Genomic DNA, 45557 nt, shown 5'->3' on the forward strand with positions numbered 1-45557 from the left:
ACGCCCGAAACGACGAGGCCCACGACGTCCGCCGCCTCGTTCTCCTGCAGGACGGTCTGACCCGCCCGGAAGCGCCGCAGGAGGCACATCGACATCAGCGCGTCGCGCGTGTCGGGCCGCAGCTCAGAAAAGATGCCAGAACGTGTCACGCGCTCGCGCGTGGCGGTGCAGCCTTGCCCCATCATGCCCTCTCAGCCTCGCCTGCGTAGCTGGACCGGGCGGACGCCCGATCCCGCCTGCCAACTGTTGGCGTGAAAAATGGTTCCAGCCGCAATGACATCATCGCCACGCACGCGGCGCGTTAACCGCCATCAATGAGGCGAAGCCTGGAATCGGCTCAAATCATCGCAGGGACGACGACAATGGAGGCGACATGGCACTCCCGAAGACCTGGGCCCTCGTGACCAACGGCGTTCGCGCGCGCATCCTGCGCGGGCTCGACGGGAGTGGCGGCGGCGAGGAACCGATCGAGCTTCACAGCAAGGCCGCGTCGACCCATCTGGGCGAGATCATGGCGGATCAGGCCGGGCGCAGTTTCGCCTCCGACGCCAGCGGAAGGCGCTCGGCGATGGAGCCGGGGTCCGACCCTGTGCAGCGCACCATGCAGGATTTCGCGCGCGAGATCCTCGACAGCCTCGAGGCGCACCGCCACGAGGGGCGGCTGGGCCGCCTCGCGATATTCGCCGCGCCGAGGATGCTGGGCATCCTGCGCCACGAAATGCCCGCGTCGCTGGGCGAGACCGTTGTGCTCGAACGCGATCTCAACATCGTCAACCTGCCCGACGCCGAGCTGAGGGATGCGGTCACCGAGGCGCTCGGCCAGGGGTCTCTGAAATGACGTTCGTCCCGGCCGCCGACACGCTTCGGGGCGCGCTGCGGCCGGACGGCGGCAGCATCGGGGGCCGGTCCTGCGAGGGATGCGCGCTCCGCGGCGCGGAGCTGTGCCGCGCGATGCGCGACGACGGCTCCACCGGCGCAGGCAGGCCCGCGGTGCGTACCTTTCCGCGCGGCAGGCAGATCCTCGAACAGGGCGGGCAACCCGGGTTTCTGGGCGTGATCCGCAAGGGCTACGTCCGCCGCTCGACCATCAGGCTCAGCGGCAAGCGCATCCTGCTCGGCCTCGCCGTGCCGGGCGACCTCGTGGGCGCATTGGCGGGAGAGGCCTCCGTCTGCGGCCTGGAGGCGGCCACGGACGTCGAGATCTGCCTCTACGACAGCGCGGGCGTCAGCCGGCGGATGCGGCACGACCCGCGGATCCGGCAGCTGGTGCTGCGCGAGGTCGACCACCTTCACCAGAGCCTCCTCGAGGCGCTCTGGCGCTACGGCACACTGACCAGCCGCGAGCGGATCATCGCGTTCCTCGTCTCGGCGGCCTCGATCATGCCGGTGGAGCCGTTGCCCGACGGGGCCCTCGTCCTGACGATGGAGATCGACCGGCGCGACTGGGCGGACCTGACCAACACGGCGGTCGAGACGATCAGCCGGACCCTGCGCTATCTCGAGGAGAAGGACCTCCTGACGAGCCTTTCACCCTACCGGTTCCGGATCCGCGACCTCGACCGGCTGGCGCTTCTTGCGGGCGTGGAGCCGCCGGGGCGCGAGGCGGAGGGGCGCGTGGCTTCCGGGCCGCCGGCATCGCCCGCCGCGACGGCGGACCCCCGGCGGCCGATGACGGCGATCAATGCTCCGACCGGGGCGCGAGGATAGACTGCCCCGCGTCACGATAGGCCCGGCCGCGCTCCTGCGCGGTCTTGTTCGAAGGGAGACGCAAGGATGACCAGCAAGACATCGGAGATCGAGGTTCAGAAGGAAGCGGCGCCGGCAGCTAGCGAAGGCTGGCCGCCCATTCTTTCGCTCAGGAACGAGATCGACCGGCTGTTCGACGATTTCAGCGCGGGTTTCTGGCGGCGGCCGCTGTCGCGCAGGATGCAGTCGCTGCTGCCCGCCGAGGGCGCATGGGCGCTGCAGCCCGCGACCGAGCTTGTCAAATGCGACGGCGAATACCGCATCACGGCCGAGCTGCCCGGAATGGCCGCCGAGGACATCGACATCAAGCTGAGCGACGGGACCATCACGATCCATGGCGAGAAGTCGGAGGAAAGGAAGGAAGAGAAGGAGGACTACCTCCTGAGCGAGCGCCGCTACGGCGAGTTCCATCGCACGCTGTCCCTTCCCCCCGGCATCGACGCAGGCGCCGTGTCGGCCAGCTTTGCCAACGGCGTCCTGACAGTGACCCTGCCCAAGAGCGCCGAGGCGAAGGAGAAGGAACGCAAGGTCGAGGTCCAGTCCGCGGCCTGAACGCGGACGGCCGAACGAGGCTCCCGGCGCCTCCGGCTCCGGCGGAGGTGCAACTGGCCCCGGCAGCACGCTCCGGCCTGTCCCCGGTCCGAAGTCTGCCGGGGCTCTTTGCGGCGCGGCCCCGCCCGCGCGGGCCCTGCCCCGCCGCAGCCCGCCCGTTGACCGCGGTCATCGACAGCGCAGCGCGGCGGCGCATCCTGTCGGGGCCGCGACCATCGGGAGACCGACATGGCCTACAAGAAACTCCTTTTCCGGTCAGAGGCGCGCGAGGCGCTGCTCAAGGGGACCCGCGCGCTTGCCGATGCGGTGCGCATCACGCTGGGTCCGCGCTCGAAGTCGGTCTTCATCCAGAAAAGCTACGGCGCGCCGGTGGTCTGCGACGACGGCGTCACGATCGCCAAGGAATTCCGCCTGAAGGAGTCCGAGCAGGACATGGGCGCGCAGCTTCTCCGGCAGGCGGCGGAACGCACGGGCGACGCCGTCGGCGACGGCACCACGACCTCCACCATCCTCGCCCACGCGCTGTTCTCCGAGGGGGTGCGCAACGTGGCCGCGGGCGCCTCGGGGGTGGAGTTGCGCCGCGGCTTCGAGGACGGCCTCGCCGCCGCGGTCGAAAGCCTGCGCGCCCTGTCGCGGCCGGTTCAGTCGCGAAAGGAGAAGGGACAGGTCGCCGCGCTGTCGGCCCACGGCAACGAGGCGATCGGCGAAATGGTCGCCGAGGCGATGGAGAAGGTGGGCGACGAAGGGGCCATCATGGTCGAGGATTCCCGCACCACCGAAACCGTCCTCGAGGTCGTGGAGGGCCTGCAGTTCGATCGCGGCTACATCTCTCCCTACTTCGTCACCGACGCCGAGACGCTGACCGCGCGGCTCGACGAGCCGCTCATCCTGCTGCACGAGCGCAAGCTGAGCGGCCTGCGCCCCCTCGTGCCGCTTCTGGAGGCAGTGATGCAGGCGGGGCGGTCCCTGCTGATCGTGGCCGAGGATCTGGACGACGAGGCGCTCGCGACGCTCGTGGTGAACAGGCCTCGCGGCACGCTCAAGGTCGTCGCCGTCAAGGCGCCGGGCTTCGGGGACAGGCGGCGCGCCATGCTCGAGGACATCGCCGTGCTCACCGGCTGCCGCCCCGTTTCGCCCGACCTCGGGATCGACATCGAGAAGCTGGGGATCGACGACCTCGGCCGCGCGGCCTCCGTCAGGGCCGACCGCGAGACGACGACGATCGTGGGCGGCGCGGGCGACCCGGAGCGGATCGAGGCGCGGATCGCGCAGATCCGCCTTCAGCTCGACGAGAGCACCTCGGACTACGACCGCGAGAAGCTCCGCGAGCGCCTCGCCAAGCTGTCGGGCGGCGTCGCCGTGATCCGTGCGGGCGCGGCCACGGAAGCCGAGCTGAAGTCCCGCAAGGAAGCGCTGGACGACGCGATCAACGCGACCAAGGCCGCCGTCGCCGAGGGCGTGGTGCCGGGCGGGGGCCTTGCGCTGGTGCGGGCCATCGGCGCCGTTGAAGCCGCCGCGGAGGCTCGCGAAGGCGACCGGCGCACCGGCGTCTCGTGCCTTGCGCGCGCGCTCGCCGAGCCTGCCCGCCAGATCGCCGAGAATTCCGCGATGGATGGCGGCGTGGTGCTGGCGGAGATGAAGAAGGGCACGGGCGCGCGCGGCTTCGACGCGGCGCGCAACGTCTACTGCGACCTGCTGGAGGCCGGGATCATCGACCCGACAAAGGTGGTGCGCATCGCGCTGGAGAACGCCGTGTCCGTGGCCGGCACGCTCCTCCTGACGGAGGCCACGATGGCCGAGATCCCCGAGGACGAGGACAGGCCCGCACCGGCGCCGCTCGACACCTATGCCTGAGCGCGGCACCGCCGGGGCCCCGCCCCCCGTGCAGGAGAACCTCCAGATCGCCGCGCGCCTGCGGGAATACGCCGGACTTCTGGAGGCCCAGGGCGAGGACGGCTTTCGCGTGGCGGCGTTCCGCACCGCGGCCCACGGCATCGAGACCTCGCCCGAGCCGCTGCGCCGCCTCTTCGAGAGCGGCGGCACCGGCGCGCTGATCGCGCTTCGAGGGATCGGGCGGGGCATCGCGGCGGCGATCGCCGAATTGCTGACGACGGGGCAATGGCGGCAGCTCGAGCGCCTGAAGGGCAGCCTGTCGCCGGAGGATCTCTTTCGCACCATACCGGGCATCGGCCCGGAACTCGCGCGACGCCTCGTCGATACGCTCGACGTCGAGACGCTGGAGGACCTCGAGACGGCGCTGCGCCTGGACAGGACGCAGGTGCCGGGGATCGGCCCGCGCCGTCGCGAGGCGATCCTCGCCGCGCTGGAGCAGCGGCTTGCGCGGATGCGGCGCGGGGCGGCGCCCTGTGGCAAGGGCGTGCCGCCCGTGTCGCTCCTGCTCGACGCCGACGCGCTCTACCGCGCGCGGGCGGAGGCCGGGGATCTCAGGCGCATCGCGCCGCGGCGGTTCAACCCCACGGGCGAGGCGTGGCTGCCGATCATGCACGCGCGCCGCGGCGACTGGCACCTGACGGTCCTGTTCTCGAACACCGCGCGAGCGCACGAGCTGGACCGGACGGGGGACTGGGTCGTGATCTACTTCCACGACACCGACGGCCCGGAGGAACGCTGCACCGTCGTGACCGAACGGCGCGGCGTCCTTGCCGGCAAGCGCGTCGTGCGCGGCCGCGAGGACGAGTGCCTGAGGCACTACGCGGCCAGTCCCGGCGGGGACGCGCCCGCCGATGCCGGCGCGCCCTCCGGCGCGGGCGGGCCCAGGCACTGAACCCGCCATTGAACCCTTTCACTGAACCCGGTCACTGAACCGCGAGGTCGTCCACCACCTTCGTCACGCCCGGCGCGGCCCATGCCGCGCGCTCCGCGCTTCTGCGCTCGCCGAGATAGCGGACGTTTCCCTTCAGCGTGACGATGCCGTCCTGCACGGCGACGCGGATACCCGAGGCGTCGAGTTCCGCATCGCGCATGAGCGCCTTGCGGATCCGGTCGGCGACGTCCTCGGCCGAGACGGCGGGCCTGACCTTCAGATCGTTGTCGATGCCGGTCACGCCCGTCAGCTTGGCGATGGCGCGTTCCGCCGCATCCGCCTGGTAGCGCCACTCGACGTCGCCCTCCAGGCTCACCCGCCCCTTGGAGACGGTGACATGGATCCGCTCGTCCGGGATCGACGTGTGCCAGCGCAGCGTGTTGGCGATGCGCTTCGCGATCTCGTCGTCCGCCGTGATGTGGGCGCCGATGGGGCGCACCTCGATCTCGTCCGCGATGGCGCGCACGCCGACCACGTTCTCCACGATGTCCATCGCCGTGAGCTTGTCGCTGTAGCTGCGGACATGGCCCGTCAGGGTCACCACCCCCTGATCGACGGCCACGCCGATATCGGCCGCATCGATGCTCGGCTCGAAGTCGAGCTCGTCGATGATGTCCAGCCGCAGTTGCTTGTCGGTCATCTCTTCCTCCATCCGGGGTATCGGAGGTGAGATCGTAGGCCTGCCGCGCGCGCGCGGCATTGACCGCCCGCAACGGCCCGCGCGCGCGGAGGGCTGCGCGACCGGGACCCACCCTGAATGTCGGGGCTGCCGGCGCCATGTTCGCCAAGGAAACGGCCAAGAACGGTCTGACGCGACAAGGGAGGGATTCGGGCGCGAACGCGCCGCGCGGAGCACGCAGATCCTCGCCAAAGCGCACAGGAAAACGCGCGATCCCCCCCAATGGGCGCACAAGAATGCGGCAGTTGCCGAAGACGCCGCCGCGAACGGCCGCACGGGCTTTCATGCGCCGGTGAACACGGCCAGTCTGGAATTGTCGATGCGCCGGGGTCTGTCTCCTCCCTTCCTTGCTGACCCTGGGCACGACATGAGAAAACTGCTGGCGACCCACCTCCTCGTCTCTCTTCCAACTGGCTGGGTCGCCAGTTCTTTTTCGGAGTAGAAGCTGGCAGGGCGCCCCATCGCGCGCCCCGGTCATTGCTCCCTTCCCCCGGGTCCGGCCCGGCAGGACAGGAGCAGGGCCATGCGCCACCCCGATCATCCCGACGCCCACCACGAGCTGTCCCGCGAGCGCCGCATGGGCGGCATCGGCGCGGCAGGCGCGCACGAGGTCGCGCTGATCGACCTGTCGGACTACGAGGACCGCAAGCCCCGGATCGCCGACGCGCTCTGGCAGGCCGCGACCACGCTCGGCCTCTTCCAGCTGACAGGCCACGGCATCCCGATCGCCAGCATCGAGGAGGCCTTCGCGCTGTCCGAGGCGTTCTTCGCCCTGCCCGAGCATCGGAAGGCCGCCCTGCCCCTGCGCCCCGGAACCAATGCCGGCTGGGAATTCAAGTCGCAGGTGCGCCCCTCCACCGGCACGCCCGACCAGAAGGAAAGCTACCAGATCACGCGGCCGCGGATGGAAGGGCTCTGGCCCGACCCGGCGGACATCCCGGGATTCCGCGAGACCATGCTGGCCTTCGAACGCGCGAACTGGGAAGTCGCGATGAAGGTGCTGTCGTGCTTCGCGCTGAAGCTGGGGTTCGACGAGGACCTCTTCGCCCGCGCCCACGATCCCGCCTCGCCCGACTACCAGTCGACGCTCCGGCTGATCCACTACCTGCCCATGCAGGACGCGCGGCCCGAGGATTTCGAGGGCTGGCGCGCGGGCGCGCATACCGACTTCGACTGCCTGACGCTCCTGCACCAGAAGACCGGACAGGGCGGCCTGCAGGTCTGCCCCGGCCACGCCGCCGAAGACGGCGCGTGGACCGACGTGGAGCCGCGCACCGGCATCATCACCTGCAACATCGGCGACATGCTGATGCGCTGGTCGGACGACAGGCTTCTGTCCAACCCGCATCGCGTGCGGATGCCCCGCGCCGACGAATATCTCGGGCCGCGTTATTCGATCCCCTTCTTCGCGCAGGCCAACAGGGATTTCGTCCTTCAGGGCCCCGACAAGGCCTATCCCGCGATCAAGGCGGGCGACTACATCCAGGAGCGGATCCGCGCGAATTACGATGCGCTGAAGGCCCGGCCCTGAGGGTGCGCCCTTCCGAAAATGCGTCGCACGGGTCACGCCCGAGACACATTCTTTCCCCGCGGCGGGGCCAATCAGGCCGACTTGGACGTGTTGACTGCACCGGTGTCCACGACGCGCCGGAGCATCCCGATGCACAAGAAGCCCAAACCAGCACCCCCCCAGGGCGGCCCCCCCGCGAAACCGCGCCCCCTGCCTGTCCGCTTCACCGACTGGGCCAGCATCTGATAGCCTGACCCGCGGGGAGGGCCCGCAGATGACGGACAGACCGGATCCCGGCGACAGGGTAAGCACGATCCGCAACATCGGTCCGGCGATGGAGCGCGCGTTTGCCGAGGCCGGCATCACGAGCGCCGCGGCCCTGCGCGACATGGGCGCGGACGGCGCCTATGCCCGCCTCGTCGCGGGCGGCCACCCGCCGCACTTCATCGGCTACTATGCCCTCGCCATGGGCCTGCAGGGGCGGCCCTGGAACGATTGCCGCGGAGCCGAGAAGGCCGCGCTTCGCGTGCGATTCGACGCGCTGGTGGCAAGCGCTTCACCGGAGGGGCCTGCCGGGATCGAACGCATCCTCGACGACATCGGGACCGGGCGGCGGCGATGACCCTCGCGGGAGGCGCGCCCTGCCCGCCCACATGGATGCGGGCAGGAACCCACGGGCGCCGCAACGGGTTCGCCTTCCAACAGGAAGGAGACCGCAATGGACATTCTGCGCATCGTCGCCGCCATCGTGCTGCCACCCCTCGGCGTCTTTCTCGAGGTCGGGCTCGGCAAGCACTTCTGGATCAACGTGCTGCTGACGCTTCTGGGCTACGTGCCCGGCATCGTGCACGCCGTCTACATCATCCTGCGGGAGCCGAGGGGCGTCAGATCATGACCCCCGAGGACCGCCAACTGCAGAAGCTCGAGCGTCTTGCCGGGCAACTGGACGCCGCCTTCCGCGTGCCCGGCACTGGGATCCGCATCGGCTACGATTCGATAGTGGGCCTGATACCGGGCGTCGGCGACACGCTGGCGCTGCTGCCCGCCGCCTACATCCTGAACGAGGCGCGCAAGCTGGGCGCTTCGAGGGGCGTCCTTGCGCGGATGGCGGGCAATACGGGCATCGACTGGGTGATCGGGGCGATCCCGCTCGTAGGCGACCTGTTCGACGTGGGTTGGAAGGCCAACCGCCGGAACGTGGCCCTTCTGCGGCAGGACCTGCAGCGCCGGGGGCGCCTCGGGCATGAAAAAGGGGCGGACAAACGCCCGCCCCCTGATCGTGCCTCCGGCCGCAGGCCGCTCGAGGCTTAGCCGGTGATTTCCATGCCGGCGAAGAAATACGCGATCTCCTCGGCCGCGGTCTCGGGCGCGTCCGAGCCATGCACCGAGTTCTCGCCCTTGGACAGCGCGAAGTCCTTGCGGATGGTGCCCTCGGCCGCCTCGGCGGGGTCCGTCGCGCCCATCACGTCGCGGTAGGTCGCGATCGCGTCCTCGCCCTCCAGCACCTGCACGACGACCGGCTCGGAAACCATGAAGTCGACCAGTTCGCCGAAGAACGGGCGCTCGCGGTGCACGCCGTAGAAGTGCTCGGCCTGGGCGCGGGTCATGTGGATGCGCTTCTGGGCGACGATGCGCAGGCCGGCGGCCTCGATCTTGGCGTTGATCGCGCCGGTGAGGTTGCGCTTGGTGGCGTCGGGCTTGAGGATCGAGAAGGTGCGTTGAACGGCCATGTGGTGCTCCATCGGGAAAGAGTTCGGCGCGCAGGTAGCATGAGGGTCCGGCATTGGAAACCCGCCCGTTGCCTCGCTGCGCGCGAGGCACGTTGACACTCTGCCCGGCGGCCTTCAAACCGCGCCCATGCTCAGGATCGAGGACATCTCATATGCCGTCGCGGGCCGCCCCCTCCTTGAGAGCGCGAGCGCCACGATTCCCGCCGGCCACAAGGTGGGCATCGTCGGGCGCAACGGCGCCGGAAAGACCACGCTCTTCCGGCTGATCCGGGGCGAACTGACGCTGGACGGCGGCGCCATCACCCTGCCCGCGCGCGCCCGCATCGGCGGCGTCGCGCAGGAGGTGCCGGGCTCGGAGGTCTCGCTTCTGGACACCGTGCTGGAGGCCGACACCGAGCGCGCGTCGCTCATGGCCGAACAAAGCGACGACCCCGCCCGCATCGCCGAGATCCAGACCCGCCTCGCCGACATCGACGCGTGGTCCGCCGAGGCGCGGGCGTCGTCCATCCTCAAGGGCCTCGGCTTCACCGACGCCGAGCAGCGCATGCCGTGCTCGGCCTTTTCGGGCGGCTGGCGGATGCGGGTGGCGCTGGCCGGGGTTCTCTTTGCCGAACCCGACCTCCTGCTGCTGGACGAGCCGACGAACTACCTCGACCTCGAGGGCGCCCTGTGGCTGGAAAGCTACCTGCAGCGCTATCCGCACACGGTGCTCATCATCAGCCACGACAGGGGCCTCCTGAACCGCGCGGTCGATCACATCCTGCATCTCGAGGGGCGCAAGCTGACGCTCTACACGGGCGGCTACGACGCCTTCGCCCGCGCCCGCGCCGAGACGCGCGCGGTGCAGGCCGCCGCCGCCAAGAAACAGGACGCGCAGCGCGCGCACCTGCAAAGCTTCGTGGACCGCTTCAAGGCCAAGGCCTCCAAGGCTCGGCAGGCGCAGTCGCGCGTCAAGATGCTGGAAAAGATGGAGCCGATCCGCGCCCCCGAGGATGCCGCGCGCACGGTCTTCGGCTTTCCCGAACCAGAAGAGCTTTCGCCGCCCATCGTGAACCTCGAGGGCGCGGCGGCGGGCTATGACGGCAAGCCGGTCCTGAACCGCCTGTCATTGCGCATCGACCAGGACGACCGGATCGCGCTCCTGGGGCGGAACGGCGAAGGAAAGTCCACGCTTTCCAAGCTTCTGGCGTCCAAACTTAAACCTCTGGACGGCACCGTCACGACCGCCTCCAAGTTGCGGGTCGGCTACTTCGCGCAGCACCAGGTGGACGAGCTGCACATCGACGAGACGCCGCTTCAGCACATCCGCCGCGAGCGTCCTGACGAGGCGCCGGCGAGGCTGCGCGCGCGCCTTGCGGGCTTCGGCCTCGGGGCGGACCAGGCCGAGACCGTCGTGGCCAAGCTTTCGGGCGGGCAGAAGGCGCGGCTGTCGCTGCTTCTGGCCACGCTCGACGCGCCGCACCTGCTGATCCTCGACGAGCCGACGAACCACCTCGACATCGAAAGCCGCGAGGCGCTGGTCGAGGCGCTGACCGCCTATTCCGGCGCAGTGGTCCTCGTCAGCCACGACATGCACCTTCTCGGCCTCGTCGCCGACCGGCTCTGGCTGGTCAAGGACGGCGAGGTTGCGCCCTATGACGGCGACCTCGAAAGCTATCGCCGCCTCCTGCTCAAGGGCGACGAGAAGCCTGCGAAACCGGAGAAGGCGAAGCCCAAGCCCGCGCCGGTGTCGAAGGACCGTCTGAAGGAACTTCGCTCCGAGGTGCGGCAGGCCGAGATGCGCCTGCAGAAGATCGAGGACATGCGCGAGAAGCTTGCCAAGAAGCTCGCCGATCCCGAGCTCTACGAGACCGAGCGCGCGGGCGACCTCGGCGTCTGGCAGAGGAAATACGCCGAAGTCATGGACGGCCTCTCGCGGGCCGAGGCGCTCTGGGTCGCGGCGGCCGAACGGCTGGAGGAAGCCGAGGCGCGCTAGGACGCGGCCCGGTCCGCCACCTCCAGCGCGACGAGACCCGGCGGCACGCAGGGCACAAGCAGGATGGCCGCGCCCGCGTCGCCGAAGACAGCCTGCGCCGCCTGCCCGTCCTGTCCTTGCTGCCCCTGGGCCACGAAGCGCACGACGGCGCCTTCGATGTCGTGCGCGGTGGCGACGATCCGGCGTTGGCCGCCCGCCTCCCGCTCGCTGTCGATGTCGAGCGTCAGGACCACCTCGCCCTCCGGCGCCAGCGCGATCAGGGCGATGTCGAGCGCGCGCGCGCCGTCCGGGACCGGCGCGACCTCGGCCGGACCGCTTGTCACGCGGACCTCGGCGGGATGAAGCGTTCCGCCGCCGCCGTATTCGGTATCGATCACCACGCGCCCCTGCGACGGTCCGAAATCGACCGTCAGACGCCCCGAGACGGCATCGCAGCCACCGGCATGGCGCACGAGGATGAGGTCGAAGGCGCTGCCGTCCTGCACGAAGACCTCGAGGACCGCCTCCTGCGCATGGGCGGGCATGGCCGCCAGAGCCGCGGCCGGAAGAAGGTGGCGAAGCTGCATGGGCCTGCGCGTCCTTGTGTCGGGTCGCCGAAAGGCTAGCGCGCGGAAGCCCGCGCGCAAAGCCCTGTCCCGCCTCGCCCCTTGCGGCACGCGGCCGAACCTGCCACAGCCCGGCCCCATGGAGATCGCCATCTACATACCGGCCTTCGTGGCGCTGTTCGTGATCATCGACCCCGTGGGCCTCGCGCCGCTTTTCGCCGCGCTGACGCAGGGCATGGACCCGCGGGAGCGCCGGGCGGTGGCGATCCGCGCCTGCCTCGTCGCGCTCGGCATCCTGACGCTGTTCGGGATCGCGGGCGAGGCGGTGCTGAATTTCCTCGGCATTTCCATGCCCGCCTTCCGCATCGCGGGCGGCGTGCTTCTGTTCCTGACCGCGCTCGACATGCTGTTCGAGCGGCGCGCGCAGCGCAGGCAGGGTCAGGCCGACACCGCGCATCCCGCCGATCCCTCGGTCTTTCCGCTCGCCATCCCGCTGATCGCCGGGCCGGGTGCCATCGCGACGATGATCCTTCTGACCGGGCAGGAAGGCGGCGGCGCGCTGCATGTGCTGGCGGTCCATGGCGTCATGGCGATCGTGCTTCTGGCCGTCTTCGCGCTGTTCCTTCTGGCCGCCCCGCTCGAGCGTCTGCTCGGGCCGACGGGCATCAACGTGGTCACCCGGCTTCTGGGGATGCTTCTGGCGGCGCTGTCGGTGCAGTTCGTGATCGACGGGATGCGCGATCTGCAGGTGATCTGAGGCGGCCGCGCCCCTATATACGGCTCCTCGACACGCGGCCACGGGACCCGGGCCGCGCAAACGGCCGGTGACATATCCATGCTGAACGGCGATCAGATCGGAAGCCTCGTCTACCTCGTCCTCCTGGCCGTGGCGATCGCCGGCTGGCTGTTCGCCTCGAGCCGCCGCAACCTTGGCCGGCTGGCGCAATACGCCGCCGTCTGGAGCTTCATCTTCATCGGCGCGATCGTGGCCGTGGGCCTCTGGAGCGACATCCGCCAGACCGTCGCGCCGCGCCAGTCGGTGATGCTGGACGGCGGCAGGATCGAGGTGCCGCGCGCGCCAGACGGGCACTACTACCTCACGCTCGGCGTGAACGGCGTGCCGGTGCGCTTCGTGGTGGATACCGGCGCCAGCGAGATCGTGCTGAGCCGCGAGGATGCGGCGCGGGCCGGCATCGCCCTCGACCGTCTGATCTTCTCGGGGCGCGCGCTGACCGCGAACGGCATGGTCGAGACCGCGCCCGTCCGGCTGGAGACGGTGCAGGCGGGCCCCGCCGTCGAGACTGGCGTCCGCGCCGTTGTGAACGCCACCGACATGCAGGACAGCCTTCTCGGCATGAGCTACCTGCAGCGGTTCGAGCGGCTGGAAATCTCGGGCGGGCGGCTGGTGCTGGAGCGCTAGGCGCCGCCGGACTGGGCCGCCATCGTCCAGCGGCCCGACTCCTCGGACCAGTATTTCGCACCTACCCCCGCCGAGGTCAGCGTCTTCCACTGCTCGCGCGCGGCCTGGACCGCGCCGGGATCGTGGCCGTCGAACAGGATCATGGCGCGCTGAAGCGTCGCCACCTCGTCCGCGCCGATGTCCGCGCCCTCGACCGAGACGAGGCAATCGGGCGCGTTCCCCGCCTGCCCCGTCGTCAGGAGGACCGGCTGCTCGGCGTCATGCGCGCCGCCCGCGCGGCCATGCGGCAGGAAACCGTCGCCGAGCCACAGGTGCTGGTCGAGCCGGTCCAGAAGCGCGTCGGTGCGCCCCCGGACCGCCACGCGCCACGACCGCTCCAGCGATTTCTCCAGCAGGACCCGCAGCGTCACCTCGAGCGGCTGGCGGGTCAGATGGTAGAAATACGCCTCGCCCATGGCGCCGGTCAGCCCTCGTAGCGGTCGCGCACCAGCCGGTCGAGCGACAGCACGCCCCAGCCGGTCGCCCCCTTCGGCGCAAGCCTGGTGTCGGACTTCACGCTCGCCACGCCCGCGATGTCGAGGTGGATCCAGGGCGTGCCTTCCTTCACGAAGCGGCCGAGGAACTGCGCCGCCGTGATCGAGCCCGCGTCGCGCCCGCCCACGTTCTTCATGTCGGCGATCCGGCTTTTCAGCTTCTCGTCGTAGGCCTCGCCCATCGGCATCCGCCACGCGCCCTCGCCCTCGGTCTGCGCGGCCTTGAGAAACGCGCCGCAGAAGTCGTCGTCGTTGGAGAAGACGCCCGCGTTCTCGTGGCCAAGGCCGATGATGATGGCCCCGGTGAGCGTGGCGAGGTCGATCATGCCCGACGGCTTGAAGCGATCCTGCGCGTACCACATGACGTCGCACAGCACGAGACGGCCTTCGGCGTCGGTGTTGATGACCTCGACCGTGTCGCCCTTCATGGACTTCACCACGTCGCCCGGACGCTGCGCGCGGCCGCTCGGCATGTTCTCGACAAGGCCGATCAGGCCCACGACGTTGGCCTTGGCCTTGCGCCCCGCGAGGGCCTTCATCACCCCCGCGACGGTGCCCGCGCCGCCCATGTCCATCGTCATGTCCTCCATGCCGGCGGCAGGCTTAAGGCTGATGCCGCCGGTGTCGAACACGACGCCCTTGCCGATCAGCGCGAGCGGCGCCTCGTCCGCGCCTCCCTTCCACTGCATCACGACGACCTTCGAAGGCGTCTCGGAGCCCATGCCGACGGCCAGAAGCGTGCGCATCCCCAGCCGCTCCAGCTCGTCCTCCTCGAGCACCTCGACCTCGACGCCGAGATCTCCGAGCGCCTTCATCCGCTCGGCGAACTCGATGGTGGACAGGACGTTCGAGGGCTCGTTCACGAGGTCGCGGGTCAGGAAGACGCCATCGGCGAGGGGTGCGACGTCCGCCCAGGCGGCCCGGGCCTCGTCGGGCTTGGACACCATGAAGGTCGCGGCCTCGGCCGGCGTCTTCTCGCCCGTCTTGTGATCGGCGAAGTCGTAGAGGCGCAGCACGAGGCCGAGCCCCATCTCGGCCACCCGGGCGGTCGCGCCCGCGCAGACCGTCAGCGCGCCCTTGCCGCGCGCCTTGGCGATCGCGGCACCCGCCTTGCGCGCCTCGTCCACGGAGGGACGGCGCGGCAGCTTGCACACGAGGATCTCCTCGGCCTGAAGGCCCGCCGGGAAGCCGAGGCTCATGACCTCGCCCGTCTTCGCCTTCTCGAACCGCTCGGCCTCGGTCAGCCGCGCGAGCGCGCCGCGCGTCAGGCGGTTCAGCCTGCGGGCGGCGGGATCGAGCTTGCCCTCGGGCGGGACCACGACGGCGATCTTGCCGGCCACGTCCTTGAGGGCGTCGATGTCGGTTTCGGTGAAGGTCAGGGAAATCGGCGTAGTCATCTGGGCGTCCTGCTGATGCGGGTCTGTCGTGGCGGGCCGGTCTGGCGTATCCGTATGGCGGCGACATTAGGGTGCCGGCGGCGGAATGGCCAGATCGCCCTGTTGCAGACGGCCGGCTTGCTTTAAACTCCACATGCAGTCGTTCGCGCCGCCCGCACCCGCATCATGTGGATGCCTCGGGCGCGGGCGCGCAGGCACGCGGCGCCATGCGCCCGAGGGGAAACGTCACCGCCCGAGGACGGCGGCCGGACAGGAGACAGGCGTGGGACGGTTCGACCGCTACATACTGACCCAGCTGATCGTCCTGTTCGGCTTCTTCAGCCTCGTGCTGGTCTCGGTCTACTGGATCGAGGCGGCGGTGGACCTGTTCGACACGCTGATCGCGGACGGGCAGAACCTGAGCGTCTTCTTCGAGTTCACGGCCCTCGCCCTGCCGCAGATCATGCTTCTGGTGCTGCCGATCTCGGCCTTCGTGGCGACGCTCTACATCTTCAACCGGATGATCGGGGAAAGCGAACTCGTGGTGATGCAGACGGCGGGCCTTTCGGCGTGGCGCCTGCTGCGGCCCGTGCTTCTGTTCGGCCTTCTGCTGGCGTCGCTTGTCGGCGTGCTGGGCAACGTCCTCGCACCCTCCGCGCGCAGCCAGTTCATCGACCGGCAAGCCGAGGTGCAGGAGGATCTGACAGGACGCCTGCTGCGCGCGGGAGAGTTCATCCATCCCGCCCGCGGCCTGACCGTCTACATCCGCGAAATCACCGAGCTGGGCGAATTCGAGGACATGTTCCTGCAGGATCGTTCGCAGCCGGGCGTGGAGACGACCTACACCGCGACCACCGCGCTCCTCGTGCGCTCCGAGGCGGGGCCGCGCCTCGTGATGTTCGACGGCATGGCCCAGTCGCTCGACCGCGCGACGGGCCGGCTTTCGACCGTGACCTTCTCTGATTTCACCTACGACGTCGCCGCGCTGATCGCGGAGGGGCGGGCGAGGTCCTTCGACGTGCGCGAACTGCCCACGAGCCTTCTGATTCGCGCCGATGCCGAGCTGGCGCAGGAAATGCGCCTGCCGCTCGCGCGGATGCTGTTCGAGGGGCACGGGCGCATCGCGCGGGCGCTCTTCTCGGTCTTTCCGCCGCTCATCGGCGCGGCCTGCCTGATGCTGGGGCACTTCTCGCGCTTCGGGGTCTGGCGGCAGATCCTGCTGGCGGTGGTGCTGGTTGTGCCGCTTCAGGTGATCTGGAACGCCTCGGAATCGGCGGGACGCAACGACGCGGACCTGTGGTATCTCGCCTATGCCCAGCCTGCGGCGGCGGCGCTTCTCACGCTGGCGATCCTGACCTTCGCGGGCACGCGCCGCAAGGTGCTGGCGGGATGGCTGAGGCGCGCATCGCCCTCCGACACGGAGGCCGCGGCATGATCCTGCACCTCTACCTCGCCCGCCGCTTCCTGCGCGCCATCCTCATCGTGACGGCGGTGTTCGTCGGCATCCTGATGCCCATCGACATCGCCGAGCAGATGCGCCGGATCGGCGGCGAACAGGGCCTTGGCGCGGTGGTGGAGCTGTCGCTCCTGAACCTGCCGAGGGCGCTTTACGCCTGGCTGCCGCTGTTCGTGATGCTGGCCACCGTGGTCCTGTTCCTCGGTCTCGCACGCAGTTCCGAGCTTGTCGTCGTGCGCGCGGCGGGCCGCTCGGCGCTGCGCACCGCGCTCTCGCCGGTCGTGGTCGCCTTCGGGATCGGGGTCCTCGCGCTTCTGATCCTGAACCCGATCGTGGCGGCCACCTCGCGCGAATACCAGCTGACCGTCGCGCGCTACCAGGGCGCCGAGGAGCGCGCCGTCTCGGTAAGTTCCGAGGGCCTGTGGCTCAGGCAGGGCACGCTGACCGAGCAGACGGTGATCAATGCGCAGGGCACCAATTCCGACGGCACGCACCTGTTCGACGCCACCTTCTTCACCTTCGACGCCGAGGGCATCGTCACACGGCGGATCAGCGCCGAGGAGGCGCGCCTCGTGGATGGGGCGTGGAACCTCGAGGGGGTCAAGTCATGGCCCCTCGCGGGCGCGCCCAACGCCGAGGCCGCAGCGAGCCTTCAGGACCGGCTCGTTCTGCCCTCCACGCTGACGGCCGAGCAGATCCGCGACAGCTTCGGCCGCCCCTACACGGTGCCGATCTACGAGCTGCCCGGCTTCATCGCGCAGCTGAACGCGGCCGGATTCGCCGCCGTCCAGCATCGCATCTGGCTGCAGATGCAGCTTTCGAATCCGCTGATGCTTTCGGCGATGGTCCTGATCGGCGCGGGCTTCACGATGCGGCACACGCGCTTCGGCAAGACCGGAATCATGGTCCTCGCCGCGATTCTTCTCGGATTCGGGGTGTATTTCATTCGCGATTTCGCGGAAGTTCTGGGAGAGAGCGGGCAGTTGCCCGCATCCCTCGTCGCGTGGGCTCCGCCGGTATCGGCGATCCTGCTCGCCATGGGGATGTTGCTGCATATGGAAGATGGCTAGACGCACGGGAAAAATGACAGGCGCGCGGCGGGTCTCCGCCGCGGCGCTGATCGCGGGGATGGCCTGGGCCGCCCCCGCCCCCGTCGGCTATGCGCAAGGCGTGCCCGCCACCCTCATCGCCGACGACATCAGCTTCGAGCAGGGCAGCGAGACGATCACCGCGCGCGGCGGCGTGGAGGTGTTCTACGAGGGCGCGCGGCTGCGGGCGCAGTCGATCACCTATACCGGCGCCGGAGACCGCATCTCGGTCGAGGGGCCGCTCACGCTGATCGATCCGTCCGGCAACGCCATCATCGTCGCCGATTTCGCGGACCTGTCGGCCGACCTGCGCGACGGGGTGCTGCAATCCGCGCGCCTCGTGCTCGACCGGCAGCTGCAGATCGCGGCGACGCGCATCGACCGGGTCGAGGGCCGCTATTCGCAGGCCTATCAGGCCGTGGCCTCGTCCTGCGAGGTCTGCGAGGACAACCCGATCCCGCTCTGGGAGATCCGCGCGCGCCGCATCATCCACGACGAAGAGGCCCAGCAGCTCTATTTCGAAAGCGCCCAGTTCCGCGTTCTCGGCGTGCCGGTGATCTGGCTGCCGCAAATGCGCCTGCCCGACCCCACGCTGGAACGCGCGACGGGCTTTCTTTCGCCCTCGATCCGCGCCACGGACACGACGGGCACTCAGATCAAGGTCCCCTACTTCATCGCGCTCGGCGATCACGCGGACCTGACACTGACGCCGTGGATCGGCCTCGGCGACAGCCAGACGGTCGAGCTTCGGTACCGGCAGCTCTTCCGCAACGGGAGGATCGAGGCCGAGGGCTCGCTCACGGCGGACGAGCTGACCGACGACGACATCCGCGGCCATCTCTTCGCCAACGGCTCGTTCCGGCTGCCCCGCGACCTCGACCTGACATTCCGCATCGAGGGCGTGACCGACGAGGGCTATCTCACGACCTACGGTTTTCCCGATCCCGACCTGCTGCAAAGCGACATCCGCATCGGGCGCACCGAGGCCGACACGCATTTCGACTTCGGGCTGACGAACTACGTCTCGCTCCGGGACGGCGACGACAACGACACGCTGCCCACGCGGGTCGCGGACGGCCGTTACGTGCACCGCTTCGAGCCGGACCGCATCGGCGGCATCGCCGAATTGCGGCTCGACGCGCTTGGCTACCTGCGGCCCTCGGACGTTCCCGGCACGGACACGCGCGGGACGCCGCGGACCGACGACGACCGGCCGCAGGCGACCGACACGGCGCGGCTGACCGCGGTGCTGGACTGGCGCCGCACCGAGGTCCTGCCCGGAGGCTTCGTGCTGACGGTCGAGACGGCGCTGGCGGGGGACCTCTATGCCAGCCGCCAGAACGCCGATCCCGACCTGAACGACACGGAAGCGCGCCTGACGCCCTACGGCGCCCTCGAGCTGCGCTACCCGCTCCACCGTGCGGGCGCGGGAGGCGTCTCGCACCTTCTGGAGCCCGTGGTGCAGGTGGCATGGTCCGAGACGCAGGGCGGCGACGTCCCCGTCGAGGAAAGCGCCATCGTCGAGTTCGACGAGGCCAACCTCTTCGCTCTGGACCGTTTCCCCGGCGCGGACCTCCGCGAGGAGGGGCGGCGTGCCGCGCTCGGCATCGGCTACACGCGCATCGCGCCCGGCGGATGGTCGGCGGGCGTGACCGCCGGGGTGATCCTGCGCGCCGACGAGGCGGTGGGCTTCACGCCCGGCTCGGGCCTCGACGGGCGCACCTCGGACTGGCTTGTCGCGGCGCACCTGACGTTCGGGGACGGCTTCCGCGTGGTCAACCGCGCGCTGTTCGACGAGGACTTCGATTTCACCTCCAACGAGTTCGCGTTCAACTGGAGCGCGCCCGACTACAACGTGAGGTCGACCTACACCTGGCTCGAGGCCGACCCGTTCGAGGGGCGGCCCGAGGATACCGGCGAATGGACAGTTGGCGCCGGCTACCGCTTCGACACCGACTGGACGGCGGGCGTCAGCTGGCGTTACGACTTCGCCGAGACCGAGCCGACGCGCGCCGGCCTGAACCTCGGATACGAGACCGAATGCGTCGACGTCGACTTCACGGTGACGCGCCGCTACACCAGCGCGCCGACGCTGGAGGCGACGACCGAGTTCGGGGTCACGATCGGCCTCAACGGCTTCGGCGCGGGCCGCGAGGGACGCAGCCGGGCGCGCACATGCCGCAACTGACGGCGCGCGCGCCGCGGCCTCGCGGCCGCAACACCAGACGGCGCGGCGCTTGCGCCCCGCCAGAGAGACGAAGATAAGGTGCCCATGACGAACCGCCTGCCCCGCTTCCCGACCCTGATCCCGGCGCTTTGCCTCGCCGTGGCGCTTGGCGTGCTGACGCCCCTGCCCGCCGCGGCCCAGAGCCCCTTCGCCGTCGCCGTGCAGGTGAACGACGACATCGTGACGAATTACGAGATCCAGCAGCGGAGGCAGTTCCTGTCTTTGCTCAACGCGCCCGCCGAGGTGGTTTCGCGGGCGCGCGAGACGCTGGTCAACGAGCGCCTGCAGAACCAGGCGGCCGAGCGCCTCGGCGTCACGGCCGGGCCCGACGAGATCGAGGCCGCCGTCGCGGAATTCGCAGGCCGGGCCAACATGTCGCCACAGCAGTTCATCGGCGCGCTCGGCCAGGCGGGCGTCGCGCCCGAGACCGTGCGCGACTTCCTCGAAGCGGGGGTGAACTGGCGCAACGTGGTGCGCGCGCGCTTTGCGCAGGCCGCCGCCGTCAGCAACGACGAGATCGACCGCGCGCTTTCGATCAACCGCACGGGCGGCGCGCCCGACATATCGGCGATCGATTATGCCACGATCCCGATCGCGGGCGGCCGCAGCGGGAATGCGCTGGCGCGCGCGCAGGCGCTGCGCGACAGCGTGGACACCTGCGACGACCTCTATGGCGTGCGGCCCGCAGGCCTCGAACGGCAGCAGGCTTCCCCCTCGCAGATACCGCAAGACGTGGCCGCGGCCCTCACGCGGCTCGACGCCAACGAGATGTCCTTCGATGTCGTGCGCGGCGACGTGCTGCTGGTGACGATGCTCTGCGAACGCACCACCGCCGCGCCCGAGGGTGCGCGCGACCAGGTGCGCGAACAGCTGTTCCAGCAGCGGATGCAGGCCTATGCCTCGAGCTTCCTCGAAGAGCTTCGGGCGGACGCGATCATCACCTATTCGGACGGCTGAGCCATGTCGCACGGTCCGGCACCCGTCGCCCTGACCGTGGGCGAGCCGGCCGGCATCGGCCCGGAACTGGCGGCCATGGCGTGGTCGCGCCTCGCCGGCCGCGTGCCCTTCTTCGTCATCGGCGACCCCGACCATTTCGCGGGTCTCGGCGTGCCCGTCCGCACCATCTCCGCCCCCGCAGAGACGGGGCGCGCGCTGGCGTCCGGGCTTCCGGTCCTCGCGCATCCGTTTTCCGCCCCCGCGACGCCGGGACGACCCGCGCCCGAGAACGCGCAAGCCGTCATCTCGGCCATCGCGCGCGGCGTGCACCTGGTGATGAGCGGCGAGGCCTCGGCCCTGACCACCGGTCCGATCCACAAGAAGGCGCTGATCGACGGCGCGGGCTTCGCCTATCCCGGCCATACCGAATACCTCGCCCATCTCGCGGGCGTGGAGCGTGTGGTGATGATGCTGGCGGGACCGGACCTGAAGGTGGTGCCCGCCACGATCCACATTCCCCTCGCAGACGTGCCCGGCGCGATCGACCGGGCGCTTCTGTCGGACACGATCCGCATCACCGACGCCGGCCTGCGGCGCGACTTCGGCATCAAAAGCCCCCGGATCGCCGTCGCGGGACTGAACCCCCATGCCGGAGAGGGCGGCGCGATCGGCCGTGAGGAGATCGAGACCATCGCCCCCGTGATCGAGGCGCTGCGGGCCGAGGGCCTGGCCGTCACCGGCCCGCATTCGGCCGACACGATGTTCCACAAGGCCGCGCGGTCGCGCTTCGACGCGGCGGTGACGATGTATCACGATCAGGCGCTGATCCCGATCAAGACGCTGGCCTTCGACGAGGGCGTGAACGTGACCCTTGGCCTGCCCTTCGTGCGCACCTCGCCCGACCACGGCACGGCCTTCGACATCGCCGGAACCGGCCGGGCCAACCCCTCAAGCCTGATCGAGGCGCTGTTGCTGGCCGAGCGCATGGCCGCGACGCGCGCCTCCGGGGTCCGTGCATGAGGCGCCCCCCGCAGCGCCCCGCCCGATGAGCGCCATCGATACCCTTCCCCCGTTGCGGCAGGTCATCGCCGCGCACGGCCTGTCGGCGCGCAAGGCGCTGGGGCAGAACTTCATCCTCGACCTCAACCTCACCGCGAAGATCGCGCGGATCGCGGGCGACCTCGCCCATGCCGACGTGCTCGAGGTGGGGCCCGGACCAGGCGGCCTGACACGTGGGCTTCTGGCGGAGGGCGCGCGCCGCGTCGTGGCCGTGGAGAAGGACGCCCGATGCCTGCCCGCGCTGGCCGAGATCGCCGAGGCCTGTCCCGGCCGGCTGGAGGTGATCCACGGCGACGCGCTGGAGCTCGACTGGGCCGCGCATCTCGCGCCGCCGATCAAGGTCGTGGCGAACCTGCCCTACAACGTGGGAACCGAGCTTCTGGTGCGCTGGCTCACGCCCGCCGCATGGCCCCCCGCCTGGAGCAGCCTTACGCTGATGTTCCAGCGCGAAGTGGCCGAGCGGATCGTCGCCGTGCCTGGGTCCAAGGCTTACGGGCGGCTCGCCATTCTCGCCCAGTGGCGTGCCGATGCGCGCATCGCCATGACGCTGCCGCCCGAGGCGTTCAGCCCGCCGCCCAAGGTCCGCTCGGCCGTGGTGCAGATCGAGGCCCTGCCCGAACCGCGCTATCCCGCGGACGCCGCGATCCTGTCGCGCGTGGTCGCCACCGCCTTCAACCAGCGGCGCAAGATGCTGCGCGCCGCGCTGCGCGGGCTGGCCCCCGATATCGAGGACAGACTTGTATCGGTCGGGATCGCGCCGACGGAACGGGCCGAGGAGGTATCGCTCGAGGCGTTCTGCGCGCTTGCGCGAACCTTCGAGTGACCCTCGTTTAACTTGAAATCGGGAACCGGGGCGGGAATGGCCCCCGGTCGGGGCCACGCCATTGCGTCAGGCTTTCACGTCAGGCTTGCCGCGCCGTCTCGGGCCGCCGGCAGTCGAGGGACGTCATTCCGCCGCTTCGCGGGACGAGCCATCACCGTCGGTGCCGCCCGAATCCGGGCCCTCGCCGCCCTCGGCGTCAGCCTTCCTGGGACGGCGCGTGCGGCTGCGCTTGGGTTTCGGCGCGCTTTCGGGCGTCTCGACCAGCGTGCTGTCGCCGTCGCCCTGATCGGCGGTGTCGATCACCGCGTCGAAGGATCGGCCGTCCTTGCCCTCGCCGCCCCGATCGCCCCGGTCGGACTTGTCGCCACGGTCGCCACGCTCACCACGGTCGCCCCTGTCGCCCCTGTCGCGCTGCTGCCGGCCGCCATCGTGCGATGCGCCCTGCTGCTCGCCCTGCTGACCTTCGCCCTGCTGGCCGCCGCCCTGCTGCTGGCCGCCGCCTTGCTGGCCGCCCTGCTGGTCGCGGCGGGCGTCCTGCTCACGCTGCGCTTCGGCGAGCATCCGCAGGTAGTGCTCTGCGTGCTGCTGGAAATTCTCGGCCGCGACGCGGTCGTTTCCAAGCTGCGCATCGCGGGCAAGCTGGTTGTACTTGTCGATGATCTGCTGCGGGGTTCCGCGCACCTTGCCCTCGGGGCCGGAGGAATCGAACACCCGGTTGACGATATTGCCCACCGAACGGTTGCGGTTCCCCTTGGACCGCGAGCGGTTCTTAGATGATCTCATGTGTTTACTATTGATCCAGTTGTCCTGGGTGTTGCGAGGGTGGCGCCTTTGGGCCCCGAGACCGCGAACACGCCGAGCCGGTGGTATCGAATGGCCCGTGGTATCTGACGAAATCGGCGCAGGGAGGCGTGTTGCCATCCATCCCGCGCCAGTCTGAATAAACACGGGCTGCGGGCCGAAACAAGGCGAAATCGTAAAAAACCGCGGATTTTACCGCAAGTTGCGCGCCAAAGGCCCGTGGTAGCGCTATCAAGCCCCGCAGCGGCGGCCCAGGACCACGCGCTGCCTCCCCGTAAGGTCGGGACGGATGCGGACGTCTTCAAGCCCCGCGGCCCGAAACAGCGCCGATACCGCCGCGCCCTGGTCCCGGCCGATCTCGACCGCGAGACGGCCGCCGGGCTCCAGATGGGCGGGCGCGCCCGCAAGGATCGCGTGGTAGGCCCCAAGCCCGTCGCCGCCCGGGCTGAGGGCGCCCGGCGGCTCGAAGCGGGTGATCTCGGGCGCGAGCGCCGCGTACTCCGCTTCGGTCACGTAGGGCGGATTGGAGACGATCAGATCGAAGCGCGCGCCTTCGGGCACGCCCCCCCACCAGTCGCCCCGCGCGAACGAAAGGCGGTCCGAGACGCCGTGGCGCGCGGCGTTCTCGCGGGCCACGTCCAGCGCGTCTGCCGAGATGTCGGTGGCGAGGCCCGTCGCGCCCGCGCGCTCGGCCAGAAGCGTGACGGCAAGCGCGCCCGAGCCCGTGCCGAGATCGAGCAGCCTCTCGAAGGGGTCGCAAAGCGCCGCCTCGACCAGCGACTCGGTATCGGGGCGCGGCGTCAGGACGGCGGAGGACACGACGAATTCGCGGCCATGAAAGGCCCAGTACCCGAGGATCTGGGCCGTTGGCTCGCGCGCGGCGCGCCGCTCGAGCATCGCGTCGGCGGCGGCCAGCGCCGCTTCGGGCAAAGGATCCGGTCCCGCCGCGGCGAGGCGCGCGGCACTCCAGCCCGTCGCCGCTCGCAGCAGAAGCCGCGCGTCGCGCCGCGCCTCATCGGCGCCGATCAGTGGCCCGAGGCGCGCGACCGCCGCGCGCAGCCATGCGTCTGTGGCGACGTTCAATGGCGGGGATGTGGCGCGCGGCATCGGTCGGCCACCCCTCACGCTTCCATGTCGGCCAGCATCCGCGCCTGCGCGTCCTCGGTGAGCGCGTCGATGATCTCGTCCAGATCGCCCTGCATGACCTCGGGCAGGCGATAGAGCGTCAGGTTTATGCGGTGGTCGGTCAGGCGGCCCTGCGGAAAGTTGTAGGTCCGGATGCGCTCGGACCGGTCGCCGGTGCCGACCTGAGACTTGCGGTCGGCGGCGCGCTCGGCCTCGGCGCGGCGGCGCTCGAGGTCGAACAGGCGCGCGCGCAGGACGGCCATCGCGATCTCGCGGTTGCGGTGCTGCGACTTCTCCGACGAGGTCACGACGATGCCCGTGGGCAGGTGCGTGATGCGGACCGCGCTGTCGGTCGTGTTGACGTGCTGCCCGCCCGCCCCGGAGGCGCGCATCGTGTCGATGCGGATGTCGGCCGCGGGAATGTCGATATCCACCGCCTCGGCCTCGGGCAGGACGGCCACGGTGGCCGCCGAGGTGTGGATGCGCCCGCCGGATTCCGTCTCGGGGACGCGCTGGACCCGGTGGACGCCGCTTTCGAACTTCAGCCGCGCGAAGACGCCCTCGCCCGCGATGCGCGCCGTGACCTCCCGGATGCCGCCCAGCTCGGTCTCCTGCAGATCCACGATCTCGACCGTCCAGCCCTTCGCTTCGGCGTAGCGGGTATACATCCGCAGCAGGTCGCCCGCGAACAGCGCCGCCTCCTCCCCGCCGGTGCCGGGGCGGATCTCGAGCATCGCGGGGCGGGCGTCGGCCTCGTCCCTCGGCAGAAGCGAGAGGCGCAGCGCCTGCTCGGCATCCCTTATGGCAGGCTTCAGGCGCGCGATCTCCTCGTCGGCGAGGTCGCGCATCTCGGGGTCGGAGGCCAGCGCCTCGGCGCCCGCAAGCTCGTCGCGGAGGGCGTCGTAGTCGGAGATGCGCGTGACGACGGGCTTCAGCTCGGAATACTCGCGCGCAATCGCCGCGATGGCGTCGGGCGCCGCGCCCGCGTTCAGCTGCGCCTCGAGATACTCGAAGCGTTCGGTGATCTGGCGAAGGCGGTCGCGGGGAAGCATGGCGCGGATGTGCAGGCGCGGGCGCGCGCGGTCAAGGGGCGGCGGCGCTCAGGGCGTCGCGGCGTCGATCCATCGCGCGACCCGCGCCGCGTTCACGCCGAGGTCCGACTGGCCGAAACGCGAGCGCGAGAAGATCTCGACGCGCGTGCCCTCGCCCTCAGGGGAAAGCCGTATCGAGACGGCGTCGGGAAAGCCCATGAGCCGCGTCCGCGCGACATAGGTGGCATGGCCCTGTGCAAGATCGCCTGCGATCAGCGTGGCGCCGTCGGCCTCGGCCACGGCGGCGAGGCGGGCGGCCACGGTCGTGGGCGGGCTGTCGATGCGCGCCGCGCTGTCGCCCGCGCGAAGCGCGTAGTTCGGCGTGCCCGGCGGCGTGGCCGTCGCGGGATCGGCGTGCCAGCGCTCGGGCGGCATCGGGGCGAGACGAAACAAGACCGCCGCGCCGAGGACGGCGACGGCGAGGACGGCGAGAACGAGAATGGCGATACGCATGACCCCGCCATGACAAGAGGGGCCGCGAAGGTCAAGCCTGCCCTAGCGCCCCTCGTGCTTCTCGAGGAAAGCCTCGACGGGGAGTTCGCGGAAATCGTCCAGCGCGGCGCGGATGCCTGCGTGGTCCCAGTCCCACCAGGCCAGCGCGATCAGGCGCTCGGCCAGCGCGGGGGGCTGGCGCGGGCGCAACGGACGCGCCGGGCACCCCGCCACGATCGTGTAGGGCGCGACATCCTTCGTCACCACCGCGCCCGCGGCGACGACGGCCCCGTGGCCCACGGTGAGCCCGGGTTTCACGATCGCGCCGTGCCCGATCCAGGTGTCGTGGCCGACATGGGTCCTGCGGCTGGCGCGATGGGCGAAGAAGGCCGCGTCGTTCCCGGCGTCGGGCCAATAGTCGGCAGAGCGGTACATGAAGTGATGCAGGCTCGCGCGGTCGAGCGGGTGATCGGTGGGCCCGATCCTTGCGAAGGACGCGATGTTGGAGAACTTGCCCACGCTCGCATTCGCGATGTCGCAGAAGCGCGTCGTGTAGGAATAGTCGCCAAGCTCGGAATTCAGGAGGACCGACCCCTCCCCCACCTCGGTATACCGGCCAAGCGTGCTGTCGGTGATGCGCGCGCCGTCATGGATGCGCGGCTCTTCGGTGAGGGACTTGGACATCGGACGCCTTTCGTTTCTTCCCGCGCGGTGAAGCAGACCTCCGTGACGGCGTGATGACAAGCGAAAGGGGGGCGCTGCCCCCCGGCCTGCGGCCTCCCCCCGGAGTTTTTCGGCAAGGATGAAGCCCGCGGGGGTCAGGCCAGCGCGGCCGCGGTTGCGCGTGCGATCACGCGCTCCTCGTCGGTGGGGATCACGAGAACGGGGACCGGGCCCGCGTGGATCTCGATCGCGTTCGCGGCGTTGGCGTCCGCGTCGACGGCGAGCCCCAGGAAGCCGAGCCTGGCGAGGGCGCGGGCGCGGATCTCGGGGCTGTTCTCGCCGATGCCGCCGGTGAAGACGAGCGCATCGACGCCGCCGAGAATGGCGGCCATGGCGCCGATCTCACGGGTCAGACGGAAGACATAATAATCAACGGCTTCCGAGGCGTTCTTCGTGTCGGACGCCAAGAGGGTGCGCATGTCGTGGGACAGGCCGGAGAGGCCCTTCAGGCCGCTTTCGCGGTAGAGAAGCGTGGTGATCGCCTCCGCGTCCATGCCCTCGCCCATCATGTGCAGGATCACGCCGGGATCGAGCTGGCCGCAGCGGGTGCCCATCGGCATTCCGTCGAGCGCGGAAAAGCCCATGGTGGAGCCGACCGAGCGCCCTTCGCGGATCGCACAGAGCGAGGCGCCATTGCCGAGATGCGCCACGATGACCCGGCCCCGCGCGAGGGGGCCGAAGTCCCGTTCGAGCCGGCCGGTGATGAAGTCGTAGCTGAGCCCGTGGAAGCCGTAGCGCCGCACGCCGGCATCGTAGAAGCGGCGCGGGAGGGCGAAGGTGTCGTTGACCCACGGGTGGCCGCGGTGGAACGCGGTGTCGAAGCAGGCGACCTGCCGCGCGCCGGGGAAGGCCGCGACGGCCGCCCGGATGCCCGCGATGTTGTGCGGCTGGTGCAGGGGCGCCAGCGACGACAGCGCTTCGAGCGCCTCGATCAGGGCGGGCGTCAGTTCGCGCGGGGTGGCGATGTCGGGACCGCCGTGGACGACGCGATGGCCGACGCCGGCGACCGGCTGCGGGCCGAGATGCGGGGCGAGCGCGTCGAGGATGGCGCGCAGGCCGCCGGCATGGTCGGTGGCGTCGACGGCGCGCGCACCGCCCGCCCCTCCCGTCCCGGTCGTCACGACGAGCCGCGCCTCGGGCCCGAGGCGGTCGACCTGGCCGCGCAAGCGTTCCTCGGGCTCGGGTCCCGGCGCGTAGAGGCCGAACTTGATCGAGGAGGAGCCCGCGTTCAGCGTCAGGACGAGGCCGCTCAAGGCGCGAGGCCCCGCAGGACGCCGCGGGCGTTCGCATAGAGCGCCGCGACCGCGCAGGAGGCCAGCCGCGCGCGGTCGTCGTCGGCGCGCGAGGTCAGGATCACGGGCACCTGCGCGCCCATCACCACGCCCGCCGCGGCGGCATGGGCGAGGAAGGTCAGTTCCTTCGCGATCATGTTGCCGGCCTCGAGGTTCGGGGCCACGAGGATCTCGGCGCGCCCGGCCACGAGGCCCGTCAGGCCCTTGGTGCGCGCCGCGCCGAGATCGACGGCGTTGTCCATCGCCAGCGGCCCGTCCACGAGGCCGCCCGTGATCTGGCCCCGGTCGGCCATCTTCGAGAGGATCGCGGCATCGAGCGTGGAGGGGATCGAGGACGTCACGGTCTCGACCGCCGACAGGATGCCGACCTTGGGTTGGGCGATCCCGAGCGACAGCGCGAGGTCGATCGCGTTCTGCACGATGGAGACCTTGGTCTCGAGGTCCGGGGCGATGTTGATCGCCGCATCGGTCACGAACAGCAGATGGTCGAGGCCCGGCACGTCCATGACGAAGACATGGCTGAGGCGGCGGTTCGTCCTGAGCCCGCCCTCCTTCTTCAGGATCGCGTGCAGAAGCTGGTCGGTGTGCAGATGGCCCTTCATCACCGCGCTCGCGCGCCCTTCGTGGACCAGCGCGACGGCGCGCAAGGCGGCGGCGCGGTGGTCGGGAATGTCCACGATCTCGATGCCCGAGATGTCGGCCCCGGCTTCCTGGGCGGCGGCCTCGATCCGGGCACGCGCGCCCACGAAGACGGGATCGATCAACGTGTGGTCGCGGCCGAGCAGCGCCCCCATCAGCGCATCGGGGCTTTCGGGGCAGACGACGACGGTGGGCATGGCCGGCAGCGGCTCGGCCCGGTCGAGCAGGCGGTCGAAATTGGCGTGGCTCTGCACGGTCAGGCCCGGCATCCCCTCGACGTCGAAGCTGAGCGCGTGGTCCGGCGCCCTCACCCGCGCCTCGCCCGTGCAGATCGCGCCCTTGGGGCCGTCCACGCGGGTGGAGAGCCGCACCTCGCCATCCGGCCCCTTCTCCTCGACGCGGACGGTCACGGTCAGCGTGTCGCCGGCATGGGCGCGGCCGACGAAGCGGACGTCCTGCGACAGGTAGAGCGTCCCTGGCCCCGGAAGCTGGTTGCCGAGCACGCCCGAGATCAGGGCCGCGACCCAGGCGGACGGCGCTACCGCCTCGGGCACGCCGTCGCCATCGCCGTCGTATTTCGGCAGGTGCATCGGGTTCACGTTGCCGCTTGCATGGGCGAAGACGTAGAGATCGTCCGCGCGCACGAGCCGCCGGGTCGAGGCCTCCATCCCCGGCGTGAGATCGGCGTAGGGCGTGGCCGTGAAGATGGTCATGACGTTCCGTCGCTTTCGGGCATGGACTGATCCCGCCTACCCTAGGGCGCATCGCGCGCGCCACCTTGATTTGGGTCAGGTCGCAGCACCGCTTGCGGTCGCCGCGCGCCCGGTCCAGTTTCGCCGTGCCGACAACAGGGGACAGGGACATGGGCGACGGGGTCGACACGAGTGGAAACGGCGGGGGCATGGCGCGGAAGATCATCATCGACACCGATCCGGGGCAGGACGACGCGGTCGCGATCCTGCTGGCCCTGGCCAGTCCCGAGGAGATCGACGTCCTCGGCATCACCGCGGTCGCGGGCAACGTGCCGCTGGAACTGACCCAGAAGAACGCGCGCAAGATCTGCGAACTCGCCGGGCGCAGCGACGTCCCGGTCTTCGCGGGATGCGCGGCCCCCATGACGCGCAAACTCGTGACGGCCGAGCACGTCCACGGCAAGACCGGGCTCGACGGCACCGACCTGCCCGATCCGAAGATGCCGCTCCAGGAGGCCCACGCCGTCGATTTCATCGTCGAGACGCTGCGCCGCGAGCCCTCGGGCACCGTGACGCTCTGCCCGATCGGGCCGCTCACCAACATCGCCACGGCCTTCCGGCGCGCGCCCGACATCGTGGGGCGGGTGCAGGAGATCGTCCTGATGGGCGGCGCCTATTTCGAGGTGGGCAACATCACGCCCGCGGCCGAGTTCAACATCTACGTGGACCCCGAGGCCGCCGACATCGTGTTCCGCTCGGGCGTGCCGATCACCGTGATGCCGCTCGACGTGAGCCACAAGGCCCTGACGACGCGCCCCCGCATCGAGGCGTTTCGGGCGCTCGGCACCGAGGTCGGGCGCGCCGTCGCGGAATGGACCGACTTCTTCGAGCGCTTCGACATGGCGAAATACGGCTCGGAGGGGGCGCCGCTCCACGATCCCTGCGTGATCGCCTACCTGATCCGGCCCTCCCTGTTCACGGGGCGGCACGTCAACGTCGAGATCGAATGCGCCTCGGAGCTGACGCGCGGGATGACCGTCGCGGACTGGTGGGGCGTCACCGACAGGCAGCCCAACGCCACCTTCATGGGCGATCTCGACGACGCGGGCTTCTACGACCTTCTCGCCGGCAGGCTCGCGCGGCTCTAGCAGAGGGGCGCCGGGGCGTGGCCCTGCGCCCCTAGGTGACGACGGCCAGGACGATGATCATCAGGATCGAATAGAGCGCGATCCCGCCGCCGACCAGCCAAAGGTGCCACTGCTGGAAGATCGTGGCCTTGGCCATCTGCCCCGCCTGGTAGATCAGGTCGGGCCAGGTGAAGCTGACGAAATCACCTTGCGTGAAGACCGCCTTGATCCTGTTCTCTTCGTCGACGACGGGCAGCCTGCGGAACCGCTCGTTCGACATGATGCGGAGCCAGTCCAGAAGGTCGTCCGTCTCGCGGGCGACGCGCGGATCGGCGGTCATGATCTCCGACAACCTGGTGGTGGCCGCGTCGCGATCCTCGTGGACCAGGCGGCTCATTATGTCACGCTCGGTCACGACGCCGAGCACGCGGCTGTCCTCGTCGGTCACGATGACCGAGCCGAAGCGCCGGGCGGTCATGGCGGCGACGGCCTCCTTCACGGTGGCATCGGGCGCGAAGGTCAGCGGCTTGGGTTTCGAGGCGAATTCGGGTCTGTCGCGCAGGGTCATGGCGACGCGGTCTGTTGCGGGCATCGGGGCGTATCCCTCCTTGAAGCTGCGAAAACGAGGCTAAAGACCTAAGGCGGACGCGCGCGGGATCAAACGCGCCTTCCAAATGCGCCCCCCTTCGCCTACCTCGGAGGGAACAGCCCCAGACGCAGACCGGAGCGCACCCAATGACCGCGCATTTCCCCTTCGACAACAGCTACGCGCGCCTTCCCGACCGCTTCTACACGCGGCAGGCGCCGGTGCCGGTGGCCTCGCCCGCACTCGTGGCGGTGAACCGCGACCTCGCCGAACGTCTCGGGCTGACGCTGCCGCAGGACGAGGCGGAGACGGCCGCGATCTTCGCCGGCAACCGCCTTCCGGACGGGGCCGAGCCGCTCGCACAGGTCTATGCGGGCCACCAGTTCGGCGGCTGGTCGCCGCAGCTCGGAGACGGGCGCGCCATTCTGCTGGGCGAGGTCGTCGCGCCCGACGGCGCGCGCTTCGACATCCAGCTGAAGGGCGCGGGACGCACGCCCTATTCGCGCATGGGCGACGGCCGCGCCTGGCTGGGCCCGGTGATCCGCGAATACGTCGTCTCCGAGGCGATGGCGGCGCTCGGCATCCCCACGACGCGCGCGCTTGCCGCGGCGACGACGGGCGAGGTCGTCCTGCGCGAGGGCCGGATGCCGGGCGCGGTGTTCGCGCGTGTGGCGTCCTCCCACATCCGCGTCGGTACCTTCCAGTTTTTCGCCGCGCGCCGTGACGTGGACGCGCTGAGGGCGCTGTGCGAACACGCCATTGCGCGCCACTACCCCGACGCGGAAGGCCCCGCGGGACTGCTCGACGCGGTGATCGGCGCGCAGGCGGCACTCGTGGCGAAGTGGATGGGCGTGGGCTTCATCCACGGCGTGATGAACACCGACAACATGGCGATCTCCGGCGAGACCATCGACTACGGCCCCTGCGCGTTCATGGACGAATACCACCCCGACCGGGTGTTCTCCTCCATCGACCAGTTCGGGCGCTATGCCTACGCCAACCAGCCGCAGGTGGCGGTCTGGAACATCGCGCAGCTGGCCACTGCGCTGCTGCCCCTGATGCCAGACGGCGACGCCGCGATCGAGGCCTTCACGGAGGCGGTCAACGGCTTCTCCGACCGGTTCGACGCCGAGTGGCACGCCGTCCTCGGCGCGAAGCTGGGCCTGGCCGAGCGGCGCGAGGGCGACGCGGCGCTCGCCTTCGACCTGCTCGAGCGGATGGCCGCGAACGCGGCCGATTTCACGAATACCTTCCGCGCGCTTTCGGGCGCGACGCCCGAGGCCGCATCGGCGGAGTTCTCCGATCCCGGCGCGCTCGCCCCCTGGCTTGCCGACTGGCGCGCGCGGCTGGCGGCAGAGGGGCGCCCCGAGGCCGACCGCATCGCCGCGATGCAGGCCGCGAACCCGGCCCTGATCCCGCGCAACCACCGCGTGGAAGAGGCGATTTCAGCGGCGGTCGCAGGCGATCTGGCGCCCTTCCGCCGTCTCGGCGAGGCGCTGTCGCGCCCCTTCGATCCAGCGCCCGGCGACCTCGATCTCGCGGCGCCGCCGCGCGCGGAGGAGCGCGTGACCCAGACCTTCTGCGGAACCTAGCCGTCCGCGGCGCGCGGGGACGGCCGGTTAACGAGGATCAGCCCCGCGCAGACCAGCACCAGCGCCACGACGAGGTCGGGGCCCACCGGCTCGCCCAGCATGAGCCAGCCGAGGCCGACGCCGAAGACCGGCGCGAGGAAAGCAAAGGAGGCGACCGACGAGGCCGGGTAGATCGTCAGGAGCCAGAACCAGAACAGGAACCCCGCCGAAACGATGGCCACGATCTGGAAGCCGAGGCCGGCCCAGTGGGTCGCCGAGGGATCGCGCAGGGCGGGCCCGAAGAACGCGGCCGCGACGAACAGGATGGGCGCGGACACGGCAAGCTGCCACAGAAGCTGCACCTCGGGGCGCACCTCCTTCAGCTTGGTGACGCGCACGATCAGCGCGATCCCCGCCCAGCCAAGCGCGCCCCCGAGCGCGAAGAGGTCGCCGAGGAGCGAGGCCTGCCCGTCGTCCCCACGGGAGGCGAGCGCCACCACCACGCCCCCGAACGCCAGCGCGAGGCCCGCCGATTTCGCCCGCGTCAGCCGCTCGGCGGGGATCAGGACGTGCGCCGCGAGCGCAAGCCAGATCGGCATCGTGTAGAAGATGACGGAGGTCCGCGTGACCGTGGTGAGGTCGAGGGCGATGAACAGGCAGACGAACTCGAAGGCGAAGACCGCGCCGATCAGGAGGCCCGCTGGCAGCGTGGCGCGCGGCAGCGTCAGCGAAAGCCCCCGCCAGCGGATCCACCCGTAGATCAGGAGCGCGCCGCCAAGCGAGCGGAGTGCGGCGAAGAAGACCGGCTGCAGCCCCTCGTTCGTGACCTTGATCACGACCTGGTTGAACGCGAGCAGCAGGGCGAACCCGGTGAGGGAGGCGGCGCCGAAGGCGTCGATCCGGGGCTTGCGGGGCATGTCGTCTCCGGCTGATGTCCTGAGGGCCTCGCAGTGGCGGCGGCAGGACGCGGTGTCAAGCGCGCCACGAAGGCTGCGGCGCGCCCGCGCGGCCTTTCCTCGCCGCGCGCTTTCCCGTAATCCTCGACGGCGAAGACCGGCATCCGGAGGACGAGAGCGGATGAACGACACGATCGAGGCGCGCTGCGAGGCCAAGGGATTGCGCATGACCGAACAGCGCCGGGTGATCGCCCAGGTGCTGGAATCGTCGAGCGACCATCCCGACGTCGAGGAGCTCTACACGCGGTCCACCGCCCGCGATCCCCGCATCTCGATCGCGACGGTCTACCGGACGGTCAAGTTGTTCGAGGAATCGGGCATCATCGACCGGCTGGAGTTCGGCGACGGCCGCGCGCGTTACGAGGATGCCGAGCGAGACCACCACGACCACCTGATCGACATGAATTCGGGCGAGGTGATCGAGTTCGTTGATCCAGAGATCGAGGAACTTCAGGAACGCATCGCGCGCAAGCTGGGCTACAGGCTCAAGGGCCACAGGCTGGAGCTTTACGGCGTCCCGATCCGCAAGGACTGACGGCGGGCCGGGGGCGCTTGCCGGGCGGGAGGGCGTTTCGGGAGGCGGCAGGCCTTCGGTGCGCTTCGGCCTTCGGTGATGGATCGCCTCCGAAGGATCGCGTCAGTAGATGTAGCGGATCTGGTCAGACCAGTAGCGCTCGACGCGCTTGAGCGAGTGGTTGACCCGGTCGAGGCCGTCCGTCTCCAGCACGCCCTGCCGTTGCAGGCCCTCGGCCTGGCGTTCGAACAGGGCGTTGACGGTATCGCGGATGTGGCGGCCCTTGTCGGTCAGCCGCACGCGCACCGAGCGCCGGTCGATCTCGCATCGCTGATGGTGCATGTAGCCCATCTCGACCAGTTTCTTGAGATTGTAGCTGACGTTCGAGCCCTGGTAATAGCCGCGCGTCTTCAACTCGCCCGCCGTGACCTCGTTGTCGCCGATGTTGAACAGCAAAAGCGCCTGCACCGCGTTGATGTCGAGAACGCCGATACGCTCGAATTCGTCCTTTATGACGTCGAGGAGCAGTCGATGCAGGCGCTCCACCAGCGAGAGGGACTCCATGTACCCGGCCAGGAATCCTGCCTTGGCCGAGGTCGCAAGGGGCGCGTGCATACTCATGATGGTCTCCGAAACGCTGCTCTGCGGCGGAGACTGCGGCCAAAAGGGAAAAATTCCGTTAAAGACGCGCCGTTCTGAAATCCTCGGCGATCCGGGCCAGCATCGGCGCGATCGACGGGGGCGGATCGGCTTGGCCCGACACCCAGGAATAGAGGTCCTGGTCGGCCTCGGCGAGCACCGCCTCGAAGGCGTCGAGCGTGGCGTCGTCAGCCTCCGCGAGATGCGCGTCGGACCAGCCGCCGAGGATCAGGTCCATCTCCTTGATCCCCCGGTGCCAGGCCCGCATCCGCAGGCGCTTGACGCGAATTTCCCTCGTCTCTTCCATGATCCCCTCAGAACCTCTGTGCCGACAGTGCGAGGCGCAGCCGCTTCTCGAGCCGGGCCGCCCGTTCCGCAAGCCGCGCCTGATCCACCTTGAGCGCGCGCATGTCGGTCAGGATCTGCGCGAGATCCTCAGGCAGCTCCTGACGCACGGAGGGCCCCTCGAGGCCGTCGCCCTCGCCGTTCAGCAGCCACATGATCGACACGCCCATCATGCCCGCCAGCATCTGCAGGCGGTTGGCGCGCGGCTCAGAACGGTCGTTCTCCCAGGCGCGGATAGTCTTGACCTTCACGCCGAGGCGCCGGGCCAGCTCGGACTGGCTGAGGCCCGCAGCCTCGCGCGCGCCGGTCATCCGGTCGCCGAAGGTCGCGGCCTCGGGCGCGTACCAGCCGGCGCCCTCGGCGTGCGAATCGAGTCCGTCCATGCCGCCGTCGGAGGGCTCCCGCTCCTCCGTCTCGATGGCGAAGGGGCCGGTTTCGGGGCTGTCGGCATCGGGTGTGTGGGACATGTCGCCTCCTCGGGGCAAGCCTGCTTGATCGTGGCGCGGGCGCACCCTAAGCATGGGTCCACGCCATGTAAACATGTCCCCCGAAACCCTGCGCGGGGCCAGACCCGGAGCGACCCGATGCCCTTCCTTTCCGACACGCTGTCCCGCGTGAAGCCCTCTCCCACCATCGCCGTCTCGAACCTCGCGGCAGAACTGAAGGCGAAGGGCCAGGACGTGATCGGCCTCGGCGCGGGGGAACCCGACTTCGACACGCCCCAGAACATCAAGGACGCCGCCATCGCGGCAATCGCGGCGGGCAAGACGAAATACACCGCCGTGGACGGCATCGTCGAGCTGAAGCAGGCGATCTGCGCCAAGTTCAAGCGCGACAACGCCCTCGACTACACGCCGGCGCAGGTGACGGTCGGCACCGGCGGCAAGCAGGTGCTCTACAACGCGCTGATGGCCACGCTGAACCCTGGCGACGAGGTGGTGATCCCCGCGCCCTACTGGGTCAGCTATCCCGACATGGTGCTGCTGGCCGGCGGCATGCCCGTGATCGCCGAGGCGCAGGCCCAGACCGCCTACAAGCTCACCCCCGAGCAGCTGGAGGCCGCGATCACGCCGAAGACCAAGTGGTTCATCTTCAACTCGCCCTCCAACCCCACCGGCGCGGGCTACTCGGCGGAGGAGCTGAAGGGGCTGACGGACGTCCTCATGCGCCATCCCCACGTCTGGGTGATGTCCGACGACATGTACGAACACCTCGTCTACGACGACTTCGAGTTCGTGACGCCCGCGCAGGTGGAGCCGGGCCTCTACGACCGGACGCTCACCGTGAACGGCGTCTCGAAGGCCTACGCGATGACGGGCTGGCGCATCGGCTACGCGGCCGGCCCCGAGGAGCTGATCAAGGCGATGCGCAAGATCCAGTCGCAGTCCACGTCGAACCCGTGCTCCGTCTCGCAATGGGCGGCAGTCGAGGCGCTGAACGGCCCGCAGGACTACATCGCGGCCAACAACGAGACGTTCCGCCGCCGCCGCGATCTCGTGGTGTCGATGCTGAACGAGATCGACGGCGTCGAATGCCCGGTGCCCGAGGGCGCGTTCTACGTCTACCCCTCGGTCGCGGGGCTGATCGGCAAGTCCTCACCGGCAGGCACGAAGATCGACACCGACGAGGCCTTCGCCAAGGCCCTGCTCGAGGAGAAGGGCGTGGCCGTGGTCTTCGGGGGGGCTTTCGGGCTCAGCCCGTGTTTCCGGATCAGCTATGCGACGTCGGACGAGAACCTCAAGGAAGCCTGCGGGCGCATCCAGGACTTCTGCGCGTCGCTGAGCTAGGGCGGCGCGCGCGGAACGGGACGACGGCGCCGGTGGCGGGCATCGTCCCGGCGCCGACTGTCCCCTGCCCCGTCAGCCGCGACCGTCGAGAAACGGGATGAAGGCCAGGAGCGCCGCGATGGGGGCCGAGGCGCTGCGGGTCCTGCGCGCGGCGCGGCCCGCGATGCCGTGCGCGGCCTCGCTGCGGTGGCGGCGTCCGGCGTTCATGTAGAACGCGGTGTCGATCGAGCCGTCGGGGCGGCGGCGGATGGTGCGTGTATCGGTCATGGTGTCCTCCTTGGTGACTGAACCCACCTTGACCGGACGCGCGCCGCGCCGCTTGAAGGCCACCTTCCGGTTTCCTTGGGATGCCTGAAGGAACCCTTCGAAAGCCTTGAGACGGACAGGCCTTGCGCGCAGTATCGGCCCATGCGCCTCGTCTTTGCCGACTGCGAACTGGATCTCGACGCCCATCTCCTGCGTCACGCGGGCGAGGAGGTGCGCGTGGAGCCGCAGGTCTTCGACCTGATCGCCTGCCTCGCGCAGTCGGGCGGACGCCTTGTCGGCTACGACGACCTGATCGCCGACGTCTGGCACGGACGCATCGTGTCCGACGCGACCATGGCCGCACGGATCAGCATGGCGCGCAAGGCCCTCGGCGACGACGGCAAGCGTCAGGGCGTGATCCGCACAATCCCGCGCCGGGGCGTTCAGATGGTGGTTCCGGTGACGCGCATCGCCGACGCCCCCGCGGCGCCGGGCGCGACCCATGCGCACGACCGCCCCAGGACGCAGGTGATCCGCTACACGACCTCGCGCGACGGGACCGGGATCGCGTGGGCCGACTGCGGAGAGGGGCCGCCCGTGCTGCGCGGCGGGCACTGGCTGGGACATCTCGAGCACGACTGGTCCAGCCCGGTCTGGCGTCCCCTGCTCGACCGGCTGTCGGACGGGCGGCGCCTCGTGCGCTACGACCCGCGTGGCACCGGGCTGTCGGACCGGCAGATGAACGGCGCAACGGTCGAAGAGCTGGCCGACGACATGGAGGCTGTCGCAGACGCCGCCGGGCTGGACACGTTCCCGATCTACGCCACGAGCCAGAGCGTCCCCGCCGCCATCGTCCTCGCCGCGCGCCGGCCCGAACGGGTCAGCCGGCTCGTCTTGCTGAACGGTCTCGTGCAGGGGTCCAACGCGCGGGGCGAAAGGGAGAAGACGGATACCATCGTCGGCATGATCCGCACCGGCTGGGGCGTCGACGGCTCGGCCTTCATGCGCGCGCTGGCGACCGTCTTCATGCCGAGCGCGACCGCGCCGGAACTCGAAAGCCTGATGCGGATGCAGGCCCTGTCGGCGACCGCCGACGTCGCCGCCGAACTGCGGCTGACGATCGGCGACATCGACGTGCGCCACCACCTCGGGAATGTCGAATGCCCGACGCTCGTGATGCACTTCACGGGCGACCAGGTCCAGTCGCCCGAACAGTCGAGGCTGATCGCGCGCAGCGTCCGCAACGCCGAGATCCACTTCCTGGACTCGCAGAACCACGTCCTCGTGCCCAGCGACCCGGTCTGGTCCGCCTGCCTCGACGAGATCGACCGGTTCCTCGCGGCCGGGGAGACGGCACACTAAGGCCGCCCATGCGCGACGCGCCCCCGCAACCGAGGTCCCCGATGCCCGGCGAAACCCCGCAAGCCGCCTTCTGGAACGGTGTCGCGCGCCGCTACGCCGCCATGCCGATGCGCCGGCCCGAGGCGTGGGAGCGGACGCTGGAACGGGTGCGCGCGCATCTCGATCCCGGCGCGCGCGTTCTGGAACTGGGCTGCGGCACCGGCTCCACCGCGCTGCGGCTCGCGCCGCACGTCGCCGCCTACGAGGCCACCGACGACGCGGGCGAGATGATCGCGATCGCGCGCGAACGGCTGCAGGCGGACCCCATTCCGGGCCTCGCCTTCCATGCCGCCCGTCCGGGCGACGGATCACTGCCGCCGGGGCCGTTCGACGCGATCCTCGCCTTCAACCTCCTGCACCTCTTGCCCGACCGCGCCGCCGCGCTGGCCGAGGCGAGGGCGGCGCTCGCGCCCGGCGGCCTCCTGATCACCAAGACGCCGTGCGTCGGGGGCGCGTGGCGGGTCCTGTGGCCGGTCGTGGCGGTCCTGCGGCTGTTCGGCAAGGCCCCGCCCCTGCGCTTCCTGCGCCCCGCGCGCCTCGAGGCCGACATCACGGCGGCGGGCTTCACCATCCTCGAACGCGCGGACCATCCCGTCCGCCCGCCCTCGCGCTTCGTCGTCGCCCGCGCGCCGTGACGCCCCCGGCTTTGACAGCGGCCCCGGCCCTGCCTAACGTCGCGCGGCGCGATCCATTCATGGCTGTCCTGCCCCGATGACCGACCTGCCCGACTATTACTTCCGGATCCGCGACAACGGCGCGGCGGTGTTCCGCATGTCCGCCGAGAACCGCCACAACCGCATCGAGATGACGGAAATCGCGGCCGCGAACCTGAGGAACGGCAACATCCGGGCCCACGGGACGCATGTGCTGACCGAGGCCGAGCGGCAGGCGATCGAGGCATGGATGGACGAGCGGCGCGTCCTGATGGCGGCGCGCGAGCTCGACGACATCCACCGGACCATCGACCACCTCAACCACACCGCGCACTGGGCGCAGGCGCGGGCCACGGACGCCGAGCTGGAGGAAGTCACGGACCGCCTGCTTCTGGCGATGCACGACCTGCGCGCGGTGCTGGTGCGCCGGAAGGCCGACCGTCTCGGCGCGGGCGGCGATCAGAGCGGCGAATAGCGGCTTCGGATCAGCAGATCCTTGCGCGGGCCGGTGACGCGCCAGAGGGTCGAAAAAGCCGGGCCGTCGAAAAGATAGGTGACGGTATAAGTGTCGGGGTCGCAGTGGTGCGTGTCCGAAGACCGGCCGGGTTCGATGCGGTGGAACGGCCTTCCGTCCTCGAACAGGACGTCGATCGCCGCGCCGTCCGCCCGCCAGAGATAGCGGCGCTGCGCCATCATCGGCGGGCCGCCGCCATAGGTCAGGCGCCCGGTCTCCTCCTGCACGAGGCCCGCGGCGTCCGGCGTCCAGCTGCACGTGCCCTCCAGCCGCCCGGTCAGGCCGGCGCGGAAATCCTCGATCCCCCGCTCCAGCCGCCAGGCCCCCCGCAACCGCTCCAGCGTGATCACCGCGGCCCGCCTCCGTCCGGATCCCGTGTCACCAGCCGCCCCTCGCTGACGTTGCCGTATGCGTCGGTGAAGCGGATGCCGTCGCCGCCGTCAGTCTGCACGGCGTAGCATTCCCAGCCGCCCGCCCCGTTCCAGCGCAGACAACGCGCGTCGCCGCGCACCATCCACTCACCCACGCTGGTGCGTCCAGACGGCCCCTCCAGGCTGCGGACCAGAAGCATCCCGTTCGCCTCGTGCCGTTCCCATGCGAGGTCGTCATAGGCCACGTCGTAGGCCGTCAACGCCGCGACGATCTCGGGGCCGTATAGCCCGCGCCAGTCGGCCATCGCGGGCGCGGGCGCGAGGATTGCGGAGGCGACGCAGGCGGCCCGCACCAGCGCCCGCGTCCATTTGCGTGGATGGCTCACCTTGTCCCTCCCCTCGCCGCTCCTTATGAGAGCGCGAAACAGGACGCGAAGACAAGGGCCGCCCATGATCCCCCGCTATTCCCGCCCCGAGATGACCGCCATCTGGGAGCCTGCCACCAAGTTCCGCATCTGGTTCGAGATCGAGGCCCATGCCTGCGACGCGCAGGCCGCGCTCGGCGTGATCCCGAAGGCCAACGCCGAAGCCGTCTGGCGCGCCAGGGACGTCGAGTTCGATGTCGCCCGCATCGACGAGATCGAGGCCGTCACGAAGCACGACGTGATCGCGTTCCTCACGCACCTCGCCGAGATCGTGGGCGCCGACGAGGCGCGCTTCGTCCACCAGGGCATGACCTCGTCGGACGTGCTCGACACGACGTTCAACATCCAGCTGGTGCGCGCCGCCGACATCCTCCTGGCCGACATGGACCGGCTTCTCGCCGCGCTGAAGGCCCGCGCGATGGAGCACAAGATGACCGTCCGCATCGGGCGCTCGCACGGTATCCACGCCGAACCCGTGACGATGGGCCTGACCTTCGCGCGCTTCTACGCAGAGATGGACCGCAACCGGGAGCGCCTCGTGCGCGCCCGCGAGGAGGTCGCGACCGGCGCCATCTCGGGCGCGGTCGGCACCTTCGCGAACATCGACCCGGCGGTCGAGGCGCATGTCTGCGAGAAGCTTGGCCTGACGCCCGAACCGATCTCGACGCAGGTGATCCCGCGCGACCGCCACGCCATGTTCTTCGCCACGCTCGGCGTCATCGCCTCGTCGATCGAGAACGTCTCGATCGAGATCCGGCACATGCAGCGCACCGAGGTGCTGGAGGCCGAGGAGTTCTTCTCGAAGGGCCAGAAGGGCTCCAGCGCGATGCCCCACAAGCGCAACCCGGTGCTGACCGAGAACCTGACCGGCCTGGCGCGGCTCGTGCGCATGTCGGTGATCCCGGCGATGGAGAACGTTGCGCTCTGGCACGAGCGCGACATCAGCCATTCCTCGGTCGAGCGCATGATCGGCCCCGACGCGACGGTGACGCTGGACTTCGCGCTCAACCGGCTGGCCGGCGTGATCGAGAAGCTGGTGATCTATCCCGACGCGATGATCGCCAACATGGAGAAGTTCCGCGGCCTCGTTCATTCGCAGCGCGTGCTTCTGGCCCTGACGCAAGCGGGCGTCAGCCGCGAGGACGCCTACCGCCTCGTGCAGCGCAACGCGATGAAGGTCTGGGAGGAAGGCAAGGATTTCCGCGAGGAGCTTCTGGCCGACCCCGAGGTGACCGCCGCCCTCAGCCCCGCCCAGATCGAGGAGAAGTTCGACCTCGGCTATCACACCAAGCATGTCGACACGATCTTCGCGCGGGTGTTCGGCGCCTGAGGCGCGCCTAGCGCCGGTAGAGGCCCGAGTAGTTCAGAAGCCCGAAGGAAGACAGCCGCTCCGATAGCGGCGTCCAGCGGGGCGCGAGCGCGAACCAGTCGGTTCCGCTCGCCCTTGCGATCTCGTCGAGCGTGCGGCGCCCGTTGATCCGCGCGATGATCGGGGCAAGCGCCTTCGGCGCCTCGATGAAGCTTCTGCCCGCCGCCGACGTGACCGGGATGCGGCCCGACTTCGCCACCGCCTGCGCCAGCGCTCGCGCCTGCACACCGCGGATGTGGGGCACCATGCCCGGCGCGGGCCGCGCCACGCGCGCCTCCGCCTCGCCCGCCCGCGCCGCGTAGACCACATGGAGCCGGATCGCGCCGCACAACTCCTCGGCAAGCGCCATCCGCTCGAGGCCGGACAGGGCGTCGAGATCGGCCGCGTCGCCCACGATGGGCGCGGGATCGTAGAGATGCGCGTTCGGGGTTCCCGTCATGACGAGCCCCGCGCGCTCCAGCGCCTCGGCCAGCGCGGTGATCGTGAAGGGCGTGTCCTGGCTGTGCAGAAGCAGGTCGTAGAAGCCCGCGTCGCCGGTCTCGTGATCGCCGAGATGAGGGTTGCGGCGGAAGGGATGGCCCTCCGGCAGCCGGCCGAAGATCGCCCTCGCGCGCTTCAGGCGGTCCTCGGGCGGGCCCTTCAGCAGCCGCCCGAAGGCCGATTGCAGCGGATAGACGCCCGACCGGCCATGCGGCGCATAGACCATCAGGCCGATGCCGCCGCCCGGCGCGAGCGCGGCGGCGAGCGCGTCGAACCCCGCCTGCGGGTCGGACAGATGGTGCAGGACGCCGCAGCAGTCGATGTAGTCGAACCGCCCATGCCCGGCCGCGTCCAGTAGCGATCCGGTATGGAACGCGATGTTGTCGAGCCCGCGCGCCCGCGCCCGCGCCTCGGCGATGCGCCGCGACGCCTTCGACAGGTCGAGGTAGACGATCTCGGCCTCGCGCCCGGCGCTCGCCATGACCTGCGCAAGCTGGATCAGCGCGTCGCCCGTCCCCCCGCCCGCGACCAGCGCACGGAAGGGCCGGGTCCAGTCGCGGCGCCCGGCATGGAGGAAATGGTCGATCTCGAGCGGGTGCGAGGGCGAGCCGGTGATCAGGCGCTTCGTCTCGTCTTCCGGATCGCGCTCGGGGTACGGATAGGCCTCGTACTGGGCCTCGACCCCGCTCACAGGCCCCGCCCCGCGTAGTCGACCGGATGATCCTCGAGCGCCGCCGCCTGCGCCCCGGTCAGGGCCGCGAAGGGCAGGACGTAGGTGTGGATCGAGAACAGGATCGCCCCCGTCCGCGGAAGCCGCAGAAGGCACTGCCGCTCGGAGCGCAGGTAGTCGGGCCGCGTCGCGGGCTCGACGCGCGGCTCGGCCTCGGGGCGCGGCTGGAACAGCGCGGGGTCGGCATAGAGCAACGCGTTCTGCCGCCAGAGCGGGCGACCGGGGCGGATCATGTCGAACATGCGCTGCACCCGCATCCCGAGATCGTCGGTGTAGGAGGCGACCGGCACATGGATCGAGGTCAGCGGCCGGCCGATCTTCTCGGCCAGCGTCCAGCTTGCCGGAAAGCACAGGATCGCCGCCGACAGAAGATGCTCGGCCCCGTCCTCGGGCCGCTCCAGCACGCAGAGGTCGTCCTGCACCAGCCGCCCCGCCACGGCGAGCGGCGTGTCCCCGTAGAGGTCGACCGAGACGCCGTCGGGCCGGGTGACGCGGGCGCCGTCGCGCCGGAAGCCCTGCGGCAGGTGGTCGAGCACAGTCTCAAGCACCTCGCCCTGCGCCGCCTCCGAGCCGGGCGTGTCGGCCAGAACGTCGTCCCGCCGCCCGGACACCAACCTGTCGCGCAGCGCCATCTGCCCGGCATAGGCCTCGTCCACCAGCAGCCACTCGGCCATGTCGAGCGGTTGAACGCCCGGCAGCCGGCGCTGTGCGGGCACCATCCAGGGGGCCGAGGGCAGGACGGAGTGGAACACGGGATCCTTCATGTGCGACCTGTTTCCCCCTGGACATTCCGCATCGTGAAGCGCCCCCCGGACAGCCTCCAGCGGAGGTTTCTGGATGCGGCGCGCGCCTCCGGCGGAGGACCGCGTCCGACTGAAACCCATCGCACCCCGGCGCGCAAGATCGTTCCGGCCGCGTCGAGGGGTGCGCGACCATGGCACTCTAGGCATCGGGCCAGCCATCACAGGGTGGCGCGGCGTGGCGCGGCCGCCGGGCCGCACGTCACCCATGAGGGAGGAAACCACCGGTCCACGGGCCGACGGGATCATGCGCCACCCGCGCCCGGCCCGGACGCGATGGAACGCGACGGCCCGGCCGCACGGGCTCGGGAGGGATCCATGGCCCCGCCCTGCGCCATTCGGACGGTCGGGAGATCCGCCGCGATTGCGCACGCGGCCACCCTCCCCGGCGACCGCGCTGCCAGGGGGGCGCTGTCCGGTTCCGGGGCTCACGCCGCGCGCCCGCGCCGACACGTCCCCGTGACGGCGGGCCCGCACGGGTTGTCCGGACGGCAGCGGACCTCCATGCTCCATATCCAAAGAGCGGAGACTGCCCCGATGCCGACCGAGCGCTTCACCTTCCCCGGCCATGGCGGCCACGACCTTGCAGCGCGGCTTGACCTGCCAGAGGGGCCGCACCTTGCGACCGCGCTCTTCGCGCACTGCTTCACCTGCGGCAAGGACATCGCCGCCGCCCGCCGCATCGCCGCGCGCCTGACCGCCGAGGGGATCGCCGTCCTGCGGTTCGACTTCACCGGCCTCGGCCATTCGGGCGGGGAGTTCCGTAACACATCGTTCACCTCCAACGTCGGCGACCTGCTCTGCGCGGCCGAGGCGCTGGCCGGCCGAGAGATGGCCCCGAGCCTCCTGATCGGCCATTCGCTGGGCGGTGCGGCGATCCTGAAGGCCGCGCGCGACGTGCCATCGGCCCGCGCCGTCGTCACCATCGGCGCGCCCTTCGATCCCGGACACGTCACCCACAACTTCGGCGACGCGCTCGAGGCGATCCGCCGCGACGGCACGGGCGAGGTGGACCTCGGCGGACGGCGCGTGCGGATCGGGCGCGAGTTCGTCGAGGACGTCGAGGGCGCGGCGCTTGCGGACGACATCCGGCACATGGACCGCGCGCTTCTGGTGCTGCACGCGCCGCGCGACGCCGTCGTGGGCATCGACAACGCCACGCAGATCTTCACCGCCGCGAAGCACCCCAAGAGCTTCGTGACACTCGACGACGCAGATCACCTCGTGAGCAGCGGCGAGGATGCCGAATACGCCGCCGCGATCATCGCCTCCTGGGCGCAGCGTTACCTCGACCTCAGGCCTCCCGCCCCGCCGCCCGGCGCGCCCGAGGGCGTGACCCGCGTGACCGAGGCCGATCCCGACGGCTTCCTTCAGGACGTCATGGCGGGACCCCGGCACCACGTTCTGGCCGACGAGCCCGAAAGCTACGGCGGCACCGACCGGGGCCTCACGCCCTACCAGTTCCTCGCAGCGGGCCTCGGGGCCTGCACCTCGATGACGGTCCGCATGTATGCGCGCCGCAAGGGCTGGCGGCTCGGCCATGTGTCGGTGGACGTGCGCCACGACAGGGTCCACGCGCAGGACGCGGGCAACGGGCAGCGGCCGCTCGATACCTTCCGGCGGACGATCCGGCTGGAGGGCGACCTCGACGAGGAGCAGCGCGGGCGCCTTCTGGAAATCGCCGACAAATGCCCCGTTCACCGCACGCTCGAGCGCGGGGCGAAGGTGGTGACGGAACTGGTCTGACGCGGCGTCCGGCGGGGGGGGGG

General features: G+C 70.3%; 50 protein-coding genes (1 of these 50 running past the window's edge). 27 read left to right on the forward strand and 23 right to left on the reverse strand.

The genetic code is table 11. From position 1 onward, the window contains the following. Positions 1–185 carry the start of a Crp/Fnr family transcriptional regulator gene (locus tag P6F26_RS08340; protein ID WP_278028209.1) on the reverse strand. It extends 589 nt beyond the left edge of the window, so the window shows 185 of its 774 coding nt (coding positions 1–185); its start codon is at positions 183–185; its stop codon lies off the left edge, out of view. 188 nt (positions 186–373) lie between these two features. On the opposite strand from P6F26_RS08340, the gene P6F26_RS08345 reads away from it, so the two are divergent. From P6F26_RS08345 to P6F26_RS08365, 5 genes are all read left to right on the forward strand, one after another. Beyond that, positions 374–838 (forward strand): host attachment protein, encoded by a 465-nt coding sequence (locus P6F26_RS08345; protein ID WP_278028210.1) that lies wholly within the window; start codon positions 374–376, stop codon positions 836–838. Further along, positions 835–1707, forward strand: coding sequence for a Crp/Fnr family transcriptional regulator (locus P6F26_RS08350; RefSeq protein WP_278028211.1), 873 nt, complete (start codon positions 835–837; stop codon positions 1705–1707). The genes P6F26_RS08345 and P6F26_RS08350 overlap by 4 nt, the downstream gene beginning before the upstream one ends. 66 nt (positions 1708–1773) lie before the next feature. Beyond that, positions 1774–2298: an Hsp20/alpha crystallin family protein gene (locus P6F26_RS08355; protein WP_278028212.1), complete on the forward strand. Its 525-nt coding sequence runs from the start codon at positions 1774–1776 to the stop codon at positions 2296–2298. A 228-nt stretch (positions 2299–2526) separates the two neighbouring features. After that, on the forward strand, positions 2527–4152 hold the full coding sequence (groL, locus tag P6F26_RS08360) for a chaperonin GroEL (protein WP_278028213.1): 1626 nt from the start codon (positions 2527–2529) through the stop codon (positions 4150–4152). A 28-nt stretch (positions 4153–4180) separates the two neighbouring features. Further along, entirely contained in the window at positions 4181–5083 is a 903-nt protein-coding gene (locus tag P6F26_RS08365) for a helix-hairpin-helix domain-containing protein (protein WP_278028214.1), read from the forward strand. A 31-nt stretch (positions 5084–5114) separates the two neighbouring features. On the opposite strand, the gene P6F26_RS08370 is transcribed toward P6F26_RS08365, so the two are convergent. Beyond that, positions 5115–5762 (reverse strand): BON domain-containing protein, encoded by a 648-nt coding sequence (locus P6F26_RS08370; RefSeq protein WP_278028215.1) that lies wholly within the window; start codon positions 5760–5762, stop codon positions 5115–5117. A 562-nt stretch (positions 5763–6324) separates the two neighbouring features. Here P6F26_RS08370 and P6F26_RS08375 point away from each other — a divergent pair. From P6F26_RS08375 to P6F26_RS08390, 4 genes are all read left to right on the forward strand, one after another. Further along, a complete protein-coding gene (locus tag P6F26_RS08375) occupies positions 6325–7332 on the forward strand; it encodes an isopenicillin N synthase family dioxygenase (RefSeq protein WP_278028216.1) in 1008 nt (335 codons plus the stop codon). A 253-nt stretch (positions 7333–7585) separates the two neighbouring features. Then, complete coding sequence (locus P6F26_RS08380; RefSeq protein WP_278028217.1) at positions 7586–7933, forward strand: TfoX/Sxy family protein; 348 nt, start codon at positions 7586–7588, stop codon at positions 7931–7933. 96 nt (positions 7934–8029) lie between these two features. Continuing rightward, entirely contained in the window at positions 8030–8206 is a 177-nt protein-coding gene (locus tag P6F26_RS08385; protein WP_278028218.1) for a YqaE/Pmp3 family membrane protein, read from the forward strand. Then, positions 8203–8622 (forward strand): DUF4112 domain-containing protein, encoded by a 420-nt coding sequence (locus tag P6F26_RS08390; protein WP_278028219.1) that lies wholly within the window; start codon positions 8203–8205, stop codon positions 8620–8622. Before P6F26_RS08385 ends, P6F26_RS08390 begins: the two co-directional genes overlap by 4 nt. Here the strand turns inward: P6F26_RS08390 and ndk are convergent. Continuing rightward, complete coding sequence (gene ndk / locus P6F26_RS08395; RefSeq protein ID WP_278028220.1) at positions 8619–9041, reverse strand: nucleoside-diphosphate kinase; 423 nt, start codon at positions 9039–9041, stop codon at positions 8619–8621. The genes P6F26_RS08390 and ndk overlap by 4 nt on opposite strands. A 127-nt stretch (positions 9042–9168) precedes the next feature. Between ndk and P6F26_RS08400 the strand changes: the two genes are divergently transcribed. Further along, on the forward strand, positions 9169–11016 hold the full coding sequence (locus P6F26_RS08400; protein WP_278028221.1) for an ABC-F family ATP-binding cassette domain-containing protein: 1848 nt from the start codon (positions 9169–9171) through the stop codon (positions 11014–11016). Here the strand turns inward: P6F26_RS08400 and P6F26_RS08405 are convergent. Continuing rightward, positions 11013–11582, reverse strand: coding sequence for a hypothetical protein (locus tag P6F26_RS08405; RefSeq protein ID WP_278028222.1), 570 nt, complete (start codon positions 11580–11582; stop codon positions 11013–11015). The genes P6F26_RS08400 and P6F26_RS08405 overlap by 4 nt on opposite strands. 118 nt (positions 11583–11700) lie before the next feature. Here P6F26_RS08405 and P6F26_RS08410 point away from each other — a divergent pair, with 118 nt between their 5' ends. Together P6F26_RS08410 and P6F26_RS08415 are read left to right on the forward strand one after the other, a co-directional pair. Then, positions 11701–12318 carry a MarC family protein gene (locus P6F26_RS08410; RefSeq protein WP_278028223.1) on the forward strand — a complete coding sequence of 206 codons (618 nt, stop codon included), beginning with the start codon at positions 11701–11703 and terminating at the stop codon, positions 12316–12318. 78 nt (positions 12319–12396) lie between these two features. Then, positions 12397–12981 carry a retropepsin-like aspartic protease family protein gene (locus P6F26_RS08415; protein ID WP_278028224.1) on the forward strand — a complete coding sequence of 195 codons (585 nt, stop codon included), beginning with the start codon at positions 12397–12399 and terminating at the stop codon, positions 12979–12981. Here P6F26_RS08415 and P6F26_RS08420 read toward each other — a convergent pair. Next, on the reverse strand, positions 12978–13436 hold the full coding sequence (locus P6F26_RS08420; protein WP_278028226.1) for a DNA polymerase III subunit chi: 459 nt from the start codon (positions 13434–13436) through the stop codon (positions 12978–12980). The genes P6F26_RS08415 and P6F26_RS08420 overlap by 4 nt on opposite strands. A gap of 8 nt (positions 13437–13444) precedes the next feature. Beyond that, positions 13445–14911, reverse strand: a complete 1467-nt coding sequence (locus tag P6F26_RS08425; RefSeq protein WP_278028228.1) for a leucyl aminopeptidase — start codon at positions 14909–14911, stop codon at positions 13445–13447. A 262-nt stretch (positions 14912–15173) separates the two neighbouring features. Between P6F26_RS08425 and lptF the strand changes: the two genes are divergently transcribed. The 6 genes from lptF (at position 15174) to rsmA (ending at position 22479) form a co-directional block, all read left to right on the forward strand. Continuing rightward, positions 15174–16325, forward strand: a complete 1152-nt coding sequence (lptF, locus tag P6F26_RS08430; RefSeq protein ID WP_278028229.1) for an LPS export ABC transporter permease LptF — start codon at positions 15174–15176, stop codon at positions 16323–16325. Continuing rightward, positions 16322–17416 carry an LPS export ABC transporter permease LptG gene (lptG, locus tag P6F26_RS08435; RefSeq protein WP_278028230.1) on the forward strand — a complete coding sequence of 365 codons (1095 nt, stop codon included), beginning with the start codon at positions 16322–16324 and terminating at the stop codon, positions 17414–17416. The genes lptF and lptG overlap by 4 nt, the downstream gene beginning before the upstream one ends. Further along, positions 17409–19622 (forward strand): LPS-assembly protein LptD, encoded by a 2214-nt coding sequence (locus P6F26_RS08440; protein WP_278028231.1) that lies wholly within the window; start codon positions 17409–17411, stop codon positions 19620–19622. Before lptG ends, P6F26_RS08440 begins: the two co-directional genes overlap by 8 nt. Before the next feature lie 84 nt (positions 19623–19706). Further along, complete coding sequence (locus P6F26_RS08445) at positions 19707–20618, forward strand: SurA N-terminal domain-containing protein (protein WP_278028232.1); 912 nt, start codon at positions 19707–19709, stop codon at positions 20616–20618. 3 nt (positions 20619–20621) lie between these two features. After that, positions 20622–21617: a 4-hydroxythreonine-4-phosphate dehydrogenase PdxA gene (pdxA, locus tag P6F26_RS08450; protein WP_278028233.1), complete on the forward strand. Its 996-nt coding sequence runs from the start codon at positions 20622–20624 to the stop codon at positions 21615–21617. Positions 21618–21642: 25 nt separating this feature from the next. Further along, a complete protein-coding gene (gene rsmA / locus P6F26_RS08455; protein WP_278028234.1) occupies positions 21643–22479 on the forward strand; it encodes a 16S rRNA (adenine(1518)-N(6)/adenine(1519)-N(6))-dimethyltransferase RsmA in 837 nt (278 codons plus the stop codon). Between the two features lie 123 nt (positions 22480–22602). On the opposite strand, the gene P6F26_RS08460 is transcribed toward rsmA, so the two are convergent. From P6F26_RS08460 to P6F26_RS08490, 7 genes are all read right to left on the reverse strand, one after another. Beyond that, positions 22603–23262 (reverse strand): DUF4167 domain-containing protein, encoded by a 660-nt coding sequence (locus P6F26_RS08460; RefSeq protein WP_278028235.1) that lies wholly within the window; start codon positions 23260–23262, stop codon positions 22603–22605. A gap of 249 nt (positions 23263–23511) precedes the next feature. Next, positions 23512–24387 (reverse strand): peptide chain release factor N(5)-glutamine methyltransferase, encoded by an 876-nt coding sequence (prmC, locus tag P6F26_RS08465; RefSeq protein WP_278028236.1) that lies wholly within the window; start codon positions 24385–24387, stop codon positions 23512–23514. 14 nt (positions 24388–24401) lie between these two features. Further along, complete coding sequence (prfA, locus tag P6F26_RS08470) at positions 24402–25457, reverse strand: peptide chain release factor 1 (RefSeq protein ID WP_278028237.1); 1056 nt, start codon at positions 25455–25457, stop codon at positions 24402–24404. Positions 25458–25505: 48 nt separating this feature from the next. Beyond that, positions 25506–25949, reverse strand: coding sequence for a DUF1499 domain-containing protein (locus P6F26_RS08475; RefSeq protein ID WP_278028238.1), 444 nt, complete (start codon positions 25947–25949; stop codon positions 25506–25508). Between the two features lie 42 nt (positions 25950–25991). Continuing rightward, on the reverse strand, positions 25992–26612 hold the full coding sequence (locus P6F26_RS08480) for an LbetaH domain-containing protein (protein ID WP_278028239.1): 621 nt from the start codon (positions 26610–26612) through the stop codon (positions 25992–25994). Positions 26613–26746: 134 nt separating this feature from the next. Then, positions 26747–27904 (reverse strand): acetate/propionate family kinase, encoded by a 1158-nt coding sequence (locus P6F26_RS08485; RefSeq protein ID WP_278028240.1) that lies wholly within the window; start codon positions 27902–27904, stop codon positions 26747–26749. Next, positions 27901–29295 (reverse strand): bifunctional enoyl-CoA hydratase/phosphate acetyltransferase, encoded by a 1395-nt coding sequence (locus P6F26_RS08490; RefSeq protein WP_278028241.1) that lies wholly within the window; start codon positions 29293–29295, stop codon positions 27901–27903. The genes P6F26_RS08485 and P6F26_RS08490 overlap by 4 nt, the downstream gene beginning before the upstream one ends. A 188-nt stretch (positions 29296–29483) precedes the next feature. Between P6F26_RS08490 and P6F26_RS08495 the strand changes: the two genes are divergently transcribed. After that, positions 29484–30422 (forward strand): nucleoside hydrolase, encoded by a 939-nt coding sequence (locus P6F26_RS08495; protein WP_278028266.1) that lies wholly within the window; start codon positions 29484–29486, stop codon positions 30420–30422. Positions 30423–30453: 31 nt separating this feature from the next. Here P6F26_RS08495 and P6F26_RS08500 read toward each other — a convergent pair whose 3' ends face one another. Continuing rightward, entirely contained in the window at positions 30454–30993 is a 540-nt protein-coding gene (locus tag P6F26_RS08500; protein ID WP_278028242.1) for a CBS domain-containing protein, read from the reverse strand. 143 nt (positions 30994–31136) lie between these two features. On the opposite strand from P6F26_RS08500, the gene P6F26_RS08505 reads away from it, so the two are divergent. Continuing rightward, a complete protein-coding gene (locus P6F26_RS08505) occupies positions 31137–32579 on the forward strand; it encodes a protein adenylyltransferase SelO (protein ID WP_278028243.1) in 1443 nt (480 codons plus the stop codon). Here the strand turns inward: P6F26_RS08505 and P6F26_RS08510 are convergent. Further along, a complete protein-coding gene (locus P6F26_RS08510; RefSeq protein ID WP_278028244.1) occupies positions 32576–33475 on the reverse strand; it encodes a DMT family transporter in 900 nt (299 codons plus the stop codon). The two genes, P6F26_RS08505 and P6F26_RS08510, sit on opposite strands and share 4 nt — an antisense overlap. Positions 33476–33635: 160 nt before the next feature. Between P6F26_RS08510 and P6F26_RS08515 the strand changes: the two genes are divergently transcribed. Further along, a complete protein-coding gene (locus P6F26_RS08515) occupies positions 33636–34049 on the forward strand; it encodes a Fur family transcriptional regulator (RefSeq protein WP_278028245.1) in 414 nt (137 codons plus the stop codon). 102 nt (positions 34050–34151) lie between these two features. Here P6F26_RS08515 and P6F26_RS08520 read toward each other — a convergent pair whose 3' ends face one another. From P6F26_RS08520 to P6F26_RS08530, 3 genes are read right to left on the reverse strand one after another with little or no spacing between them, the layout of a single operon-like run. Further along, positions 34152–34649, reverse strand: coding sequence for a MarR family winged helix-turn-helix transcriptional regulator (locus P6F26_RS08520; RefSeq protein WP_278028246.1), 498 nt, complete (start codon positions 34647–34649; stop codon positions 34152–34154). 58 nt (positions 34650–34707) lie between these two features. Next, the gene (locus P6F26_RS08525; protein ID WP_278028247.1) at positions 34708–34974 is read right to left on the reverse strand and encodes a succinate dehydrogenase assembly factor 2; all 267 of its coding nucleotides are present in this window, start codon (positions 34972–34974) and stop codon (positions 34708–34710) included. A 7-nt stretch (positions 34975–34981) separates the two neighbouring features. Further along, the gene (locus P6F26_RS08530) at positions 34982–35479 is read right to left on the reverse strand and encodes a helix-turn-helix domain-containing protein (RefSeq protein ID WP_430736731.1); all 498 of its coding nucleotides are present in this window, start codon (positions 35477–35479) and stop codon (positions 34982–34984) included. A 117-nt stretch (positions 35480–35596) separates the two neighbouring features. On the opposite strand from P6F26_RS08530, the gene P6F26_RS08535 reads away from it, so the two are divergent. Then, positions 35597–36799 carry a pyridoxal phosphate-dependent aminotransferase gene (locus P6F26_RS08535; RefSeq protein ID WP_278028248.1) on the forward strand — a complete coding sequence of 401 codons (1203 nt, stop codon included), beginning with the start codon at positions 35597–35599 and terminating at the stop codon, positions 36797–36799. A gap of 72 nt (positions 36800–36871) precedes the next feature. Here P6F26_RS08535 and P6F26_RS08540 read toward each other — a convergent pair whose 3' ends face one another. Beyond that, on the reverse strand, positions 36872–37066 hold the full coding sequence (locus P6F26_RS08540; RefSeq protein ID WP_278028249.1) for a hypothetical protein: 195 nt from the start codon (positions 37064–37066) through the stop codon (positions 36872–36874). A gap of 141 nt (positions 37067–37207) precedes the next feature. Here P6F26_RS08540 and P6F26_RS08545 point away from each other — a divergent pair, with 141 nt between their 5' ends. From P6F26_RS08545 to P6F26_RS08555, 3 genes are all read left to right on the forward strand, one after another. Continuing rightward, a complete protein-coding gene (locus tag P6F26_RS08545; protein ID WP_278028250.1) occupies positions 37208–38407 on the forward strand; it encodes an alpha/beta hydrolase in 1200 nt (399 codons plus the stop codon). A gap of 41 nt (positions 38408–38448) precedes the next feature. Further along, entirely contained in the window at positions 38449–39081 is a 633-nt protein-coding gene (locus P6F26_RS08550) for a class I SAM-dependent methyltransferase (RefSeq protein ID WP_278028251.1), read from the forward strand. Between the two features lie 76 nt (positions 39082–39157). Beyond that, complete coding sequence (locus tag P6F26_RS08555) at positions 39158–39574, forward strand: hypothetical protein (RefSeq protein ID WP_278028252.1); 417 nt, start codon at positions 39158–39160, stop codon at positions 39572–39574. Here the strand turns inward: P6F26_RS08555 and P6F26_RS08560 are convergent. Both P6F26_RS08560 and P6F26_RS08565 read right to left on the reverse strand, forming a co-directional pair. Next, a complete protein-coding gene (locus tag P6F26_RS08560) occupies positions 39559–39963 on the reverse strand; it encodes a DUF6314 family protein (protein WP_278028253.1) in 405 nt (134 codons plus the stop codon). The genes P6F26_RS08555 and P6F26_RS08560 overlap by 16 nt on opposite strands. Further along, positions 39960–40370 carry a hypothetical protein gene (locus P6F26_RS08565; RefSeq protein WP_278028254.1) on the reverse strand — a complete coding sequence of 137 codons (411 nt, stop codon included), beginning with the start codon at positions 40368–40370 and terminating at the stop codon, positions 39960–39962. The genes P6F26_RS08560 and P6F26_RS08565 overlap by 4 nt, the downstream gene beginning before the upstream one ends. Positions 40371–40434: 64 nt before the next feature. On the opposite strand from P6F26_RS08565, the gene purB reads away from it, so the two are divergent. Next, positions 40435–41739 (forward strand): adenylosuccinate lyase, encoded by a 1305-nt coding sequence (gene purB / locus P6F26_RS08570; protein ID WP_278028255.1) that lies wholly within the window; start codon positions 40435–40437, stop codon positions 41737–41739. Positions 41740–41746: 7 nt separating this feature from the next. Here purB and P6F26_RS08575 read toward each other — a convergent pair whose 3' ends face one another. Both P6F26_RS08575 and P6F26_RS08580 read right to left on the reverse strand, forming a co-directional pair. Continuing rightward, positions 41747–42949 (reverse strand): class I SAM-dependent methyltransferase, encoded by a 1203-nt coding sequence (locus P6F26_RS08575; protein ID WP_278028256.1) that lies wholly within the window; start codon positions 42947–42949, stop codon positions 41747–41749. Beyond that, positions 42946–43752 (reverse strand): heme-dependent oxidative N-demethylase family protein, encoded by an 807-nt coding sequence (locus P6F26_RS08580; protein ID WP_278028257.1) that lies wholly within the window; start codon positions 43750–43752, stop codon positions 42946–42948. The genes P6F26_RS08575 and P6F26_RS08580 overlap by 4 nt, the downstream gene beginning before the upstream one ends. A gap of 573 nt (positions 43753–44325) precedes the next feature. Between P6F26_RS08580 and P6F26_RS08585 the strand changes: the two genes are divergently transcribed. Beyond that, positions 44326–45534, forward strand: a complete 1209-nt coding sequence (locus tag P6F26_RS08585; protein ID WP_278028258.1) for a bifunctional alpha/beta hydrolase/OsmC family protein — start codon at positions 44326–44328, stop codon at positions 45532–45534. The last annotated feature ends 23 nt before the right edge of the window (positions 45535–45557 follow it).

Origin of the sequence: Roseicyclus salinarum (genome assembly GCF_029624655.1) — a bacterium.
GTDB classification, from domain to species: Bacteria; Pseudomonadota; Alphaproteobacteria; order Rhodobacterales; family Rhodobacteraceae; genus Roseibacterium; species Roseibacterium salinarum.

Coding starts and splice junctions, on each gene's coding strand:
- P6F26_RS08345 (WP_278028210.1), top strand. CDS start 374: ATGGCACTCCCGAAGACCTGGGCCCTCGTGACCAACGGCGTTCGCGCG.
- P6F26_RS08350 (WP_278028211.1), top strand. CDS start 835: ATGACGTTCGTCCCGGCCGCCGACACGCTTCGGGGCGCGCTGCGGCCG.
- P6F26_RS08355 (WP_278028212.1), top strand. CDS start 1,774: ATGACCAGCAAGACATCGGAGATCGAGGTTCAGAAGGAAGCGGCGCCG.
- groL (WP_278028213.1), top strand. CDS start 2,527: ATGGCCTACAAGAAACTCCTTTTCCGGTCAGAGGCGCGCGAGGCGCTG.
- P6F26_RS08370 (WP_278028215.1), bottom strand. CDS start 5,762: ATGACCGACAAGCAACTGCGGCTGGACATCATCGACGAGCTCGACTTC.
- P6F26_RS08375 (WP_278028216.1), top strand. CDS start 6,325: ATGCGCCACCCCGATCATCCCGACGCCCACCACGAGCTGTCCCGCGAG.
- P6F26_RS08380 (WP_278028217.1), top strand. CDS start 7,586: ATGACGGACAGACCGGATCCCGGCGACAGGGTAAGCACGATCCGCAAC.
- P6F26_RS08385 (WP_278028218.1), top strand. CDS start 8,030: ATGGACATTCTGCGCATCGTCGCCGCCATCGTGCTGCCACCCCTCGGC.
- P6F26_RS08390 (WP_278028219.1), top strand. CDS start 8,203: ATGACCCCCGAGGACCGCCAACTGCAGAAGCTCGAGCGTCTTGCCGGG.
- ndk (WP_278028220.1), bottom strand. CDS start 9,041: ATGGCCGTTCAACGCACCTTCTCGATCCTCAAGCCCGACGCCACCAAG.
- P6F26_RS08400 (WP_278028221.1), top strand. CDS start 9,169: ATGCTCAGGATCGAGGACATCTCATATGCCGTCGCGGGCCGCCCCCTC.
- P6F26_RS08405 (WP_278028222.1), bottom strand. CDS start 11,582: ATGCAGCTTCGCCACCTTCTTCCGGCCGCGGCTCTGGCGGCCATGCCC.
- P6F26_RS08410 (WP_278028223.1), top strand. CDS start 11,701: ATGGAGATCGCCATCTACATACCGGCCTTCGTGGCGCTGTTCGTGATC.
- P6F26_RS08415 (WP_278028224.1), top strand. CDS start 12,397: ATGCTGAACGGCGATCAGATCGGAAGCCTCGTCTACCTCGTCCTCCTG.
- P6F26_RS08420 (WP_278028226.1), bottom strand. CDS start 13,436: ATGGGCGAGGCGTATTTCTACCATCTGACCCGCCAGCCGCTCGAGGTG.
- P6F26_RS08425 (WP_278028228.1), bottom strand. CDS start 14,911: ATGACTACGCCGATTTCCCTGACCTTCACCGAAACCGACATCGACGCC.
- lptG (WP_278028230.1), top strand. CDS start 16,322: ATGATCCTGCACCTCTACCTCGCCCGCCGCTTCCTGCGCGCCATCCTC.
- P6F26_RS08440 (WP_278028231.1), top strand. CDS start 17,409: ATGGCTAGACGCACGGGAAAAATGACAGGCGCGCGGCGGGTCTCCGCC.
- P6F26_RS08445 (WP_278028232.1), top strand. CDS start 19,707: ATGACGAACCGCCTGCCCCGCTTCCCGACCCTGATCCCGGCGCTTTGC.
- pdxA (WP_278028233.1), top strand. CDS start 20,622: ATGTCGCACGGTCCGGCACCCGTCGCCCTGACCGTGGGCGAGCCGGCC.
- rsmA (WP_278028234.1), top strand. CDS start 21,643: ATGAGCGCCATCGATACCCTTCCCCCGTTGCGGCAGGTCATCGCCGCG.
- P6F26_RS08460 (WP_278028235.1), bottom strand. CDS start 23,262: ATGAGATCATCTAAGAACCGCTCGCGGTCCAAGGGGAACCGCAACCGT.
- prmC (WP_278028236.1), bottom strand. CDS start 24,387: ATGCCGCGCGCCACATCCCCGCCATTGAACGTCGCCACAGACGCATGG.
- prfA (WP_278028237.1), bottom strand. CDS start 25,457: ATGCTTCCCCGCGACCGCCTTCGCCAGATCACCGAACGCTTCGAGTAT.
- P6F26_RS08475 (WP_278028238.1), bottom strand. CDS start 25,949: ATGCGTATCGCCATTCTCGTTCTCGCCGTCCTCGCCGTCGCCGTCCTC.
- P6F26_RS08480 (WP_278028239.1), bottom strand. CDS start 26,612: ATGTCCAAGTCCCTCACCGAAGAGCCGCGCATCCATGACGGCGCGCGC.
- P6F26_RS08490 (WP_278028241.1), bottom strand. CDS start 29,295: ATGACCATCTTCACGGCCACGCCCTACGCCGATCTCACGCCGGGGATG.
- P6F26_RS08495 (WP_278028266.1), top strand. CDS start 29,484: ATGGCGCGGAAGATCATCATCGACACCGATCCGGGGCAGGACGACGCG.
- P6F26_RS08500 (WP_278028242.1), bottom strand. CDS start 30,993: ATGCCCGCAACAGACCGCGTCGCCATGACCCTGCGCGACAGACCCGAA.
- P6F26_RS08505 (WP_278028243.1), top strand. CDS start 31,137: ATGACCGCGCATTTCCCCTTCGACAACAGCTACGCGCGCCTTCCCGAC.
- P6F26_RS08510 (WP_278028244.1), bottom strand. CDS start 33,475: ATGCCCCGCAAGCCCCGGATCGACGCCTTCGGCGCCGCCTCCCTCACC.
- P6F26_RS08515 (WP_278028245.1), top strand. CDS start 33,636: ATGAACGACACGATCGAGGCGCGCTGCGAGGCCAAGGGATTGCGCATG.
- P6F26_RS08520 (WP_278028246.1), bottom strand. CDS start 34,649: ATGAGTATGCACGCGCCCCTTGCGACCTCGGCCAAGGCAGGATTCCTG.
- P6F26_RS08525 (WP_278028247.1), bottom strand. CDS start 34,974: ATGGAAGAGACGAGGGAAATTCGCGTCAAGCGCCTGCGGATGCGGGCC.
- P6F26_RS08530 (WP_430736731.1), bottom strand. CDS start 35,479: ATGTCCCACACACCCGATGCCGACAGCCCCGAAACCGGCCCCTTCGCC.
- P6F26_RS08535 (WP_278028248.1), top strand. CDS start 35,597: ATGCCCTTCCTTTCCGACACGCTGTCCCGCGTGAAGCCCTCTCCCACC.
- P6F26_RS08540 (WP_278028249.1), bottom strand. CDS start 37,066: ATGACCGATACACGCACCATCCGCCGCCGCCCCGACGGCTCGATCGAC.
- P6F26_RS08545 (WP_278028250.1), top strand. CDS start 37,208: ATGCGCCTCGTCTTTGCCGACTGCGAACTGGATCTCGACGCCCATCTC.
- P6F26_RS08550 (WP_278028251.1), top strand. CDS start 38,449: ATGCCCGGCGAAACCCCGCAAGCCGCCTTCTGGAACGGTGTCGCGCGC.
- P6F26_RS08555 (WP_278028252.1), top strand. CDS start 39,158: ATGACCGACCTGCCCGACTATTACTTCCGGATCCGCGACAACGGCGCG.
- purB (WP_278028255.1), top strand. CDS start 40,435: ATGATCCCCCGCTATTCCCGCCCCGAGATGACCGCCATCTGGGAGCCT.
- P6F26_RS08580 (WP_278028257.1), bottom strand. CDS start 43,752: ATGAAGGATCCCGTGTTCCACTCCGTCCTGCCCTCGGCCCCCTGGATG.
- P6F26_RS08585 (WP_278028258.1), top strand. CDS start 44,326: ATGCCGACCGAGCGCTTCACCTTCCCCGGCCATGGCGGCCACGACCTT.